Source organism: Amphritea sp. (genome assembly GCF_048266285.1).
Taxonomy (GTDB): Bacteria; Pseudomonadota; Gammaproteobacteria; order Pseudomonadales; family Balneatricaceae; genus Amphritea.
The window spans coordinates 207,197-264,867 of record NZ_JBLWZV010000003.1 but is presented as its reverse complement, the minus strand read 5'-3'; the positions used below and the strand labels follow the sequence as shown (position 1 = coordinate 264,867).

Genomic DNA, 57,671 nt, shown 5'->3' with positions numbered 1-57,671 from the left:
TCGGCCAATCAAAGGTTGATTTACCCACCGTCCAACCAAATCCGGCGGCGTTTTCAAAATCTTCAGTAAAATGAGAGCCGTACACGAACAACTTCTTAGGTACACAACCCACATTCACGCAGGTGCCACCTAAATAACGATCTTCAGCCATACCAACCCGAACGCCCATGCCTGCAGCCATACGTCCAGCCCGCACACCGCCAGAACCAGCACCAATTACAAACAGGTCAAAATCAAATTCTGCCACAGAGATCCCCTTAACACAGATAACAATTAACTGAACAAACAGAACGGCGACGCCAGACTTCTGCCCGATAAAACTTTATGGGCCTTAATCTACCTGCTGTGGTGCCATGATGCCAATAAAGATCAACAAAATTGGTAATAGGGTTTTTCAATCGCCCGCGATTGCACTTTTTTTATCTGAAGGTTAACGTAGGCGCCATATCGCACCTCTTATCGATTTTCCTTTGGATGTAGCATGAAACTGATCTCATTTAACACCAACGGCCTACGCGCCCGCCCGCATCAAATTAAAGCCCTGATTGACAAACATCAGCCCGACGTCATCGGCATTCAAGAAACCAAAGTACATGATGATGAATTCCCCCAAGAGATGATTACCTCACTGGGCTATCATGTGGAATATCACGGCCAGAAAGGCCATTACGGTGTTTGTCTAATCTCTAAACTACCACCGGTGAGCATTGAGAAGGGCTTCCCCGGTGATGATAGCGACGCTCAGAAACGGATGATCATCGGTGAATATGATATCGACGGTGTGCGAGTTAAAGTACTGAACGGTTATTTCCCTCAGGGTGAAAACATTGCCCATGAAACTAAATACCCCGCAAAGCGTAAATACTATAACGACCTACAAGACTACCTTGAACAGCACTGCGATCCCGAGCAGGCCTTGGTGGTGATGGGCGACTTGAATATCTCACCGCAAGAGATCGATATCGGCATCGGCGAAGTTAACCGCAAACGCTGGCTGAAATCCGGCAAAACCAGCTTTCAACCGGAAGAACGTGAATGGTTAGCTCGCCTACTCGGTTGGGGCCTCAAAGACACCTTCCGTAAAATCCATCCCGATACCGACAACCTGTTTAGCTGGTTTGATTACCGCAGCAAGGGGTTTGATGACGAACCCAAACGCGGTTTGCGTATCGACGCGGTACTAGCAACCGACTCACTCTACCAGCGCTGCACCGACGCCAATATCGATTACGATATCCGCGGCATGGAAAAGCCTTCAGATCACGCCCCTATTTGGGCCGAGTTTAAATAACCACAACCGGCTATGGACATAAGCTTTCAAGACTTAACATTCGATATTGTCTTTTAAGCTTAAAACTAATCAAGGTTTTGCTCGGGTCATAGGTCGTTTAAGTAGGCTCAACCTATATCATTCACCTGAATGAATGACTTGATCCGTGCAGTTATGGCAACCGGGTTCGTGAAATAACCGGCTCGAATAAGCAATAGCCTCAAAGGCCTAGGAGCATAGTCATGATAAAAGCATTCTGCGCCCTACTCTCCAGCCTTATGCTGGGAGCCGCTGGATTCTTACTGTTTGCATTGAGCCACGTAAAACCTGGCAGTTTCACCGGCGCCATCCAAGCAACCGGCAACGAAGTCCCCTATATCACATCGTTACTCATGGAAAATATCCAATATTGGTGGGTTATGCTCCTGACTCTCGTGGTGTGCGGGCTTGCTCCATTGTTGTTTAACCGACCTAAAGCAGCTCTATTCCTCTCTCTGGGCTGTCTGCTTTTAGTGATCTTTGCCGCCTATGCTAATGTCTCTTATTCGCTGGCCGGCATATAAATCTCTCTGACGTATAGCTATCTCTGGCCGCCAAAGCACCTTACAACAACAGGTTTCAGTACTCGCACAACAAGCCTTCACCACAAATTAAAAACAGCACTAAGGTCTTTTCTTGAAACTCAGTAAACGATTAACCCAGATTGAACGGATGGTAACACCCGGCTATAGCCATATCTGGGATTGCTGTTGTGACCATGGTCATCTCGGTGCGGCCCTACTCTCTCACAGCAGCGCTCAGATCCATTTTGTGGATATCGTCCCCGCACTGATCACTGAATTAGAAAACCGACTGCAACAGCATTACCCCGATCTCGCTGAACGCTGGACTCCCCACTGTCTTGATGTCGCGGCATTGCCCTTAGAACAGCACAGCAGTAGGCAACTGATCATTATTGCGGGGGTAGGTGGCGATCTCATTAAGCAGTTTGTTAGCGCTATTCAACAAACACATATGGGCTTGAGCCTCGATTTTCTACTCTGCCCCGTGCACCATCAATTTGCCTTGCGTCAGACGTTGATCGAACTAAATTTCAGCTTAAAAGATGAAGCGCTGATTGAAGAAAACCATCGCTTTTACGAAATCATGCTGGTGTCATCTGAAAGCGATTCCGGTAGGCCTATCAGCCCAGTGGGTGACACGCTATGGCAGGCCCATTCAGAGGATCAACAGAGCATCATTCAACGCTATTTACAGACAACGCTGAATCACTACCAACGGATGCAACAGGGTAGCTCCGTGGATGTGAGCCACATTATAGAGGCTTATCGCGCGATCAACGATTAAGGCTTTGAGTGCAGCCCAAGCGATAAAGAAGCTATCATTAAGCTGCATCCCTTATTAGCAGAGGCATTAGCCAGTCTGATGCAATTTGCCTCAACTGTGGCATATTGCTACAATCAACCCATATTGATACTTAAGAGGCTATCACTGTGGCAACCACTAGCATTCGACTAGACCAAGAGCTTATTAATAAAGCGACTATTATGGCGAAAGCCTTAAATAGAACACCACCCAAGCAAATTGAACATTGGGCAAAAATTGGTGAAATGATGGAGGATAATCCAGATTTACCATACGAGTTTGTGAAGCAAGCCATCATTGCCCAAGCGGAAAAAGAAGCAGGGAAACTTGAGAGCTACGATTTTGGCTAATACAAAGCGGATTTTACAAACGCCAAGCTTCAAAAAAGCGGTAAAAAAACTCAAACCTAACCAAAAAAAAGATCTAGATTCAGCCATCAAAACGTTGATGGAAGACCCAACCCTTGGCGAACAGAAAAAAGGTGACTTATCTTTTTTACGTGTCCATAAATTTAAAATGAGCAAGCAGCTAACACTATTAGGTTACAGCTTTAATGATGGCACATTAACGCTAGAATTAATGACACTCGGCTCTCATGAAAATTTTTACCGCGACATCAAACGCAACTGAGCAACTGATAAGTAGCGAGCAAAGCGGCATCATTCAACGCTATTTACAGACAACGCTGAATCACGACCAACGGATGCAACAGGGTAGCTCCGTGGATGTGAGCCACATTATCGAGGCTTATCGTTCGGTCATTGATTAAGCCCTTGATTGGGTGCCATAGAGAGAGCAAGGATGCATGAACTAGGTTATCGCTTCATACTGCTTATCGGCACGGGGGCATGCCTCGCTACACCAGTGCTTGCCGATACCGGTTCCAAACGAACAAGCAGCCATGGGTTTTGCCTTTTTAATCACCGTCTTTGTCGCACGGGTTAACTCCGTTGATATACATCCGAACGATGGCCGACCTTTATAACCTGTACCACAAGCTCATTATCTCTGATTTCATAAATGATTCTGTAAAGCCCTTGGCGAATACGATATAGATTTTGACCAGTTAACTTGATCGCACCTTCTCTTCGAGGGTTTGTAGCTAATGAGTCTATTCTTGCCAATATTTTTTTAATATCAGCTTGAGGAAGTGCCTTGAAATCCTTAGTGACAGACTTCTTGAAAGTGATTTTATATTTTTCCATCAGCTTCCAAACTGTTTAACAGTTCTTCGTAAGATATTTCAGGCTCACTCGCTCGCTGTCTCACGGCGGTGAGGTCTTCTTGGTCTTCACGCATAAGCAACCGTACGGCTTCATCAATAAGCTCTGAGACCGATGTGTTAGAAGACGCCGCTTTGAGTTTTAAAGCGTTATGGATTGAAGGCTCGAAATAAACAGTCGAACGTTTGGATAAAGTACTCATAAATCACCTTTGGTTGGATAGCGTTATGACATTCTAACATCATAACGTTATGGTGACGAAGTTTCGCACAATCAGGGGAGATGGCAGAAACCAATGCAATCTCTCAATCAGCCCCATGGATGACACTATGGAGGCTACGCCCCTGCCATAAACCCGCCTAAATCTAAATAGTCGCATGCCGTTAAATCAAAGCGTTAGGTCATATCACCACTCCAATCAAGTCAACCTCACTTCTTGGGCAAGCTCCCCCGCCGATGCCTGAATAATATCAACCAAGCTGCGTGCGGCGGTTGAAAGTGGATAGCGCTTGCGAGTGACGATCCCCACTGGGCGGGACATCACCGGCGTATGGAGTTCACGACAGACCGCGCCCTGTTCACGCATCTGCCCGATACACAACGAAGGCACTGCACTGACACCCAAGCCGGTCACGACCATGCGACCAATGGTGGCCAACTGATGGGTTTCAAATTCTGGGTGAACCTGCATGCCTAATTGACGCAACTTGGCTTCGATCAATAAACGGATACTGGAGGGCCGCTGTAAGGCGATAAAGTCATTTTTCAGCAGCGCCTGCCAAGCAATATCCTGACGTTCGGCTAATTCATGTTCGGGGTACACCACGGCAACAAAGCGGTCATCAAATAAGGGTGTAAAGCTTAAGTCTTCAGAGCGGCCCGGATCAAAGGTGAGACCCACTTCAACCTGACCGTTACGCACCATATCCACCACATCTTCGGCAATGACATCATTGACCGTGACACTGACACTGGGGTAAAGCACCCGGTATTCACGAATCAATCCCGGTAACAAACTACTGGCAAATGAGGGCATGGCCGCCAATACGACTCGGCCTCGGTTCATAGCGAAACGCTGGTTAAGGTCGTCGAGAGCGGTATCACAATCCTGCAGTATCTTACGGGCAACCGGATAGAACTCTTCCCCTTCAGGCGTGAGTGCAATCGCCCGAGTGGTACGGCTAAAGAGCGCACCACCGACCTCCTCTTCAAGGTTTTTAATGGCGATGCTCAGTGCCGGTTGTGACAAATGCACCTGTATACAGGCATCGGTAAAGCTCTGGGTGCGGGCAACCGCCACAAAGGCTTTCAACTGTTTAAGGGTAATATTAGCCATATTTCACCGGCGGTTATGTACTCTAATGAGTCTATTAAAAAGATAATTGACAGTCTATTTATTAATAAATCTTATAAATAGTTTAAATCATTAAATTTGCTAAATAATAGCCAGTATATGAGACTTAACCCACTGATCCACTCGATTGACCTTTTTAGGCCAACCGATATGGATCAGAATCGTTGCATCAGGTACCCGGTGTTCTGGCAACAGGGCTGTCCCAGCCGGGTATCTGCCTATAACAACAACAGCTAATGCGGAGTTGCACACATGTCGGGTTTCAACAAGGTAGTAAATAGCTACGAAGAAGCGATGGCAGGCCTGGAAGATGGCATGACCGTTATCGCAGGCGGCTTCGGCCTTTGCGGTATCCCTGAGAATCTGATCAAGCAGATCAGAACGATGGGCACAAAAGATCTCACCGTTGTCTCAAATAACTGCGGTATCGATGACTTCGGTCTCGGTATTCTACTGGTTGATCGTCAAATCAGAAAAATGGTTTCCTCTTACGTTGGCGAAAACGCACTGTTTGAAAAACAGCTGCTGGCTGGCGAACTTGAGGTTGAACTCACCCCACAGGGCACACTGGCCGAGAAGATGCGTGCTGGCGGCGCTGGCATCCCTGCGTTCTATACCGCAACAGGCTACGGCACACCGGTGGGTGATGGTAAAGAAGTACGCGAATTTAACGGCCGACACTATATTATGGAAGAGTCGATTACCGGTGACTTCGCCATTGTTAAAGGTTGGAAAGCCGACACTTACGGCAATGTTGTCTACCGCGACACCGCTCAGAATTTTAATCCGATGGCTGCGACAGCCGGCAAAATCACCGTGGTTGAAGTGGAAGAGATCGTCGAACCCGGCGAGTTGAACCCTAGCGAGATTCATACCCCCGGCATCTACGTCAATCGGGTGATTAAAGGCACCTTCGAGAAGCGTATTGAGCAGCGTACCGTACGTCAGGGCTAAACAATAATAATGTATTCCAGATAGCTGTGTGTTGATAACGGCTATTAGGGAGAAGAGGAAAAACAATGGCACTCTCTCGTGAACAGATGGCTCAGCGTGTTGCACGCGAGCTTCAGGATGGTTTTTACGTCAACCTGGGCATCGGTATCCCCACACTGGTTGCAAACTATGTCCCTGCGGGGATCGAAGTAATGCTGCAGTCCGAAAACGGTTTGCTGGGTATGGGCCCTTTCCCAACCGAAGATGAAATTGATGCGGATATGATAAACGCCGGTAAGCAAACCGTAACGGCGGCTACGGGCGCATCGATTTTCTCCTCAGCGGAATCCTTTGCCATGATTCGTGGCGGACACGTTGATCTCACGGTATTGGGCGCATTTGAAGTCGATGTGAACGGTAATATCGCTTCGTGGATGATTCCCGGCAAACTAATTAAAGGCATGGGCGGTGCGATGGATCTCGTAGCCGGCGCGGATAATATTATCGTGACCATGACCCACGCATCTAAGCATGGCGAATCTAAACTACTGACCGAATGCTCACTGCCGCTGACTGGCCGTGGTTGCATTAAGAAAGTATTGACCGACCTCGCCTACCTCGAAATTGAAGATGGCGCTTTCCATCTGAAAGAGCGGGCACCGGGTGTGTCCGTCGAAGAGATTATCGAGAAGACCGAAGGCAAATTGATTGTGCCGGACAACGTACCGGAAATGACTTTCGCTTAAGACGATAACGCTAACAAGTATGTCCCCACAAAAAAAGGCTGATGTTTACACATCAGCCTTTTTTATTACTCTTTTCTAGTGCTTTATTTAAGTACTTTGCTTAAGCGCAATACCTTACCATCTTGTTTAAGTTATTAATTTAAGTAATTTATTTATAGATATTTTTACTTCATTAATAAAGCAATTTAACCCTTGATCACAAACGGTTAATTCAACCGAGCAATATGGTTGATAAACACTTCAGGCTCGATCACACCGATGAGGGTCATATTCGCCTGCAACGTGCCTGCACGATCATAGAAGATCAAAGCAGGCGGGCCTATCACACGGTAATCACGGCTCAACTCTTTTGCGGCATCATCATTCGCGGTAACATCAACTTTGATGCGTGAGAAGCCGCTCAGCCCCTGCTGTACCCCGGCATCCGAAAAGGTAAACAGATCCAACTCGACACAGGCAACGCACCAGTCAGCATAGAAATCGAGCATCACTGGCTTATTTTGCGCCTTTGCTTCCGCTAACAACTGATCCAACTGGGTCTTATTGGTCACGGTGACAAACCTCATCTCCGTCGCCGCTTGAGCCGGGGCTGCGGCAATATTTTTCAGCGGTTGTAGCAAGCTGGTGCCGCCGGTCATACCACCGACAAACAGCAGTGCGCCATAGATAAGCAACACCACGCCGATACCTTTCCAGAACACGCGCCAGCCTCGGGCCTCATCCTGCAACCGATCCAAGGCTTTCATATACACCGCCGCCACCAGCAAGATAACCGCATACAGCAGCAGCGCGATACTATCGTCGATCACCCGATCCAGCATCCACACCGCTAACAACAGCAACATCACCCCAAAACCGGCCTTAACGCTTTCCATCCACGCCCCGGCTTTGGGTAATAATTTGCCCGCCGATGCACCGACAATCAGCAACGGTACGCCCATCCCCATACTTAGGCTGAACAGCGCAGCACCACCGAGCAACGGATCACCGGTCTGACCGATATAGATCAATGCCCCGGCTAACGGCGCCGCCATACAGGGGCCGACAATCAGCGCAGACAAAAAGCCCATCACGGCCACACCCATCACGGTACCGCCTTTCTGGCCGTTACTGAGATTGTTCAAACGGCTTTGTAGCGCATTGGGCAGTTGCAGTTCATAGAAACCAAACATCGACAACGACAGCAGCACAAAGACAAAACTAAACAGACCGATAATCCAGACATTCTGGAACGCTGCCTGCAGGTTCTCACCGAACAAACCCGCAATCACCCCGGCGATGGTATAGGTGACAGCAACTGCCAGCACATACACCAGTGATAGCATAAAGCCATGCATGGCCGTGGTGCGATGCCCCTGCCCGGCAATAATACTCGATAGAATAGGAATCATCGGGAACACACAGGGGGTCAGCGCCAAGGCTAACCCGGCGACAAAGAAGGCACCCAGCGTTAACAGCAAGCTGCTACCGGAAATCATGGCCGCAAAACGGTCCTGCTCGCTTTGAATGACCGGTGCAACGGTATTCGTCTGACCGGCTGTATTCTCAGTCATCGCCGCTGAGCTATTCACCACTGATGATGAGCTATCGACGTTAACGGTATTCACAGGAAGCTGTTTTAGGTCAATGGTGGTGGTGACCGGTGGATAACAGATACCGCCATCCCAGCAACCTTGATAGGTAATCGTGACGGTGCTATCCACCGGCTGACCGGTGCTGCTGGTCAGGTCTAGATCTACTAGCGCTTGATTGTGATACACCCAAACCCGGCCAAACAAAGGATCGTCCTTTTGTTCCGCCTCGGAGTAACTGCGTTTTAACTCGGCAACCTCAGAGCCATAACGCAGTTCGATTTTGTCGCGATAAAGATAGTAGCCATCTTTGATCGTCCAGATCAGTTTAAGCTGCCCTTCGCTCTGTTCACTGTCCAGCAGATAGACCTGATCGACCGGCAAAGGTCCATCCTGTTGTGCGCTGAACGGGTTGGCATTATCAAACAGTCCCGCCTTGGCCGGCAGGCTAAACTGAAGCAGTGTCATCATCAGCACGGCGATTAGGGTAACGCCTAAACGGGGCCAGACAACAGGGTGAAATACTACAGGCACAGTAACCTCTTCATCTATAAGTCGGATCGATCAGCCTAGTGGACAGCGTTATGCTTAATCAGTTCGCACAGGGGCGAGAGATAGCACAAAAAAGTTATCTACGATGTTGATAATGATGCGCAATATCAAAGGCCGACATATTTAATCCAATTGTATCATCCGATCACCTCAGTCAGCACTTAAACCTTTGCGCTTAATATGTTACAAAGTACCTCCTTTACGAACGCGCTAACGGGTGTACAGAGTAAAGGCTGTACACTTTAGGAAATTGAGATGTCTGATAACCGAGTCGAAAACCTCAATATTGAGAGTAATGACGTACTGATCACTCCTGATCAGTTGAAAGCAAAATTAGCCCTGTCAGAAGCAGCGGCCACTTCCGTGATGGAAGGTCGCCAGATTATTAAAAATATTCTGAAAGGCGAAGATAAGCGCCTGTTTGTCGTGGTTGGCCCCTGCTCTATTCACGACCCAAAAGCAGCCCTTGAATATGGTCAGAAGCTAAAGCAGCTTGCTGAGCAAGTAAAAGACACTCTCTATCTGGTTATGCGCGTCTATTTTGAGAAGCCTCGAACCACTGTCGGCTGGAAAGGCTTGATTAACGATCCTCGTATGGATGACTCTTTTCAAATTGAAGAGGGCCTACATATCGGTCGTGAATTGCTGCTACAACTGGCCGAGGCGGGTTTGCCACTGGCGACTGAAGCCCTCGACCCGATCTCACCACAGTATATCCAAGATCTGATTGCTTGGTCGGCTATTGGTGCGCGCACCACCGAATCCCAGACGCACCGTGAGATGTCCAGCGGACTGTCTGGCGCTGTGGGGCTTAAAAATGGCACTGACGGTGGCCTGACCGTGGCGATCAACGCTCTAGAATCGGTTGCTCACCCACACAGTTTTCTCGGTATTAACGAACAGGGCCAAGTGTCCATCGTGCGTACCCGAGGCAACAAATACGGCCATGTTGTATTGCGCGGCGGCAATGGCAAACCTAATTATGATTCGGTTCATGTGGCACTGTGTGAACAGGCGTTGGAAAAAGCCGGCCTGAAGCAAAACATCATGATTGACTGTAGCCACGCCAATTCCAACAAGGATCCTGCGCTACAACCACTGGTGATGGAAAATGCTACCAACCAGATCATTGATGGCAACAAATCAATCGTTGGCCTAATGGTGGAATCTAACCTCGGTTGGGGCAATCAAAAAATGACGGACAATCCAGCTGATCTTCAATATGGTGTCTCCATCACCGATGCTTGTATCGATTGGGACACTACCGAGAAAACCCTGCTCGATATGCACAACAAACTCAAAGACGTTTTGCCAAACCGCTAATCGTCTCACGCGACACCCAAGGGATCTTCGGATCCCTTTTTTATTGCTTATCAGTCTAAAACCGCAAAACCAACCCCCTTTATCGGTAATAAAACTACAGTCATACTATCTTTTAGTCGATAAGATCCCTCTGAATCGGTCTAACTACTTCAGTATTAGTAATTTTTTAACGTATAATGCGCCCGCGGAATAATTAATTACGGGCTTACGCAAAGATGTAACGAATAGCCATAAGCTGTTCTGTTAAGCCTCTGGCTACCAGCCAAATGACAAGGGGATACAATGACTACAACGAATCAAACTATTTACTGGACCCTGACCGACGAAGCACCCTCACTGGCAACCTGTTCTTTGTTACCTATTGTAAGAACATTTGCTAAAGCGGCCGGCATCGACGTTAAAATCAGCGACATCTCTCTAGCAAGCCGCGTTCTCTCGGCATTCCCCGAAAAGCTGACCGAAGAGCAAAAAGCGGAAGATGGGTTGAAATTCCTGGGTGCACTCACTCAAGATCCACACGCTAACATCATCAAACTACCTAATATTTCTGCCTCTATCCCTCAGCTGAAAGCCTGCATCGCAGAACTTCAAGCGCAAGGCTGCGATATCCCTAACTACCCTGAAGCCCCTGAGACAGACGAAGATAAAGCCATTCAGGCTCGTTATTCTAAAATCCTCGGCTCTGCGGTAAACCCGGTTCTACGTGAAGGTAACTCTGACCGTCGTGCCCCAAGTGCTGTAAAAGCCTATGTCCGTAAATTCCCACACTCTATGGGTAAGTGGAGCAAGGCTTCCCGTACCCATGCGGATTATATGCGCGACGGTGACTTCTTCTCTAGCGAACAATCCATCACTATGGATCAAGCTGGCGATGTACGTCTTGAGTTTGTTGACCAAGCCGGCAACGTTGAAGTTAAAAAAGAACTGAGCCTAGAACAAGGCGAGATTCTGGACAGCATGCGCATGAGCTGCAAAGCCCTGCGCGAGTTCTTTGAAGAAACCATGCAAGACGCTAAAGATAGCGGCGTCATGTGGTCTCTACACGTAAAAGCAACCATGATGAAGGTATCTCACCCGATCGTCTTCGGTCACGCGGTTACTGTATTCTACAAAGAGCTGTTTGATAAATACGGCGACCTGTTCGAAGAACTGGGTGTTAATCCTAACAACGGTATCAGCAGCGTATACGACAAAATCGCTACCCTGCCAACCTCTAAGCGTGAAGAGATCGAAGAAGCGATCCATGAGTGCCTAGAACACCGTCCAGAAATGGCGATGGTTGATTCCGTTAAAGGTATTACCAACCTGCACGTTCCTTCTGATGTGATCGTCGATGCGTCTATGCCTGCCATGATCCGTAATGGCGGTAAGATGTGGGGTCCTGATGGCAAGCCTAAAGATACTAAAGCTGTCATGCCTGAAAGCACGTACGCCCGTATCTATCAGGAAATGATCAACTTCTGTAAAACGAACGGCGCTTTCGATCCAACTACGATGGGTACTGTCCCTAACGTTGGTCTGATGGCTCGTAAAGCAGAAGAGTATGGTTCGCACGATAAAACCTTCGAAATCATGGCTGACGGCATTATGCGTGTTGTTACTGCTGACGGCACTGTGCTGATGCAACATGATGTTGAGAAAGGTGATATCTGGCGTGCTTGCCAAACCAAAGACGACGCCGTGCGCGACTGGGTTAAACTGGCTGTTACCCGTGCCCGTCAATCCGGTATGCCAACCGTCTTCTGGTTGGACTACAAACGTGCCCACGATGCTGAACTGATCAAAAAAGTTAAACTGTACCTGCAAGACTATGATACCGACGGTCTTGAGATCACAATCAAAACTTACAATCAGGCAATTCGTTACAGCATGGATCGCATGATCCGTGGTAACGATACCATCTCAGTAACCGGTAACGTACTGCGTGATTACCTGACTGACCTGTTCCCTATTATGGAACTGGGCACATCCGCGAAAATGCTGTCTATCGTACCTATGCTGAAAGGCGGCGGTATGTATGAAACAGGCGCTGGCGGCTCTGCTCCTAAGCACGTACAACAGGTTCAAGAAGAAAACCACCTGCGTTGGGACTCTCTCGGTGAATTCCTTGCTCTGGCTGTCTCTCTGGAAGAGATGGGCATCAAAGAAGGCAACAAGCGTGCTGATATCCTAGCGAAAACACTGGACTCAGCCACCGGTAAACTGCTGGAGAACAACAAGTCTCCTTCACGTAAAACTGGCGAACTGGATAACCGTGGTAGCCACTTCTATCTCGGTATGTACTGGGCACAAGAAGTTGCCGCTCAGACTGAAGATCCAGAGCTGGCCGCTATGTTCGCACCACTGGCGAAAACACTGACTGACAACGAAGCTCAGATCATTGCCGAGCTGAGTGCTGTTCAGGGTACACCTGCTAACTTAGGGGGTTACTACCACGCTAACCGCGAAGACGTTAAGAAAGTGATGCGTCCAAGCGCAACGCTGAACGCAGCATTGGCAGCCCTGTCTTAATCGACACTCTACCAATACCGCTTAAGGGCTCGCCCCTTAAGCGCTAAAAAAACCCGGATCAGTTTAGACTGATCCGGGTTTTTTATGACTTCAGATTAACTAGATTTTAATCGCTATCACGCGTCAGCTTTCTCAATGCAGCTTCATCTTCGGCTTAACCGTACCGCCAATCTTCTGTGCAAAATACACCGCCGATGCTTTTAACCAGCCATGTATGGCCACCTGATGCATACGGTAAAGCGAGATATACACCAGCCGGGCAATGCGCCCTTCAATAAACATCGAGCCGTTAGTAAGGTTGCCCATCAGACTACCCACCGTACTGTAGCGACTAAGATTAACCAACGAGCCATGATCTTTATAAAGGTAGCTCTGTAACGGCTTACCTTGCTCTGACAATAAAATATTTTTATACACTAACGAGGCCATCTGATGCGCCGACTGCGCCCGTGGTGGCACCCAACTGCCGTCGGGCTGTTCGCAGGCACAGCAATCACCAATCACATAAATGGCATCATCAACACTGCTTTGCAAGCTCGGCTTAACGATGATCTGACCGTTACGATTCGTCTCAAACAGGTCGATGGACTTAATGAAGTCTGGCGCTTTAACCCCCGCTGCCCAGACCTGTAGATCCGCGGCAATTAGCTGCTCGTCTTGGGTCACAAAACCGGCATCGGTCGCCTGTGTCACCCGCACATTTTCATGGATGCTAATGCCCAACTCATTCAGTTCTTTCTTCGCCGCCACGGCTATCCGCTGCGGTAACGCCGGCAAGATTCGCGGGCCGGCTTCAATTAAATGGATTTTCAATCGCTTAGCCGACATCTCTGGCATGCCATAAAACTTAAACAGGTCGGCGACATGGTTTAACTCGGCGGCCAGTTCGACACCGGTAGCACCACCGCCAACAATGGCCAGTTGCAGCTCAGTATCCGCAGCGCTCTGATTGATACGCAGAAATTGATTTAACAGCGCCCGATGAAAACGCTCGGCTTGCTGATGGGAGTCGAGAAAGTAGCTATGTTCCGCTACGCCAGGGGTACCAAAATCATTACTCACACTGCCAACCGCCATGACCAGGGTATCGAAAGCCAGCTCCCGCTCAGGTAGTACCTCTTTACCTTCGTCATCTTTCAGGGATTCTAGGCGGATACATTTGGCGACCCGATCCAGACCGATCATAGTGCCGAGCTGAAACTCATAATAATGTGCCGCACAGTGCGCACGATAGACCACACCATCACTGCTCATATCTAATGAACCGGTCGCCACTTCATGCAACAACGGCTTCCAGATATGGCTACGGTTTCGGTCCACCAAGATAATTCTAGCGCGTTTCTTTTTACCCAGCTTATGGCCAAGCTGGGTGGCCAGCTCAAGACCGCCGGCCCCGCCTCCTACGATTACGATAGTTTTCATCATTTATCCTCAAAAAAGTCAGGTTAGCGCTGGATCCACCAACACTAACCTCACCCATCTGCTGAAACAGCGGTGCTATCGTCACCATACTACTAAGCCACCCATAACGCAGTTTATCTATCGGCCAAAGGGTGGATCAAACCATTCATCAGGATAACATCCTACGTCGTAATATCAGGCCATTCGGTTATTAATTCAATACCACGTGCGACATAGAAACCCAAAGGGTTACACAAAATGCTCTGATAAATTGACATAGAAACAGCGATTAATACAGCCGTAAATAAAGAAACTAAGGCTATATCCCTAAGCAAGGGAGATACATAGCGCTCTGTGGCGGGGAAGAATTGTTGAGATAACGCCCCGTTGCGAGGCGTTGGTTTGTCTTAATCGATCAGGGTATCGATTAGATCGATCATAAACTCGGTCTGCTCGGCATCCATCGGTTCCCATGACGAGATCCCCATGCTTTCAAGTACACCTTTGCCTTTTTCATTATCTTGCATCGTCAGCAACGCCGCCTGTATCGCCGGAATATGCTCCGCCATGCGCGGCCCCACTAACAAACTATGGTGAACCACGCTAATTTCACTGCGTACTAACACCCGCATCCGCGAACGGATCAGCTCTGACAGTTCGTCATAGGCCGCTTTCAGAAAGAAGCCAACGTCGGCATTGTCGTTTAGTAAGCTCTTAGCCCCCACCACATAACTGCTGTACTGCTTGATCTCGGTGTTGCTGCTATCGAGATCGGCAGACTCCAACATGATCATCCCCAGGGTATGTACATCGGGATCATCAGTGGTGGCAATGCGACAACCGGGTGCAAGATCCTCAACCGTCTGAAAGGCCGATTCCGCATTCACGGCAATCACAGTCTCATCCGATTGACTCGTAGGTCGGACCACGGCTTGAAATCCCAACTCCCTGACCAACATCGATGCGTCGTAGGGGTTGGCATAGATGAGATCAAACTTATCCGCGCGAATATCTTTGCGTTGCGCGTCAAAGCTATCATAGAGCTCTAAATGAATACCGATATCCAGCGTGCGCTGCAACCAGGTATTAAAAAAATACCAGCCTGAAATATGGTCAGGCGCAAAATCTGGACTGACCGTGAGATTGAATGTCATGCTTATCACTCCTCAGCCAACAAGGTTTTATACAGCGCTTCACTCTCTTCAATCTTACGTCGTGAAGGTTTGCGTCGAACCGAGGTATACCCCACCAACTGGCCATTACGAACATTGGGAATCACTGTTGCCTTAACCCAATAGTAAGCGCCATCTTTACACAGATTTTTGACATAACCATGCCACTTATTACCCTGTTCGATGGTGTCCCAGAGGTCTTTAAAAGCAACCGCCGGCATATCCGGGTGACGCAGAATATAATGATTAACGCCGATTAATTCATCTTCGTTATAACCAGACATATCGATAAATGCCTGATTCGCGTGGGTGATAATCCCTTGCGGGTCGGTTCGGGATACGATCAACTTGCCGTCGGGATAAGGCACCTCCCGATCAATAATATTTGCCGTTCGCTTACTACCATCGAAATATGAGATTTCAACCGTCCGCGTCTCTCCAGTGTCTTGTTCAGACATACTTCCAACCTTATTCACCTAGCAGCGGCTATCCATGTTGGCCATTAGCCGCTGCTCGGGATTAACAAATTAAAGGATTTTACCGATCGCCTCTGCGGCACGTTTCACATCGAGGAAGATTAAACCCAGACGTGCGTTCGGCTTCGCCACCACGGTAAGCACAGAATCCTGATTGGCGTGAGTCATCAGAATATAACCCTCATCCCCCTTCACCAACACTTGCTCTAACTCACCACGGGCCAGCTCTTTTGCCGTGCGCTCGCCCAATGACAACATCGCGGCACTCATCGCGCCAACTCGGTCTTCATCCATACTCGACGGCAGTAACGCCGCAATCATCAGACCATCGGTTGAGATGACCGCTGACGCTTCGATATCTGCAGACGTGCCGTTGAGATCACTCAAAATAGAGGTAAGCATCTCAGAACGCATAGAACACTCCTTCCGTAAAGGCTTCCATTGTGGAAGCGAATTAAATTCAAAATATTAATATTCAAGATAACGGCGAGCTAAGCTCGCCAGAATTTCAGCAAAAGCCTGTTGGTACAACTTGGGCATATCGGCGATCACCAAGGTAAAGCGCTGGTGACCAATATAAATTCCCCAACAACCGATCTGGCTTTGCCCGGCACCGTTTAAGATGCCCCAAGAGTCACTGGCTAAGCCTAAATCACCGTTCAATAGTTGCTTATGACGCTCCTGTAACAGCAATAGATCCGCCGCTAAGGCGGCCAAGGCGTCAGACTGCTCCACTGAATACCCCACCGATGAGAGACAAAACCCTTGATCATCTGCCAACAGCGCTTTACCACTGGCGGAGATCTGTTCTAACAAGCCGGGCAAAATATCCTCTAACGGCCCCCGCTTAATCTCCGGGGGTGTCTCAGACAGGGCCACGAAGCCACGATCCAACAGTTGCTGAAATACGCCCATCGCCTGTGTTTCATCGAGATCAGCTAATTCAGAGACCAATTCAATGGAATAGAGCAACTCGAAGTCGGTCGATAGCAACTGCAATAACATCGCTCTGGCGTCATCTGACGCGGAGTTCAAGGTTGCAAAGTAAGCTCCGCTTGGGGTGATTGCGATATAGCGAATAGCATCCTGATTATAATCTCCCACCAAAATCTCTCCGACATGGGTTAATAACTAAACACCCGTTAGCCTCCTAACACCGAGACCTAGGTGATAACGATTACTTAAACGCCCCTAGCGCATAAGCTGCGGTCATAAAGGCAAATACATAACGCTGATGGATTTTCAGCACTTTAACCACTTCAATGGCTGACAGACTATGTCGCCCCCACAAACTACTGATCGTCGCGGCATGGGGGATAGGCAGTAACCGATCAAGATCCAGTGGTCGATTAAGCCGGTGTGGTTTATCCGGGTCTAACATACGATCTAATCGCCCTTTCGATGTCCACAGCGCCAGCTTCCAAATTAATTCATCACTCTTGATGATCGTCACTTTAACCCCCGCCACACCGGGACGCTCAGCATCTAGGTCAGGCCGAACTTTTAAAGTCAGCTCCTGATAACCAAAACGGGTTAGAGCCAGCGGAATCAAAAGATCATCACTAAAATCAAATAAAAACTGCTTCGATTCTGGCAAATACGCCAATGTGCCCGGTAAGCCTATAATCTCAACGGGTAGTGCCCGCGCATTGCCTTCGGCAATCACCTCTAGCAACATTGCTAATAGGGTTGAGTCTTTTTTAAAGAACACCCGGCGACGCTGATCAGGCTCATGCAGATTGACATCCGGTGCATTGCCACAGCATTCATACACCATCTGATAAGTCAGCTTCGTTCTGTGCTCCCGCGCCTGTTCATCTGACTCTGGCACGTCATTGACAGCTAACTCATCAACCGGAGATTCAGTCGCTAAAGTATTGGCCGCTGCCGATGCGACCTCAGATAGCGTTGCTGCAGCAGCGGCTGCCTGGGTGTCCGCAGACGCCGGTTTAACCGCCGCCGTAGCATCAGGTGTGAGGACAAAACGTTGCCGCACATCTGCTGAAGCCTTAGAACGGTCGGAACTGTGGGCACGGTAATCGGCGATCGCCTGACGCTCGGCGGCCAAGCGTGTCTGATAGGCTTGAAACGCCTGCTCCCCTGCATTACTGACCTTCGTCAGCGTAGCTGCAGGCGGATCAATGGCGCCCGACGAAAATTGCTCAGCCGCCTGCTTAATCGCCTTGATTAAGCGCTTGCCTTCGAGCGGTTTATGCAGGGTCACACAACTGGGAAACTGCTTTTCTGTCGCGGTCACCGCAATAATGGGGCGCTCGCCACGGTACTTATCGATCAGGGGTTTAACCGCAGGATGCTCCATATCAAAAATAATAACGTCGGCCTGTTCCGCCGGCACCAACGCATAACTCTGCTGGTGCTGCATAAAGAACAGTTCAATCGCCGTTTTTGATTGCAACTCAAAGCCGACAACACTCAGCTGAATCACATGATTAGCTGCCCGCTTAGTGAGTTTGATATGAGATACCCCCACGACTGCCCCCGTTCCCTTAAGTCAGATATAGCGAATTCAAATTAATGCAGCGAAAAGTAGCCATTACACAGTACCGAATGACTCTGACTCAACTGTAACAAGCGCAGCTTATCACCCCCGGTGACAACCGCATTGAACACCTCGAGAGCATCATCATCGAGCAAACTCGTGCCCTGCTTGAGTAAACGCTTAAACAGATCGTTACCCCGCCCATCCAAGGTGAGATAGAGATCCCGCAAGGCGCCTGTCAATTGCGCCGCGTCATGACACAGAATAGCCAGATAGACTCTCTGTACCTGATAGCGAAGATTGCCAGGGTTGGCTGCCACTAAACGTGTGTAATGCTGCAGTAAGGCCCCTTTATGGGGCCCGTCATAGATCAACGCCTTACCCTCGAGAGCGGCAAAAAGCGTCTCAATCGCCAAGGCATTCGGTCCTTCAAGCTCGGTATTTAACGTCCAGCCAGAAACCGCTGCCCATATGGGTGAATTCACAGCCTGTCCTCTTACTACTTAGATTAATCAGGTCCGGATACCACGTACAACAACCGAACTAACCCGATAGCAAACGATAATGCTAAATGAAACCTGTTTGGTTAAAGCCGTCATCAATATTGACTGACGATTGAGGCATGATACATAAATCAATACCGCTTGACTCAGGATAGCGAGCTAACCTTGATCTACATCATATAGTGCAGAAGATCGAAATAGAGCGTTAATATATTAACTTAGGCTAATATTAGAGCGGACTAAACCCAAAGTATTAGCAGCGAAAATGCCTATCAATCTTAACTATAGAGCCCTTTTCGGCTAAAATTTTACCCGCCAATTTCAAGATCGACGTGATACATGTCGGTCGACTGTCAGATTGTCACACTCAACGGCGCTCTGATAGAGATAACAGATGAGGGCTATATCGTGCTTGAAGCTTACCGTAAACATGTAGAAGAACGCGCCCAAGAAGGCGTGCCCGCCAAACCGCTTGATGCAGATCAAACCGCTGCACTGGTTGAGTTATTGAAGAATCCGCCCACTGGCGAAGAAGCATTTATCCTGGAGCTGCTAGAAAACCGTATTCCTGCAGGTGTAGACCAAGCGGCTTACGTTAAAGCAGGTTTCTTGGCTGCTATCGCTAAGGGCGAAGCCGAATCCCCACTGATCGACAAAGTTAAAGCCGTTGAACTACTCGGTACGATGCTGGGTGGTTACAACATCCAACCATTGATTGCGGCACTGGATGACGCGGCCTTAGCACCGACAGCGGTTAAAGCGCTGTCCCACACGTTGCTAATGTTTGACGCTTTCCATGATGTCAAAGATAAAGCCGATGCGGGTAACACCTTTGCTAAGCAAGTTATGGCGTCATGGGCGGCCGGTGAATGGTTTACATCCAAGCCAGAACTGCCTGAGAAAATCACCGTTACGGTCTTTAAAGTAACAGGCGAAACCAACACCGACGACCTCTCTCCTGCTCCGGATGCCTTTACCCGTCCTGATATTCCACTGCACGCTAACGCCATGCTAAAAATGGCACGTGATGGCATCGAGCCTGTTGCACCCGGTAGCGTTGGCCCTCTGAAACAGATCGAAGCAGTTAAAGCTAAAGGCTATCCGGTCGCCTATGTCGGTGATGTCGTGGGTACCGGTTCTTCACGTAAATCAGCCACGAACTCGGTGCTGTGGTTCTTCGGCGATGATATTCCACACGTACCAAATAAACGTGCCGGCGGTTACTGCTTCGGTGGCAAGATTGCGCCTATTTTCTTCAACACCATGGAAGATGCTGGCGCCCTACCGATCGAAATGGATGTTGAAAAAATGAATATGGGCGACGTGATCGACGTTTACCCTTACGAAGGCGTCGCTAAAAACGCAGAAACCGGCGAACTACTGTGCGAATTCAGCCTGAAAACACCGGTTATTCTGGACGAAGTACGTGCCGGTGGCCGTATCCCTCTGATCATCGGTCGCGGCCTGACTGAACGCGCCCGTGAAGCGTTAGGCCTAGGCCCTGTCGATCTGTTCCGTAAACCTGAACAACCTGTCGATACCGGCAAAGGCTTCTCGCTGGCGCAGAAAATGGTGGGTAAAGCCTGCGGCGTTGATGGCGTCCGCCCTGGCACCTACTGCGAACCTAAGATGACCACGGTTGGCTCTCAGGATACCACCGGTCCTATGACCCGTGACGAACTCAAAGACTTGGCTTGCCTGGGCTTCTCTGCTGACCTGACCATGCAGTCATTCTGTCACACGGCGGCTTATCCTAAGCCCATTGACGTTCAGACTCACCATACCCTGCCTGATTTCATCATGAACCGTGGCGGTGTTTCACTGCGCCCTGGTGACGGTGTTATTCACTCTTGGCTGAACCGCATGCTGCTGCCTGATACTGTCGGTACCGGTGGTGACTCTCACACCCGTTTCCCCATCGGTATCTCTTTCCCCGCGGGTTCTGGTCTAGTTGCTTTCGCGGCGGCGACCGGCGTGATGCCTCTGGATATGCCTGAATCTGTCTTGGTTCGCTTTAAAGGCTCCACGCTACAGCCGGGTATTACCCTGCGTGACTTGGTTAACGCCATCCCTTACTACGCTATCAAGCAGGGCCTTTTAACTGTTGCTAAAGCGGGTAAGAAAAATATCTTCTCTGGTCGTATTCTTGAAATTGAAGGTCTGCCTGATCTGAAAGTTGAGCAGGCGTTCGAACTGTCTGACTCTGCCGCAGAACGTTCTGCGGCTGCGTGTTCTATCAAGCTGGGCGAAGCACCGATCAAAGAATACCTCAACTCTAACATCACCATGTTGAAGTGGATGATCTCTGAAGGATACGGCGATCCGCGTACCATCGAGCGTCGCATTAACGGTATGGAAGCGTGGCTGGCTAACCCAGCGCTGATGGAAGCCGATGCCGATGCTGAGTACGCAGCGGTCATTGAAATCGATCTGGATGACGTTAAAGAGCCTATCCTGGCCTGCCCTAACGACCCTGATGACGTTAAATTACTGTCTGATGTTGCTGGCACACATATCGATGAGGTCTTCATCGGTTCATGTATGACTAACATCGGTCACTTCCGTGCTGCGGGTAAACTGCTGGAAGCATCTGGCGCAACAATCCCAACCCGTATGTGGATTGCACCGCCCACCAAAATGGATGCCGCTCAGCTGACTGAGGAAGGTTACTACAACATCTTCGGCAAAGCCGGCGCACGTATCGAGATGCCTGGTTGCTCCCTCTGCATGGGTAACCAAGCGCGTGTAGGCGATAACACAACCGTGGTATCAACCTCTACCCGTAACTTCCCGAACCGTTTGGGTAATGGCGCTAACGTCTACCTCTCTTCTGCTGAACTAGCAGCGGTAGCCGCACTGCTCGGTAAGATCCCAACGGTTGACGAGTATATGGAATACGCGACTAAGATCGACAGCATGGCGGCTGATGTTTACCGCTATCTGAACTTCGATCAAATCGAATCCTATATCGATAAAGCGTCTAACGTTATCGTCACGGCCTAACCGTTAAATCGCCTATTGGCATAATGCTGTTCGCTTAAGCATTTGAGCGATAATAAGGCTTGATAGAAAATCCGATGTTGATATCAACGTCGGATTTTTTTTGCCACTGACCGCCAATCAGAGACAGCATGGACAATTATGAGATAAAGATCGAGCTTAACTGACAGCAGAGAGAGCTAGCCCGTTAAAGCCGTTCGCCCCGTATATTGCGACGAAGGTCATCGTCATGAATAGAGCGAGCACAGAGCGACAATTGGAACACTGCTTATGCTGCTATAGGTTTGGCGAAAAGTGCGGCTAAGGAGACTTTAGTCAGCGAGGCTCAGCACGAAAAGCCAACCCCCAGACATAAAAAAGCCCTGAAGAATCAGGGCTTTTCTGTTAGCACGCTATCAATGATTAGATACGTGCAGCGGGGATAGTATGCGCGACACTCAAGTCATTAGTCGGCGGCGTGAACGTAGTCAGATCGATACCCTCAACCGCTTCTTTGTACTCTTCCAGTGTCGGGAAACGACCTAGGACACAAGACAGCACAACCATTGGGGTAGAACCCAACAACGACTCACCTTTTTTCCCTTCTGCATCTTCAACAACACGGCCTTGGAACAGGCGGGTAGACGTAGCCAGCACGGTGTCACCCGGCTCTGCTTTTTCTTGGTTACCCATACACAGGTTACATCCAGGACGCTCCAGGTACATAATATTTTCGTACTTGGTACGTGCTGCTTCTTTTGGATGCGCGTCAGAGAATTCGAAGCCAGCGAATTTTTCCAGCAGCTCCCAATCACCTTCGGCTTTCAACTCGTCAACGATGTTGTAAGTCGGTGGCGCAACAACCAATGGCGCTTTAAAGGTAACAGGACCTTTCTTCTCTAGGTTACGCAGCATCGCTGCAATGATCTGCATATCGCCTTTGTGAACCATACAAGAACCAACGAAGCCCAGATCAACCTTACGGCCATCGTAGTATGAAGCAGGACGAATCACATCGTGGGTGTAACGCTTAGAAACGTCTTCGTTGTTAACGTCTGGGTCAGCAATCATTGGTTCATTGATGACGTCTAGATCAACAACAAGTTCAGCATAGTACTTAGCGTTGTCATCTGGAGCCAGCGCAGGCGCTTCGCCAGATTTCACCTCAGCGATACGCTTGTCTGCTAGGTCGATCAGACCTTGCAACATCGCCGCCTTGTTATCCATACCTTTGTCGATCATGATTTGGATACGGGACTTAGCCAGTTCCAAAGACTGGATCAGCGTGTCGTCAGTAGAGATACAGATAGAGGCTTTCGCTTTCATTTCTGCAGTCCAGTCAGTGAAGGTGAAGGCTTGGTCAGCCAACAGCGTACCGATCTGTACTTCGATAACACGACCCTGGAATACGTTTTCGCCACCGAACGTCTTCAGCATCTGTGCTTGAGTCGCATGGACGATGTCACGGAAATCCATGTGAGGCTGCATCTTACCTTTGAAGGTAACCTTCACAGACTCTGGAATTGGCATGGCCGCTTCACCTGTTGCCAGTGCGATCGCAACCGTACCGGAGTCAGCTCCGAACGCGACACCTTTAGACATACGGGTGTGAGAGTCACCACCGATGATGATTGCGCGGTCGTCAACGGTAATGTCATTCAATACTTTGTGAATAACGTCAGTCATTGAAAGGTAAACATGTTTCGGGTCACGCGCGGTGATAACGCCGAACGCGTTCATGAACGCCATCAACTTAGGCGTGTTTGCCTTCGCTTTGTTATCCCATACAGAGGCTGTGTGGCAACCGGATTGGAAAGCACCATCTACGCTGGTAGAGATCGTAGAAGCGGCCATCGCTTCCAGTTCCTGACAGGTCATAGGACCGGTCGTATCCTGAGAACCGACGATATTCACTTTAACGCGAACATCAGAGCCTGTGTGCAAAGGCGTCTTAGACGTAACACCTACTGCGTTGCGGTTGAAGATCTTTTCAACAGCCGTCAGGCCCTGCCCTTCGATAGAGATCTCTTTAGATTGTGCGTACACAGCTGGCGCTTCAACACCCAAGGTTTCAGCTGCGAACGTTTGCAGTTTCTTACCGAAGGTGACCGCGTAAGATCCACCCGCTTTCATGAATTCAACTTTTTGTGGCGTGAAAGCATCAGAGATATCAACCAGCTCTTGGTCGCCGTTGTACAGCTTCTTCGCTTTAGTATCGATGGTCAGAACGGTACCTGTCGCCACTGAATAGGCTTGTTCCAGGACAGGGTCGCCACTTTCGTTACGAACGACTTCGCCGTTAGCGTCGGTTTTCTTAACCCAGTTTTTCAGATCCAGACCGATACCACCGGTTACACCAACCGTTGTCAGGAAGATAGGCGCGATACCGTTAGTACCTGCAACGACCGGACGGTTGTTGATGAATGGGATATATGGAGAGGTTTTTTCACCGGCCCACAGTGCAACGTTGTTAACACCCGACATACGCGAAGAGCCTACACCCATGGTGCCTTTTTCAGCGATCAACATCACTTTAGCATCAGGGTTTTGCTTGCCCATCTCAGCGATTTCTTGCTGAGCTTCTGGCGAGATCATGCACAGGCCGTGTAGTTCACGGTCAGCACGCGAGTGAGATTGATTACCCGGAGATAATAAATCAGTAGAGATATCACCCTCAGCAGCGATGTAGGTAATAACCTTAATTTTCTCTGGGATGTCATCCAGCTTGGTGAAGAATTCAGCTTTTGAGTAACTTTCTAAAAGCTCTTTAGCGATGGCGTTGCCCGCTTTGAAAGCATCAGCCAGACGAGCATAGTCTGCGTCGTACAGGAATACCTGAGACTTCAGAACTTCGCCCGCAGCAGCCGCCTGAGCATCGTCAGACAGCGCGATATCTAGCAGCACTTCAACAGAAGGGCCGCCTTTCATGTGAGAAAGTTGCTCAAGCGCAAACTCAGGAGAGATCTCTGCAACGGTTTCTTTACCCAAAGCGATGTCTTTCAGAAAAGCCGCTTTAACGACAGCCGCTGGCGTAGTACCCGGTAGCGTGTTGTAGATGAAGAAGTTCAAAGATGCTTCGCGATGCTCATTACCAACGTCTTTAATTTGGGCAATGATTTCAGAAAGTAGCTCTGCGCTATCAATCGGTTTCGGGTGCAGGCCAAGGTCGTTTTTACGAATCTCTATTTCTTCTAGGTAGTCAGAGTAGTAACTCATAGCGTCAGGCGTCTCGTCTCAGTTAATTCTAATTATGAATCGGCGACAGATTATAAGGAAAGTTATAAACAGCTCAATAAAAACAATTTAAATTAAGCCTATAGTCGATATAAATAAAATAAATAATAGCAAAATTAACGTGTTTCAGATGGTATACATTGGTGGTAGGCATCCATGTTTATTTTGCAAATATGGCAGGCCTTCTTTAATTAAGTACATCAACCCATTAGGCGGATACTTAATTTTCAGAATTGCCCAGAATGGTTCTATCGCCTTGCATTATACAGCGATTTAACGGGCTTTTGTCTATGGTGATTGAATCAATCACTCAGACAACACCGATCATGGCGAGATTCTGGCCCACCTCAGAAGAACGGGAACCGTCGAAACCATCGTGCGCTGCAAGAGTGAGTATCTCTGTAGCAACCAACAGACAATTGATAGGGCTCGCCCATCCCTAATCCAGAGAAAGATCCTCGATCGGCCTGCGCTCAACCTCTCCCCCCGCATTCGCTTGAATTTATCAGGGCACTAGATAGCTCGCTACCTAGCGTTTTGTCAACCGATGCCCCTTTATTCATTCAACTCAGTCGCATCGTCATTCCGCATAGCGCAGGAACTAAGCCTTAAAACATTCCCAGAACAGTCGATAGACACTAGCAAATAGTCTTAGATTGTATGTAATTAAGACAAAATAACGGCCAATATCCTTGCTTTAAGCTGCCTATCCTCTAGAATTGTCGACAATTCTAATAAAGCAACCATTGATACTGCAGGTAATAGCGGTTCGTTTGACGGCTGAATATATGACCCATAAGAAGATCGAGCCGCTCCGACAATGATCGCAGCCTCGTGCCAAAAAAGGTTATAGGTTCATCAATGTCCCATCTGCGTGAGGTATAAAATATGACAAGTCCTATCGATTTTGATCCATCCCGTTCCATTAAAACACTTCCCGGAACGGCACATAGCTACCATAGCCTTCCAGATACCGCTGAACGATTTGGTATAAATCTTGATGACTTGCCGTTTTCTCTTCGCCCTATCCTCGAAGGTATCGCGCGAAATGTTGGCCAAAACGGCGTCACCGCTGAGCAAGTTCAGGCGCTTGGACACTGGACAGAGGATCGAGGCACACAGCCGATCGAAATTCCTTTCACGGCAGGTCGCGTCTTGATGCATGATCTGAGTGGCACACCCGCCATTGTGGATTTTGCTGCGATGCGTTCAGCCGTTCAACGCATGGGTATGGATCCAGCAATCATTGAACCTCTAGTCCGCGCAGATCTTGTGATTGATCATACGGTGACAATGGATAATACCGGTAGCCCGGCTTCTCTTAGAATCAACGGAGAACTTGAGGCGGCCAGAAATATAGAGCGTTATGCCTTTTTGAAATGGGGCGCGCAGGCATTTGACACCATCAGAATTATTCCCCCACAAACCGGTATTGTGCATCAGGTTAACCTAGAGTATCTGGCACAGGGCTACCTCAACATCAAAGGTCTGATGGCACCGGATACACTCATTGGTATGGATAGCCATACGCCCATGGCGAACGCCTTAGGGATTGTGGGCTGGGGCGTAGGCGGCATTGAAGCTGGAGCATCGATGCTCGGCCAACCTATGCAGATGTTGGCACCCGAAGTGGTGGGCGTTGAACTCACCGGCGCATTAAGAGAAGGCGTCACGGCGACAGACCTAGTACTGACGATCACCGAAATGCTGCGAAAATACCCGGGCGGTGTTGTGGGTAAATTTGTTGAATACATCGGTGTAGGGTGTGCCAATCTTTCCCTGCCTGACCGTGCAACCGTGGCCAATATGTCGCCTGAATATGGCGCCACCATGGGCTTTTTCCCCTTTGATGAAATCTCTGCCGAGTATCTGAGAGCAACAGGTAGGGATGGCGATCTGCCACTCGCGTTTTATAAAGCACAGAACATGACCTGGACACCGGGTCAGTCTCTGCCTCGCTATACAGACCTTCTTCAACTTGATCTATCCACCGTTGAGCCTTCTGTGGCTGGCCCTAAAAGACCTCAGGACAGACTACCGCTGGCTGAGCTTGGCAATGTTTTCAGAAAAGCGGCGGCCGAAGGCGATCGTACGCCTGAAGTAGTTAACGTGACGCCCATGAAGGCAGACGACGCCGGTATTTACGTCCCCTTACCTGCACGGGAATTAAAAGACGGCGATATCGTGATTGCGGCGATTACTTCCTGCACCAATACATCGAACCCAAGCTTGTTGATTGCAGCGGGCTTGCTGGCCAAGAAAGCCAATGAGCTTGGGATGACAGTACCGAGTAGCGTTAAAACATCCTTGGCACCGGGGTCACCGGTGGCAACCGACTTTTTAACCAAGGCGGGACTACAACAGCATTTGGATGCACTGGGTTTTAACACCGCCGGTTATGGCTGTACCACCTGCGTGGGTAATTCTGGCCCTCTAGCACCGAGCATTGAAAAAGCATTACAAGACCACGATATTATTGCTGCGTCGGTTTTATCCGGTAACCGGAACTTTGAAGGCCGGGTACATCCCGATGTTGATACCAACTTCTTGATGTCTCCGCCGTTAGTCGTTGCCATGGCCATTGCGGGCAACGTCAATATTGATGTGAGCACTCAGCCCATTGGTCAAGATGCAGAAGGAAACGATGTCTTCCTTAAAGATATCTGGCCGAGCAACGCAGAAGTCACTCAGACCATGCATGAATGTATGGATCCGAAAGCCTTCAGAGAAACCTATGAGAACTCTCTCGACGGTCCTGATACATGGCAGAAACTGGCATCGCCTACCGGCCCTGTTTATGACTGGGACCCAGATTCAACCTACATCCAAGAAATCTCTTTCTTCGACGGTTTCTCAATCGAAACACCTGAGGACGCGTTAAACAATATCTCAGGGGCGCGCATGCTGGTGATGTGTGATGACAACACAACCACAGACCATATCTCACCGGTAAGCCGTATACGTCCAGACTCCCCTCCTGGCGAATACTTGATCTCTCAAGGCGTTGCCGAGAGCGATCTGACATCACTTGGGGCACGTCGCGGCAATCACCACGTGATGTTACGCAGTATTTTTGGCAATGGTAAAGCCAGAAACCTGATGCTCCCTGGCACCACCGGCGCGGTAACCAGCTACCACCCGTCTGAAGGTGAACCCGCACAAATGTCGATTTACGATGCCGCTGCCCGTTACCGTGAAGAAGGTATTCCTACCCTGGTATTTGGCGGCAAACTTTATGGCACAGGATCGTCACGGGATTGGGCGGCTAAAGGGCCGGCTTTGCTAGGCGTAAGGGCGATTATTGCTGAAAGTTTTGAGCGGATTCACAAATCCAATCTGGTGGGCATGGGTGTTTTGCCACTGCAGTTACCGCAAGGGGTCACACGCGCGTCGCTCAATTTGGATGGTTCAGAAACCTTTGATTTGAAGGGTATTGATACACTTGAGCCAAGGGGATCTGTGGAGCTGACAATTCAGCGGGCGGATGGCTCTTCGCAGAAAATAGCACTGCTTTCGCGTGTGGATACCTCATCAGAACTGGATCAAATACGTCATAAAGGCATCTTACCGATGGTGTTACGGGACATTATCGCCGCGAATACCTAACGCTCAACGGCCAACCAATACAGAGAGACGATGATCAGCGTTAAGAGGCTGGCATCGTCGCTCTGTTTAGAGTTAGACGTTCGGAATAGCGAGTGGGCAACCGCTACATCACAGGTCGCAACCTGCACATCACCCAGAGACTGCAGGACTTATCCGACAGCCTCAACGCCCCAAGCAGGGGCTATTTTTAGCGCAGCGAAGAGATAGTACCACGGCCTTGGTTTGTTAGGCTCACTGCAAACCGGCTGCATTTAGAAGTTGTAGAAGCCTACCTATGTTAGTAGCTTCAAGAACCGGGGTTTCCTTAGCCCGCATCCTGTTTTTTATGATTTCAACGATTTCTTCAAGAGTTATGATTTTAAAATCAATATTCGCACCATGACGTATAAAACGCTCTCTAATCACTTCTGAATTTTCTAATTCCACCCTATAACGAACAGAGTTTCTACCCGACAATTTTGTAACTGCAATATAGTACGTAAATGAAAGCTGGCCGGTTTCACTTTTAACTTTAGTTAAAAAAGCTTCCAGCCATTTATCTGAGACAAGCTCTCTAAAAGACTTCCACCTTTCACGCTTTTGAAATTCTATAGATGGCATATTGTACTCAGCCTCATTTTCAAGGTGAGAAAGCCACTTCTCCGCTTTAAAACCGTTTTGCCATGATTTACATGTAACAATAGCTACCCGAGAGGTTCCCCCTCTTAGTGGGGCAATATGCCATTATATCGATGTCTGAGTGAACAGAGTCCTGTTTAGAGTTATAGTCAACGTGCTTATTGGATGGACGGTACTTAACATTGTGCTTAACAAACCACCCTTCCTCTGAAACCAGCCAGTCCTCAACCAACTGTTCTAGAATATCTTCTTTCAAGCTACACTCCTGTTAGCCTAACGCCTAGTTCGTTACCGGCAACGTTTTTTGTTGTCCGCGTACACGAAATTGTTAACAAGATCACTATATATTTTGAGCCACCCATTCTATTTCATCATCTGAAATATTCGACAACGAAAGTAAATCATAAAACCTCTGCCCCTCATACGTAAGATACATTTGGGACGGAACGATTTCCGTTTCAGATAGTAAAAAATGTTGCCTATCTTTCATCATTCCAAGACGGATCAGTTGCATAGCCTGCTGAATCAAGGATAGGTGCGCCCAAGTAACTTCAGTGCCAGGTTTAACCTTCTCTTGTCGAGTCCTAAATTGATCGCACCTTCTAGCAAGCGCTAGAATTCTGAAATGTGTATATGTTAGCGACTCCGCCAATTCTACAAGCTGATTTGCCTCCTCAACGGAGCAGCTACTCTCAAACGATATGTTCGAAAACAGCTTTCCAAGATGAACCAGCTTCTTTTCCTCGTGAGTGTTTTTGGCTTTTAATAGCACCCCTTCGAAAACCTCTTCTGAAGATGGACGATCAGTGCCTTTAGACTCAAAAAATCCATCATCACGAAGAGGCTGTCCTCTATCAATCCTCACTTTCAGCTCATCAAGGGCGATCGCAGCTACCCCACCTATTCTCACCTCTTCCCTAGGGGAAAGGTACCGATTCGCAACATCAGTTAGCGCATGAGTGCAACTTATACCAAGTGCGGCCCCAGCGCCTGCTCCTACAGGCCCTCCAGCAAGAAAACCTATTGCCCCGCCAACCGCAGCTCCGGCAATTTCAGACCCTCGCTGAATTAACTGTTTTGGCTTATCCTCTTTCATGCTTCCTCTGTTAACAGCTTATGCGTGTGCGTGCCTGATAGACTGGCGAGATCTCACCGGGCTTCTGCTTGTAACCAACTGATTTCATTCTGAAACCTTCCATAGTTTGACTATTCCCTTCCAGAAAAGCGTGCGTGCACACTATTTCGGTGACGAGTGACCTATAAACGTGACTGGTCTATAAACGTGTAAACCAATAACCTATTGATTTGATTGATGATCAAACTATCACCAACCGAATAAACAGGCAAGCGCAAAAAAGCCCACGCTAGATGGGCTCTTCCATATAATGTGATGCCCGCTCACGGCCTCGACCGCGACGGTTGAGATTCAGCGTTAAGCGCCTTCAGCTTCCCTTAAACGCTCTTGTCGTTCACGTTCTTCTAGCATGACCGCTTTAATCTCTTCAAGCACCGCATCCACATCAGCGCCATCGGCATCGCCGTCATAAAGTCCGGTCAACTCGGTTTCAGGTTTCAATAATCCCTCTTCATAGAGCGCCCACATCTCTTCGCCATAGCGGGATAAACTCAAGATAGGCGCAAACTGGGCGTAGTAACGGGTCATATTATTCACATCGCGCAACAGCATTGAGCGTGCACTGTTATTCGCCGACGCATCCACCGCCTGTGGTAGATCAATAATCACGGGGCCATATTCGTCAACCAAGACATTAAACTCTGACAAGTCGCCATGGATGATGCCTTCACACAGCATCAACTTAACGTAATGCATCATGACGGCATAATCTTCCAGCGCCTGCTCTTCGGTCAATAACACCTCACCGAGGCGCGGCGCCACATCCCCCTCATCATCGACCACTAACTCCATTAGCAAAACGCCGTCGATACAACCAAAGGTTTCAGGCACCCGTACGCCAGCACGGTGTAAGCGGGCTAACGCATCCACTTCAGCATTTTGCCAAATCTCTTCCTGCTGCTTACGGCCATAGGCGGAGTTTTTTTCCATCGCTCGGGCACGTCGACCACTGCGAACCTTTCGGCCTTCTTGATATTGGGCAGCATTCTTGAAACTACGCTTTACCGCATCTTTATAAACTTTGGCGCAACGAATCTGACCGGAGCAACTGACAATATAGATATCAGCCTCTTTACCACTCATCAGCCGGCTTATCACTTCATCAATCAAACCTTCATCTATCAGCGGAAGGAGCGTTTTTGGTGCTTTCATGCATACCTGTATCGTTAAAAAACCATTTTAGCCAACGGTGGCTCAACTCTATTAACTAAGTCTAACACTTTTTAAAATTATTTAGGATTGTTCGCACTGCCGTTGCCCTCCTGTTGCCTAGGATTGCACCCACGCCCCTCTCAACTAAGTTAACCTCCTCGATAACCCGCCATCTATTACCCTATCGTTTTGTTATAGCACAAAAAAATCCGGCAACCATAAGGCTACCGGATTTAATTAATACGCCTGACGGCGAACTCACGAATTGAGATCGTCTTGCGTTCTAGCTAGATCAGAATGACAGGGTCACACCATGGTTGGATCTGGCTCAAGACCCATCAGTGAACGACCAAGAATCTGCTTACAAACATCGTAATCGGTGTAAGCATGGGCTGCCGTCATGTTGCAATCACGCCACAGCCGTTGGATCTCATTATCATGGATCCACGTAGAGCCACCAGCGACTTCAAACAAACGGTTAACCGCCTCGCAACACATCTTAATGGCATACGCCTGATTGGTGCGCCAAAAAACAAGCTCTTCATCGGTAGGGTAGCGTTTCTGTTCGCCAAAGGCTTTATGCTCGTCCCAGGTTTTTTCCATATAAGCACGCGCTGCGGCGACCTGTTGATGAGATTCAGCCAGCCGCATCAGCGGTGGAATCTCTTTACCACTACTGGCCATGGTGTAAGCACGGGTACGGTTTTTGGTCATCTCTTTATAGACTTGCAGCATCCGCTCAGCCGCGCCCAGCGCGATCGCAGCAAAACCACAGGCAAAATATGGACGGTATGGGGTGTAATAGATCTTACTCTCAGGGTACAGACCAAAACCGGCAGACTCACCGGTCATCATCGCCTTAGCCCGCTCAATACGGTGTTCAGGAATAAAGGTATTTGGGTTAACCTTAAGAGTCTTAGTACCGGATGATTTCATTCCAGCAGAATACCAGTCATCTTCGATTTCATAATCGCTCGCAGGCACCACACCGAAGCAATAATCTTTCTCACCCGTTTCTTTATTATCCCGCAGGAAGCCCAGAATCGCCCATTGTGCATGGTCACAGCCAGAGCTCCAACGCATGTCTCCATTGAAGATGACCCCACCTTCACACTCTTCAACCTTACCAAAAGGTGCGATTGAACTACTGGCAACCGCATCCGGATTTTCGCCCCAGAACTCGTCCTGCGCCTGTTTTGAAAACATGGCCATCTGGTGACTATGAGTCACTAATAGGCTAAATGCCCAAGCAGTACCACCACACGCACCGGCCAATGCAGCAATACAATCGGTCACTTCAGGTAATGACAACTCTAAGCCACCATAGGCTTTTGGCTGCAGCGCGCGATGAAAGTTGATTGATTTGAGAAGATTAATATTTTCTTCCGGCACCTTACGAAGCTGCTCTGCATTGACCGCATTGGCCGCAATCTCAGGCAGAATCTTTTTCAACTCATCAAGCATAGGATTTGGTCTTTCCATCGTTCATTACCCTTCTCGTTATTGTTTTCATAACAGACTGTGCCAATCGCTGAATGATAGAAACAACATCACCCAATCACTGACTGTCCAACAGATGGCCCTATTATTGTTGAGGATGAGGCAGAAGAAAATGGATCTTTCACAGGCTAACTTGCACTTCTCATAGTTAACATATGAAGTATAAAAGCATATTACTGTTAATTAATACCACCAAAATAGACCTAACTTACTGAATTATAGTAACTTAAGATATGCCGGCTTTAGAGCGCATAAAAAAATTTGCACAAATCAACAAGATTACAGACAGACTGCAAGCGTCTATAATACTAACAAGATCGCCATTCCTAAGAGACGAGAAGCTTATGAGCCGTCACAGCCCAGCGTCAGCCCGAACCAATAGCTCATCCGCTGATATTCCCAATATCGATATTGGCCAAGCCTACGATCAACACTATGTGGATGCCGAAATACACTATGAACAGTTAGAGAAGCTGGCTAATTTCTTTGGCCGTAATATGCCGGTGCATCATCATGACCGCTTCTATCAAATACATGTGATTCTCGAAGGCACCGTACGCGTTCACCTTGATGAGACCAGCTACACTGTTAATGGACCGATGTTTTTTCTCACCCCGCCAACAATCCCCCATGCCTTTGTGACAGATAATGATGCCACAGGACATGTAATTACTGCGCGACAGCAACTGGTTTGGCAACTGATGGGCGATCTGGGCATCACTCGCTGGGGCAACAATGGCACCATGAACAGCCCTTTGTGTGTCGCGCTAACACCGGACAGCAATCCCAGCGCTCAACGCATGTTGTATCTACTCAACCTTATGTCCGCCGAAAGCAATGACACCGGCATGGTCAACATTGTTGCCCTTAAAGCCCTACTGCAACTGATATTAATTGATATCACCCGACTCTCTGATCAAAACCAACAAAAACAGAAAACCCGCAAAGAAGATGTGCGCATCTTCCACCGCTTTAATGAACTGATAGAAGCTCATTACCATGATCATCTCCCCTTAGCCCAGTATTCACAAATGATCAGTGTTACCGAAGCCCGGTTGAATGAGATCTGCCGACGCTTAGCGGGATTACCATCTAAACGACTAATTATGGAGCGCCTCATGCAAGAGGCCCGACGCTTACTGACATACTCCTCGGCACCGATTACAGAGATAAGCTATCAACTGGGATTCAAAGATCCAGCCTATTTCGCACGATTCTTTCGCAGAAATGCAGGCATTACCGCCAGCCAGTACCGCGAAAACAAAAATTAGACTATATTTCAATTAGTTAAAATTAAAATGTCATATAAAGATCGAATAGAGAGATAATTAAATCCTATGAAAAGTACAAACAAAGCACTGAAAAATATATGTTTTGTGCTTCAAGGCACATTATAATTAGTTAACATATTAAGCTTAGAGCTGATTATTCAGCGCTCACAGCAACAACAATAACTACATAGCTCCTCTTATTGACCAAAGGTGACCCCATGTCTCAGACAGATTTTGATCCAAAAGATTTTCGCCGCGCCCTGTCACAATTCCCAACGGGTGTAACCGTTATCACCACCTTGGACGCCGATGGCAAGCCCGTGGGTGTGACCGCTAGCAGCTTCAACTCTGTCTCCATGGAACCAACCCTAGTGCTTTGGAGTATCGATAAAGGCGCTCACAGTCTGGCGGCGTTTGAAAAAGCGGAGCACTTTGCTGTCAATATTTTAGGCAGCGATCAAGTCGCCACCTCTAACAACTTTGCCAGCCGTGGCGAAGATAAATTTGCTAACGCCGCCTACTCTGCAGGCCTAGGCGGAGCCCCAGTACTCGACGACTATGCGGCTCAATTTGAATGTAAAACCTGGGCAGTTTATGAGGGGGGTGATCACCTAATTCTCGTCGGTGAAGTGATTAACTATCGTTATAACGATGTGGTCGAACCCCTTGTCTTTGCCCGCGGCCGTTATGCTATTTCCGCGCAGCATCCAGAAATGATTAACACCGCATCCCCTTGTGATAATGCCTCTCAAGAGAATGACTTTGTCAGCGACTACCTGCTTTATCTAGTCAGAAACCTTTATCAAGAACTAAGCGCCTCGCTCTACCCTAAATTACAAAATGAATGTGATGTTAACCCTGAAGAGTGGCGCGTACTATCCCGGATGCTTAGCTGCCCAACCTTTAAAATCAGCGATTTGACGGACCTAGTTATGCAGCCGGAAGTCGCGCTACGGCAAACGGCCGATTGGATGGTGGAAAAAGGGCTGGTGGAGTATCAATCCAATGAGGTCATCAAAATAACCTCGAAAGGCACCGAGATTGCTACCCAATTGCGCGATATTGCCATCGCTGAAGAAGCTAAACTATTGTCTCAACTGCCCGCCGATCAGGCCGGACAACTCAAAGACAATCTCAAAACACTGATCGAAAAGCTAGGCTAAGCCCTTTAATACCACCCCTTGACATTATTCGTCAGCGGAGCCCTCCGCTGACGACACTGTTCCGACTAACGATCCTCGTTTTGCCCTAAACATCCCTTCTAAAACAGCGTAAAATGCTCTTTTTTAAAATCCATCAGGCCAGAACAGTTATGAGTCTCGAAGATATCGATAAGCCTTTAAATAAAGAAGATGAAACCGCACAAACCAAGAATGGCTTTTTGGCCCTTGTCTCAAAACTGGTGTTTGATGAAAAATTACCCGTGCGCTTTATGTATAAAACCGTACCCGCTCACCTCAACGATACTGGGTGGCGCATGTTTACCGGCTATGAAACCCCTGAATTTCTTGAAGATGAAGTCACTAACCTACTGCCCGTTGACGTTAAGAAAATGACCAATCTTGACCCATCATTAAGCGAATTGGTGGATTACAATGCCGGCACCGTCTGGGAGCGCACACCGGGTGCTGAAGGCTGGGAAAGGGTCTACGACTTTAAAATCCCGGCCGACCAGGTTGAGGTTGAAATCACCAACGATGTGGATGATTTCAAACATTAACAACCACTCGATAGTAGAAAAACACCAGCCTTTCCCTTGAAAGGCTTTTTTTTGTCCTTATTTAGTAAGTTAACGGAGGCTCATTGAGGTCCGTTAAACGCCTGATCATTGTGATAGGCAACTCACACTATATTGCTTTATGAGGATATTATTATGCGTCAATTTGACCTTGCTCCACTGTACCGTTCTGCAATCGGCTTCGATCGCTTAGCGTCCATGATCGACAATGCATCACGCAATGAACAAGCCCAGAATGGCTACCCACCGTACAACATCGAATTGATCAGTGAACACGCATACCGTATCACCATGGCGATTGCCGGGTTTGATAAATCGGAAGTATCGATCAATACCGAACACGGTGTTCTGAGCGTGATAGGCAACAAGAAAGCCGATGAAACCGAACGCCAGTATCTACATCAAGGTATTGCAGCCCGCGGCTTTGAACGTAAATTCCAGTTAGCCGATCATGTTAAAGTGACCGATGCCTCAATGGAAAACGGTTTACTGCACATCGACTTAGTTCAGGAGATTCCTGAAGCGATGAAACCCCGCTCCATCGAGATCAACTAAGGGCTTCATTGCAGCTTCGCACTAAAGCTTAGCAACTTAAAGCACGAAGCCCAACAGCATTACAGGGAGCCATTCGCTCCCTGTTTTAATTCACCCACATGATAATGCCGTAAGCCAAAAACCTCTTAACTCACTCATCCATCGTATCAGCGTCGCTTATTTTAATCGCTTGATAAACCTCACAACGCAACGAATCACCCCAATGATCAGCCGGTAGACCGGCTTTCAGGCGTAACTGACTGACAAAGCGCTCCGGTTGCGGTAACTGTGCCCAAACCGAGGGTAAAAAGGTTGCCCGATGCCCGTCATCTGCTAACACTAGGCCATCGACACCGGGCCTTAATGCAGCCAGTAACTCTGCCTCACTGTTAACCGACAGTGGTATTAAAGGGGTCAAGATTGAGATTTCGTAACTCAGTTGATTGAGTTCAGCCGCTGTTACCGGCGAAAAACGCTGATCCTTAAAAGCCGCGAGATAGCTATTACGCCAAACTGATTCAACCAATGAAGCATCCGCTTCGAGGTTTCCAATACAGCCGCGCAACCGACCTTCGAGGGTTAGCGTGACAAAACAACCACGTGGTTGTTGCAAGGCCACAGAGACCGATGCCATATTCGGCGGTACTGGCCGCTGCCTCTCAACACCTTGAGCGACAACCTGTCGCGCTAACTGTAACAAGTAATATTGATCGGCCTGACTATACTGTTCAACGGAAGGCATAAGCGCAATACCCCACTACCCGCTGATGGTCGCCTGCGGTATCACCTGAATTACAATACCCCAATAATTCGGCCTTCAGTCCAGTCTTAGCGGCATAAGCCAGCAGGCCATTCAAAGCATAACAACCACAGGCCTGTTGCGGTTGGATATGGCTACTGAGCTGTTTAATACAGCTAAGCGTCGCTTGATCTATCTGCTTAGCCTCCTCATAGCTATGAAAATGACTTAGGTCGCTACTCACTAGCAACAATGTTTGCGTTTCAGCAAAGACTCTTGTGATCAGCGACTCAACAGCACCAACCGGCGTCTGCCCAACCAACACTGGCAAGACCTTAACCTCAGGCCTCATTAACTGTAGAAACGGCAGTTGTATCTCTAAGCAATGCTCCTGCGCATGAGCTAGATTATTAACACTCACCATGCCCTCTTGCTGTAATAACTGGCTAAGCTGCGTATCAATCTCAATTTTCCCCAAGGGGGTTTGCCACTGTTCAGCAGCCATCACCGCCATCCCTTGTAATGGCACCCGGTGGGCAGGCCCTAATAAAACGACCCGACTGTAATCGGACAAATAGGGCCGAATACGATTATAGGCGCGCGCGGCGATACCACCGGAATAGATTAAACCCGCATGAGGCACCTGTATCGCCTCCGGCTTCGCCCCTGATTGAGGATTGTCTGCTAACAACTGGCTCACCAACTGCAACAATTCATCCGTTTGCTGCGGATAGAACATACCCGCCACAGCAGCCTGCTTAATTCTCATCTACACTGACCTTAATGACCACGATAACGTCAGTATAGTCCGCTGAATAAAACCGAGCGTAGCTCAACAAGATAAATACTAGGCGAGTTAATACCGCCCAGCGATTAAACCCAATCAACTCAGCCTAATCGAGCTAGATAGCCGATGAATATGCACACACCACATGCCACCCGCTACTGGCACCGAACCGCCGATGGTCGCATACAATGTGATGTCTGCCCACACCAGTGCCAACTCCAGGAAGGTCAGCGAGGTCTCTGCTATGTTAGGGGACGCGAAGCTGACAAAATTGTCCTCTATAGTTATGGGCGCTCAAGTGGGTTCTGTATTGACCCTATCGAGAAAAAACCACTCAATCACTTTCTGCCGGGCACACCCGTACTATCCTTTGGCACGGCAGGCTGTAATCTGAGCTGTAAATTTTGTCAGAACTGGGATATGAGCAAATCTCGACAGATGGATACCCTTGCAAGCCAAGCCAGCCCCGAACAACTGGCACAAGCCTGTGTTGATACCGGCTGTCGCTCGATCGCTTATACCTACAACGATCCGGTTATCTTTATGGAATATGCCATTGATGTGGCGCAAGCCTGCCGAGAACGTAATATCAATTCGGTCGCGGTATCAGCAGGTTATGTATTACCCACCGCCCGCAATGAATTCTTCCGCTGTATGGATGCGGCCAATATCGACCTAAAAGGATTTAATGAAACGTTCTACCGCAAACTCTGCGGTGGACAGTTGCAACCGGTACTGGAGACACTGATCTATCTGGTGCACGAAACCAACTGCTGGGTGGAGATTACCAACCTAATTATTCCCGGAGAGAACGACAAGCCTGCTGAATTAGAAGCGATGTGCCAGTGGATTCACGATCAATTAGGGCCGTTAGTGCCGCTCCATTTTACCGCCTTCCATCCTGACTATAAGATGAAGGACACACCAGCCACCCCCTACGTAACCTTAGCCGCCGCCCGACGTATCGCACTGAAGTGCGGTCTCAAGCATGTCTATACCGGCAATATTACCTCTACTGATAGTAGCTCGACCTACTGCAGTCATTGCCAGCAACGACTGATTGAACGATCACAATACCAACTAGGAGAATGGAATTTAGACACCCAGGGGCGCTGTCGGTTTTGTAAAACGCCACTCGCGGGCCACTTTGAAGTACAACCGGGTCACTGGGGATCACAACGACAAGTACTACGGTTTGGTTAATTGTTTTAAGCCTGCTTACAACGACTCCACCGCCTGCTGCAAAAACTGACGCACCTCAGCCACCTGCTTTAAGGTCCGCATCTGCTGTAACATCGGCATCGCTTCGGGATATTCCCGCGACATCATTTTCAACCACTGTTTAATCCGGCCATGCACATACTTCGGCGCTAATTGTTGCTCAACCATCTCTAAAAACTGCTGGAGTAACAGTAACATTTCCGGCCAGCTCAGGTGATCGGGATCATCACCTCGCTGCCAAGCTTTAATCCGCAAACCCAAATCCGGCGCCGCCACTAAGCCACGCCCTATCATAACGTCATCACAGCCACTGACCTCACGGCAGCGCTGATAATCCTGCCAGTTCCACACTTCCCCATTGGCGGTCACCGGTATAGCCACTTGTTCACGAATCCGCGCGATCCATTCCCAGTGGGCGGGTGGCCGGTAGCCCTCCTCTTTGGTGCGCGCATGCACGGTTAAACCACAGGCACCGGCATCCGCAATCGCGGCAGCGTTATCCAAAGCACGGGATTTATCGTTAAAGCCTAAACGCATTTTCGCCGTCACCGGAATATGTGCCGGCACCGCCTGCCGTACCCACCAGACGATCTGGTGCACCAGTTCTGGCTCGTTTAATAGAATCGCACCACCGCGACTTTTATTAACGGTTCTGGCCGGACAACCGAAATTAAGGTCGATACCCCGAGCGCCAATACTGACCGCTTTACGAGCATTACCGGCAAGAATACGAGGATCACTGCCCAACAACTGCAGCGTCACCGGCGTACCCGAGCTAGTACGGCTATCGTTGAAAAGCTCGGGGCTAATACGGCGAAAAACCTTAGCCGGTAAAACGCGCTCAGAGACCCGGATAAATTCCGTGACACACTGATCGATACCACCGATGCGAGTCAATATTTCCCGCATAGGCGCATCCACAACGCCTTCCATCGGTGCCAGTATAATTTTCAAATTAACCCTATCATCAATACGCTCTATAGAAATTTCGTCCATGCTGATAAACAAAATGCCCGCTCCGATCTGCATCAGGCGGGCATCGTAACCAGCATAGCCTTAGATAGCAGCCAGGCCTAACTGCAGATCACGCTTAAGGTCTTCAATGGATTCAAGGCCCACCGAGAAGCGGATCAGATTATCCTTGATACCGGCGTCGGCTTTTGCCGCAGCACTCATTCGCCCGTGGGTCGTTGTGCCCGGGTGCGTAATCGTACTCTTCACATCACCCAAGTTACCGGTGATAGAAATCATCTGAGTCGCATCAATAAAACGCCATGCCGCCGCTTGATCACCACTGACCTCAAAAGCCAGAACACCACCAAACGCACGCTGCTGTTTTTTCGCTAACGCATGCTGAGGGTGTTCTTGCAAACCAGAGTAATACACCTTATCGATACCTGGCTGCTGTTTTAGCCACTCGGCCATCGCCAAGGCATTAGCGCTGTGAGCCATCATCCGCAGCTCTAGCGTTTCTAAGCCCTTCATAAAGACCCATGCATTAAATGGGCTTAAGCAGGCACCACCCGTACGGATAAAGCCGAAGATCTCTTCCATCTCTTTATCGCGGCCAACCACCACACCACCGACACAGCGCCCCTGACCATCTAGGTATTTAGTGGCCGAGTGAACCACAATATCAGCCCCCTGTTGAATCGGTTGCTGCAAGGCTGGAGTACAGAAACAGTTATCAACCACCAACAGCGCATCATGGGCATGAGCCAAAGCCGCAACGGCTTCAATATCACCCAGCTCGGCTAATGGATTGGACGGTGTTTCTAAGAAAAACATCTTGGTTGCCGGCGTTACCGCAGCAGACCAAGCATTGATATCCGTTGGATCAACGTAACTAACCGTGATACCGGTGCGGCTTAGGTATTTATCAAACAGTGAGACGATAGAGCCAAACACACTGCGAGAACAGACGACATGATCGCCCTGCTTCAACAATGATAAGCAGGTGCTAAGAATAGCCGCCATGCCTGAGGCAGTCGCAACCGCACGTTCAGCCCCCTCAAGAGCCGCCATGCGCCGCTCAAAGGCCTGCACTGTTGGATTGGTGAAGCGAGAGTAGATATTACCCTCTTCTTCACCACCAAAGCGGGCCGCTGCTTCCCGAGCACTCGAATAGACAAAACTAGAGGTTGGGTAGATCGCATCATTGTGCTCCCCCTCATCGCTACGATGTTGCCCGGCGCGGATAGCCAAGGTGCTGAATTGATAATCAGCATCGTCAAACTGAATCCGATCGGGGCGTTCAAAATTGGACTTGGACATCGGCCATAGTTCCCATAATTACAATGACTGGTTACAGCTATTTTCTACAACTGCAAAATAATACAACCGCAAAATGGCGGCTTACGCCAATGGATGGCCAGCCGCATCTCGCTAACCGGCTCAGCGAATAGTCGCGTGCAAATTAGCGTTCTGATTGGTTGCCGACTTTTTTTCGCCGCTTTTAGCCATATCATTACGCTCCTCCTCGATACGACGGAGGTATTCAGCATCAATATCACCGGTAATGTATTTACCGTCGAAAACGGATGCATCAAATCCAGTCACTGAGCTATTGCCCGCACGCAGACAGTCTTTAAGGTCTTCCAGATCCTGATATAACATCCAGTCAGCACCGATCTCTTGACCGACTTCATCATCGGTACGGCCATGAGCGATTAACTCGGTTGCCGAAGGCATATCGATACCGTAGACATTAGGATAGCGCACGGCAGGCGCAGCAGATGCGAAATACACTTTCTTCGCACCCATCTCACGGGCCATCTGTACAATCTGCTGTGACGTCGTACCACGCACAATAGAGTCATCCACCAACATGACCACTCGATCTTTAAATTCAAGCTCAATGGGGTTCAGTTTACGACGTACCGATTTAGTCCGCTGGGTTTGACCCGGCATAATAAAGGTACGACCGATATAACGGTTTTTGATAAACCCTTCGCGGAATTTAACCCCCAGATGGTGAGCCATCTCGAGAGCCGAAGTACGGCTGGTATCCGGAATAGGAATAATCACATCGATATCATGATCAGGCCGTTCACGTTTCACTTTCTCCGCCAGCTTCACACCCATACGCATACGGGATTTATAGACGTTGACTTCATCGATAATCGAATCGGGACGGGCAAGATAAACATATTCAAATAGGCAGGGATGTAACTGAGGATTCTCGGCACACTGCATGGTGTGCACTTCGCCTTCCTGAGTAATAAAGATCGCTTCACCCGGTGCAACATCGCGAATCAGACTAAAGCCAGAAATATCCAGCGCAACCGATTCAGAGGCTACCATATATTCCGTACCGGCTTCGGTTTCACGCTGACCATAAACTAGCGGCCGAATACCATGAGGATCACGAAACGCGACGATGCCATAACCGGTGATCACCGAAACGACGGCATAGCCGCCGCTGACCCGTTTATGTACTGCTTTAATAGCCGCGAAAATATCATCAGCCGTCGGCACAAGCTTACCGATCTGCTGTAATTCATGGGCCATAATATTAAGCAATACTTCAGAATCTGACGTGGTATTGATATGACGCAGATTTTCTTTGCGCATCCGTTCACGTAGGTCGGCGGTATTGGTCAAGTTACCATTGTGGGCTAAGGCAATACCGTAAGGCGCATTGACGTAGAACGGCTGGGCTTCCGCCGAGCTAGAACTACCCGCCGTTGGATAGCGTACATGGCCGATGCCGATGTTACCCATCAAACGCTTCATATGACGGGTCCGGAACACCTCGTTGACCAAACCATTGTCTTTACGCATAAAGAAACGATTTGATTCACAGGTCACCATCCCAGCGGCATCCTGGCCTCGGTGCTGTAGCACTGTTAATGCATCAAAAATTGTCTGATTCACATTAGATTTGGCTACGATGCCAACTATACCGCACATTCAGGCTACCTCAGGTATTAAGTTAGTTACAGCAAATATAAATTTAAAACACTTAGCTATTTCTACCACTGATATTCCAGATCATCTGGCCAATATCAGCTGCGGTTTCCCGGGTCCAGGATTCCATCAATAAGAAATGGGGAATCAATTGAGATTCTGCCCACCAGCTATCTTGGGTTACCGGTGAACGCACCAGTAACGCCGTAATAACGATGACAATTAAGCCACCCCGAACAACACCAAAACCAATACCCAAAATACGGTCAGTACTACTCAAACCCGTGGCCTGAACCAACATATTAATAAGGCTATTGATAACGGCGCCGACCATCAAGGTGGCTATAAAGAGAAGTATAAAGGCTGCACCGATGCGCAGCGAGGGAGTTTCAAGTAGATGATCGAGCAGAGTACTGAGTGAAGGAGCAAATAAACGGGCGACAACAAAGGCGGCCACCCAGGTAACGAGTGACAGGGCCTCTTTCATAAAACCACCGCGCAGGCTATATAACCCGGATAAGGCAATGATGCCAATAATTGCCCAGTCGGCCCAGTTTAATACCATGTTTTCAATCTACTTCAAGATCAATAAAATTAAGGGCAGAATTCTACCAGAGCCAACGACTTAACCCAACGATTATCGTGTAGTAAAGCGGACGATAATGCCATCTAAGCCAAACTCTTTCTGAATATCAGCCTGCAGTTCAACCAGTTTAGACTTCTGAATATCCGGCCCCACAAAGACCCGAATCAAATCACCGGTCTTACGAATATAGACCTTGTGGCCCGCCTTAATCAGCTTACGACTCAGACCTTTGGCGTTATCTTCATCTTTAAAACTGGCCAACTGCAGACTCCAGGCAACCGGAATATTTTCCTGATCAAGCGCTGGCGGATCGTTTCGCTCGCTAATCCGCGGTTTCTGCTTAGCAACCTCAGCAGCAACCTGTTTAGGCATCACTGCTACAGTGACCGGCTCACTCGGTGGCGCAAAGGTGGACGTGTCTGGCAACGGTTTATTCTCAGGGGTAATAGTGACCAGTTGAGGCTCTGCTGGCGGTGGCGGAATCGCACTGTCAAGATGACGTTCACGATAGCCCGCCCCGTCGAAGAAAATAGGTAACAAAATCCCTGCTGCTACAAACAGAATCCCCGCACCGACAAGGCGCTGTTTAAAGCCATCATTCACGCTGATTTACCATCCATATTCAGAGCAATCAAAGCATCACTCACTGTAAAAAAGGATCCGGCGATAATCACCCGATCATCCTGATTCGCATCGCGGGCAACCCATGCGAGCGCTTCGGCGACATTATTATAGGTATTTAAACAGCTATCTACTGTACCCAGCTGAAGCAACTTATCAGCCAACACCTGAGCCTTTTGACCACGAGGCTTGTCTAATGTGACCAAACACCAGTCATCGATAACCGGCTGCAAACAGGCTAGTACCTGATCAATATCCTTATCGGCCAGCATACCTAACACCATCAAGGTCCGCCCCTTAACCGGTTGATCCGCTAATTGAGCGGCCAAATAAGCGGCCGCCTCAGGATTATGGGCAACATCGAGGGTGTAATCAATCTGATCCACGGTGACTGTCTGCATCCGCCCGGTCAAGCGGGCGTTAGATAAACTGCGCCTCAACGCGGCAGGCTCAGGCAGACAATCCAACAGGCTTAGCACTTGCAGTACCGTCGCGGCATTCGCTCGCGGCAAGGTAATTTCCGGCAGGCCCGAACAGGTCAATACGGCCCCATTCAATTGCTCCCCCTGCCACAACCAACCGTCATCCGTCTCAGTAGATAGATTGAAGTCTCGACCCCGCAGAAATAACTGCGCACCAATAGCGGCGGCGTGATCAATCAGCTTTTGCGGCGCGCAAGGATCGCCACACACCGCCGGACGCCCCCCTCGATAAATACCGGCCTTTTCATAACCAATCTGATTACGGTCATCACCCAGCCAGTCAATATGATCAACCGATACGGTCGTCACCACTGAGATATCGGCATCGACAATATTGATCGCATCCAGGCGACCACCGAGACCTACTTCGAGCAACATCACCTCGGGCTGCTCGGCAGCAAACACATGTAACGCTGCTAACGTGTTGTATTCAAAATAAGTTAGCCGAACATCACCTCGAGCCCGCTCTATTGCCTCAAAAGCACGCACAATCAGTGCATCAGCGACCGGCTGACCGGCCAGTTTAATACGCTCGTTATAGCGCAGAAAGTGCGGCGAGGTGAAGCAACCCACGGTTTTGCCCTGATCACGCAGCACTTGATCCAGCATCGCAATGGTCGAACCTTTGCCGTTGGTACCGCCGACGATGACTTTCTGGCTGCTACTGAGATCGAGCGCCATACGCTCATAGACTTGACGTAGCCGATCAAGCCCAAGCTCAATCAAATCGACCGGATGATTCTGCTCAATCCATTCAAGCCACTGCGATAGGATTTTAAACTGTACTTCAGCCATGGTGATTTCAGCTTTTCTTTGGAAACTATTTGGAACAATAAAAAAAGCCGCTGAAACTGACAGCGGCCTTATTAAACGTGCATGATCAGGCGGCTGGAAGCCCCTGCATCATACGCAGCACGGAGGAGATCCGGTCACGCAGATCACCTCGAGAGATGATCATATCGATCTGCCCGTGCTCCAACAGGAATTCACTACGCTGAAAGCCTTCCGGCAATTTCTCACGCACGGTCTGCTCGATAACTCGAGGGCCAGCAAAACCAACCAACGCACCCGGCTCACCGATATTCAGATCACCGAGCATCGCCAATGATGCGGATACACCACCATAGACGGGGTCAGTCAGTACCGAAATATAGGGTACGCCCGCTTTCTTCAGCCGCTCCAGCGCCGCACTGGTTTTCGCCATCTGCATCAGAGAGAACAACGCCTCTTGCATCCGCGCACCACCACTGGCAGAGAAGCAGATCATTGGGATCCCCTCTTCCAACGCAATGTTGGCAGCACGCACGAAACGCTCACCGACAACCGCTCCCATAGAGCCACCCATAAAGCGAAACTCATAGGCAACCGCAACCACCGGCAGACCTTTCACTTCACCGCGCATGGCGATCAGCGCATCTTTCTCACCCGTGGCTTTTTGCGCCGCAACCAGACGATCCTTATACTTCTTAGTATCACGGAACTTCAGGTGGTCAACCGGCTCAACTTCAGCACCGATTTCACGCAAAGTACCCTCATCAAGGAACGCATTCAGACGCACTCGCGCCGTCAAGCGCATATGATGATCGCACTTAGGGCAAACATTCAGGTTTTTTTCTAGCTCCGGGCGATACAGCACGGATTCACATTTAGGACACTTTTCCCACAACCCTTCAGGAATGTTGGTGCGCTTCTTTTCAGAGCGAACCAGGGAAGGAACAATTTTATCCAGCCAGTTACTCATTATTACTCCAGCGTCTGCCTGTGGCAGTCTTTATTTATCCATTGCCTGACGCATGCTCGCAGTAATCGCAGCAACCGCCTCAGGAATCTGTGCCTGATTGCCAGCCAATTCGGCAATCTTATTAACCAATACACTACCGACAATCACACCATCGGCTACGGCTGAAATCGCCCGCGCCGAGGCATCATCGCGAATACCAAAACCAACCCCTAGCGGCATATCGGTATGCTGGCGAATCATCTCTAGTTTTTCAGCAACTTCGCCTACATCCAGGGCAGCCGAACCGGTTACACCTTTAACAGACACGTAGTAGAGATAACCACTGCCAGCAGCACAAATCTGCTTCACCCGTGATTCTTCTGTGGTCGGCGCGATCAGATAGATCACATCGATACCCGCAGCTTTCATCAGCGGATTAAACTGGCACGCCTCTTCAGGGGGCAGATCGACGGTCAAAACACCGTCAAGACCCGCCGCTTTGGCCTTGTCGGCAAAGGTCGCATAGCCCATCACCTCAATCGGATTGAGGTAACCCATCAGGACGACCGGAGTCGTCTGATTGGTTTTACGGAACTCAGCCACCATGTCCAGCACATCAACCAGTCGAGTGCCGTGCAGCAACGCACGCTCACAGGCTAATTGGATCACTGGGCCATCGGCCATCGGATCAGAAAAAGGCACACCCAGCTCGATAATATCGACACCGGATTCAACCAGCGCATGCATTAGCGGTACGGTTACTTTAGGGTCAGGGTCGCCGGCTGTCACATAAGGAATCAGCGCTTTACGGCCCTGGCTTTTCAGATTATTAAAACACTCTGTAATACGACTCATCTTAATCTTCACTCAGTCAGGGCTTAAAAGTTAATACCGTCAATTTCTGCAACAGTATGGATATCCTTGTCACCCCGTCCCGACAGGTTGACCAGAATAATCTGATCTTTGTCCATGGTTGGTGCCATCTTCATCGCTTCAGCCACTGCATGACTGGATTCCAGTGCAGGCATAATACCTTCAGTCAATGTTAGATGACGGAAAGCATGCAATGCCTCGTCATCATTGATCGCGGTATATTCAGCCCGGCCAATCTCTTTCAGATAGGCGTGCTCTGGCCCAACACCCGGGTAATCGAGACCTGCAGAAACAGAGTGTGTCCCAATCACCTGACCACCCTCATCTGACATCAGCGACGTACGGTTGCCGTGTAATACACCCGGCCGACTACCGGCACTCAATGGCGCGGCATGCTGACCAGTTTCAATACCGTAACCACCGGCTTCAACACCGACCATGCGTACATCCGCATCTTCAATGAAAGGATGAAACAGACCAATCGCGTTAGAACCACCACCGACACAAGCAACCAGCGCATCAGGCAACTTACCTGTTTGCGCCAAGCACTGCTCGCGGGCCTCACGACCAATAACCGACTGGAAATCGCGTACCAGTTTAGGATAAGGATGCGGGCCTGCCGCCGTACCGATAATGTAAAAAGTATTATCGACGTTGGTGACCCAGTCACGCATCGCTTCGTTCATGGCATCTTTCAGTGTCCGTGTACCTGACGTAACAGAGACAACTTCAGCACCCAGTAGTTTCATCCGGTAAACGTTCAGCGCCTGACGACGAATATCTTCTTCGCCCATATAGACCGTACACTCAAGCCCCAGTCGTGCAGCAACAGTCGCCGTCGCAACACCATGTTGGCCGGCGCCGGTTTCAGCGCTCACCCGCGGCTTACCCGTAAACTTAGCCAGCAACGCTTGGCCAATGGTATTGTTCACTTTGTGAGCACCGGTATGGTTTAAATCTTCACGTTTCAGGTAAATTTGCGCCCCGCCTAACTCGCGAGAAAGGCGCTCCGCATGATACAGCGGTGATGGACGACCGACATAATGTGCAAGGTCGCGATCAAACTCTGCCTGAAACTGTGGATCTCGCCAAAGCTTTTCGTAGGTCTGTTCAAGCTGCTGGAGAGCAGCCATCAACGTTTCAGACACATAACGGCCCCCGAATTGGCCGAAATGACCACTGGCATCGGGCATCTGCTTTGCGATCGCGAGATCTTCTTTAGTTGGCACAAGCTACCTCATTCATAAAGGATATTATTTTAGAACAATCTTTCAGGCCTTTCGCCATTTCCACCCCGCCGCTGACATCAACAGCATAGGGCTTCACTTGGCTTATCGCCATTGCCACATTGCTCTGATCAAGGCCGCCGGCAAGTACCAGCGGTAAGGCGAGATCAGATGGGATGCGCGCCCAGTCAAACGCTTCACCGGTTCCGCCGGGTACGCCTGGACGATAAGCATCCAGCAACAACCCTCGAGCAGAAGCAAAGCGTTCACATTCAGCCATGACATCAATATCCGGAGACATCCGCACAGCCTTAAAATAGGGTCGGCTAAACTGCTGACAAAACACCGGTGACTCATCACCGTGAAATTGCAGTAGATCAATACCGGTCTGAGCCAAAATAGCATTAACCTGCTCGGGGCTCTCATTGACAAACAACGCCACCGTCGTCACGAAGGGTGGCAACTGAGCAATAATGGCTTCGGCCACGGCAGGCTCAACATAGCGCGGACTTGGAGGATAAAAGACAAAACCAAGGGCATCAGCCCCCGCCTCAATTGCCGCAAGAGCATCCTCCAGTCGGGTAATTCCACAGATTTTTACGCGGGTTCGCATCACTTGGATCAGACTATTCAGAAAGAGACTAATAGTAACAGATTGCAGGCCCCGAGGTTAACCGTTTTGCGTTAGGAAATAAGGCCCTAAGGTCGATTTAGGCAACTCATACTGATCGGGATATTTGACATCGACGAAATAGAGTCCGTATGGCGGCGCCGTAATTCCCCCTTTGCGTCGATCTCGGGCATCCAGCACCTGCTTAGCCCACAGTGGCTCCGCCTCGCCACAACCAATGGTCATCAACACACCAGCAAAGTTGCGAATCATATGATGCAAAAAGGCATTCCCCCTCACATCGATAACAATCAGATCGCCAGCACCGTAAATATCCATCGCCTTCACTTCACGCACCGGACTTTTGGCTTGGCAACCAACCGCTCGATAGGAGGTAAAATCATGCTCCCCGAGCAGATAATTAGCGGCCGTTTGCATCCGCGACATATCCAGTTGCTTATGCGTCCAAGTTACCCCTCGACTCAACAATGCAGGCTTCACCGGCGAAGAATAAATAAGATAACGATAACGACGTTCTAACGCCGAAAAACGCGCATGAAAGCTATCATCCACCGGTTTCGCCCAGCGAATAGCAATATCATCGGGTAGCTGAGTATTGGTCCCCATCACCCAGGCACGATCGGGTCGATCCGCCGTGGTATCAAAATGAATGATCTGATAGGTACCACTAACACAGGCATCGGTACGACCGGCACAGATAACGGAAACCGGCTCGTTAGCGATTTTAGAGAGCGCCTTCTCCACCGTTTCCTGTATCGAGGGCACGTCTTTCTCTTTCTGTGTTTGCCAGCCTCGGTAAGCGCCACCGGCATATTCAACACAGAGCGCATAACGACGTAGCTTCGCGGGTTCAGGAATGCCTTGGTCGGCGACAGATGCATCGGCGCATGGTACATCCGCCGAGCCACAAGAAAGGGCGACCGTAGTCGCCCCTTGCTGATGTTGTAACTGGGATTTATCCCGTTGCATAGTACTTCTTATCTTAGCGGTTAATCGGTTTAGGCTTACAAGGCCCGCAAAAAGAACACCCAAATAAAGTGTTACCCAATAGAATTTAACAGACCATTGGCTTCTGATTGCTGAGCCTCATTACCCTCTTTCAATATTTCATCAAGAATATCTTTAGCGCCATCAAGGTCTTCCATATCGATGTAAGCCCGCGCTAGGTCCAGCTTGGTTTCAACCTCATCGGCATCTTCAAGCAGATTCAGATTATCCAATGCATACTCTTCAGTATCATCGGTCATATCCAAGCTCAGCTCATCACTGCCAGCATCACTTAACAGCATCTCTAGTTCAGAATCTAACTCTGCATCAAGATCTTGACTGGCACTCGCTTGATTAACAGGCGTCGCGATTTCGGTCTCATCAAGGACTACCTCATCCTCACCATCAAGCATCGCCTGAAGATCAGCATCCAAGTCCATATCCAGCTCTTCAAGATCAGACTCACCTTCAGCCAGCAGCTTATCCAGCTCTGCATCGGCATCAACATCAGCCTCACTATCATCAACCGCCACTTCATCAGTGGTAAACTCACTGAGTGTTAAGTCATCCCCATCAAGCTCTTCAACCGCAGCATCATCGGCAACATCATTCAGGTCAAACTCAAGCTCTTCAACCTCGGCAGGTTCAGTCACATCCACTACATTAGCATCAGTTACTTCCGCTTCATCAAGATCAAAATCGAGATCGAATTCATCTTCACTCGCAACGTCTTCCGTGATATCGGCTTGCGCTGCACCAGCATCGCTGTCATCGGCCAAACTATCGAGATCAAACTCTAAATCGGTTTCATCGGAGACAGGCTCAGCCTTTGGCATAAGCTCTGTTTCAACATCAGCTTCAACACCCTCAGGGGCGTCAAAATCACCAAGTAGATCGTTAATATTATCCGCTTCTGGCTCCTCTTCCGACTCATCCATCGGCAGATCGCCTAGCCCCTCAACTTCAGGAACCCGAAGATCGTTAATATCAAAGGCGTCAGTATTTTCACCAAGAATTGAATCAAGGGCATCATCAATCTCTTCAGTTTCTTCGACCTCTTCAACGTCTGAAGCAACCGGGGCTGAATCAAAGTCATCATCAAAGCCGAGATCAAACTCATCTTCGTTGATGCCATTCTCACCCGCCGTCTCAACCTGCTCCATATCCATGTCAAGATCGAGATCTAAATCATCAAGATCCGCATCTTCAATCACAGGCTCTAGATCATCGGCAGCAGTCTCTTCAGCAACAGCCTCAACCACTTCGTCATCTGTTACCTGGTCAGCTACCGCCGCAGTTGCGGCCGCCGCAGCCACTGCAGGCGCAGCATCAGAAGCTTCTTCTTTCTTGCCTCGACGCATCAACAGCAGCGCCAACAAAAATGCGATCAGCGCACCACCGGCTGCACCAATATAAAGACCAAACTGTTCGATCAAACTTTTCTCAACCGCAGGTGCTGCTTCAGCCGGCACCACAGGGGCGGTAACGGGCTGGCTCTTAGCCGATTCTAATTCAGCCTGCAACTCAGCCATATGCTGATCTTTCAACTCTAATAGACGCTGCAGACTTTCCATCTGCTGCGCGAGCGCATCAACCCGCCCGCTTAACTCTTCATTCTCACGCTGAATCTGGTCAACCGTTTCAAGCGCACTGGCTAGCTCAGTTTCTAGCTGCTGGTTTTTTTTTAGCAGTTCAGAATCTGCCTGACTCATGTCTGTATCGGCCGCCTGAGCTGAAACCCCGCCGGTTTCTGCTGTTTTCTCAGGAGAGACTATCTTCAGTTGCCCCTGGGCCGATCTGGCAGCAACGTCATTAGTCTTTTTTCCGGACATCCCTCCACTTTTATCCGTGTTCGGCGGCAGGCCTTCTGTTTCAGCCCCCGCTTTCGAGGTAATACCCTGCTTCCAACGCTGCGTCTGACGCCAAAACTCTTCATTTGCCTGCTTACGATCCAGCGCCTGAACTTCACTCAGCGAAGGAATATCCATCACAACACCAGCTCTTAACTGGTTAACATTGTTATTACGAAAAGCTTCAGGATTCTTGCGTTGCAAAGCTAACATCATCTGCGCTTCGGTCACCGAACCGGCCGGTTTGTGAAGCTTAGCAATATCCCATAGAGTGTCATTAACATCGACGTACACCTGACCATCAGTCATTCGGGTACGGATATTATTAACCGGCTTTTGTGGCGCCATAGGACGAGCGGCAACCGTATTCGATGAGCCAGCAGCGGCAGAACGCGCGGGCTGAACAGTCACCGGCGGCGGTGTCGGATCGTAAATAGGCGGATCAAGCAGCACGGTGTATTCACGCACTAAACGACCACTCGGCCAGTTCACTTCCAGCAGAAAGTTCAGAAAAGGTTCTTTAACCGGCGCTGTCGAGGTAAGCACTATCGTACCCTGACCTGAGGGCCCTGCCTTAACCTGAAACTTCACATCGGAGAGAAAGCGTAACTTCTCAATCCCCGCCAATGCGAAGTCATCGACATTACCCATCTTGGGTTGCACCTGTTGCGGGTCAACCGACCGCATTTGCAACAGCTGTATTTCCGCTTGGAGGGGTTCGTTCAACGCTGATGTTATTCTGATCTCACCGAGACCAAGCGCATGTGCAGTTGAGGTCCCTAGTGCACCTGCAATTGCCAAACTTAGGGCTAATTTGCGCAGCATATTTTCGCTTCCTTAATTCCCCGGGTCCTGAACATCACATAAAGTCGTCAATATTCAGAAAGTTACATATCCAGTATTACTGACCAAAGTATTCATTAAAACCTATGTTTAATCAACAACTCAGATCGGCCATAAATAGCTAAACTTCAGCCTTTAAAGCAGCCTTCTCTTAAACAACAAGCGAAAAACGCTCAAAAAAACAAGCCCAATCAAAGAAATAACACTTTAAATTCAGCATATTACCAAAACATCTTAATCTAAAAGAACATCACAAACAATTATTCTCTAGGGCGCTAATCGATACTAGCTAAGCTGCATGCTCATTGAAACCGCTTCACTATAAAATAATTATTCTGCTTTAATTGACCTAAATCACCACCCTACAGGCAAAAAAAACCGGCCTTATCAGCCGGTTATATTTTTAGCATTCGCTTAGCCTTGCAGCAAAATACGCAGCATACGTCGTAGCGGCTCCGCGGCACCCCACAGCAATTGATCACCAACGCTGAAGGCATTAAGGTATTCATCACCCATATTCAGCTTACGAAGACGACCAACAGGCACGCCTAGCGTACCGGTCACTTTCGCCGGCGTCAGATCACGGGCAGTGATATCACGCTCATTAGGCACCACGCTCACCCAATCATTCGCTTCGGCAATCATGGATTCAATCTCATCCATCGGCACATTTTGTTTCAGCTTAATAGTGAAAGCTTGGCTATGACAGCGCATTGCACCGATCCGTACACAGGTGCCATCGATCGGTACCGGATTACTGCTTAAACCAAGAATTTTGTTGGTTTCGGCATAGGCTTTCCATTCTTCACGACTCTGGCCGTTATCCAGTCGCGTATCAATCCAAGGAATCAATGAACCTGCCAGTGGTACACCAAAGTTGTCCGTTGGCATTGCATCAGAACGAATGGTCGCTGCCACCTGACGATCGATATCCAGAATAGCGCTTGAAGGATTGGCTAGATCCGCCGCAACAGAATCTTTGATCACACCCATTTGTGAGATCAACTCACGCATATGTCGCGCACCACCGCCAGATGCCGCTTGATAGGTCATGGAAGTCATCCATTCGATCAAGCCAGCACTGAACAAGCCACCTAAGCCCATTAGCATCAGCGAGACTGTGCAGTTACCGCCCACGTAGGTTTTTACGCCATTCGCTAGACCATCTTTGATAACATGCATATTCACCGGATCAAGCACGATGATGGCATCATCTTCCATCCGCAGAGAAGACGCCGCATCAATCCAGTAGCCATTCCAGCCAGCGCTACGCAGAGCACCGTAAACCTGTTTCGTGTAGTCGCCGCCCTGACAGGAAATAATGGCATCCATCTGTTTGAGTTCATCAATGGATGTGGCATCTTTCAGCGCCGGAATATCTTTACCAATATTCGGACCTGGCTGACCTGCTTGGGATGTTGTAAAGAAAACAGGCTCTTCGATATGCTCGAAATCACCCTCTTCCATCATGCGCTGCATCAGCACAGAACCTACCATTCCGCGCCAACCTACAAAACCTACACGCTTCATCTGCTCCACCAAAAACTATGCGAACCTGTTATCAGGTTCCTGAGAATAAAAACAACAAAGCTGCCACATCAAAGTCAGTGGCAGCCCGTTATGACTCTTAACGTTCGAGCCCATCAATTATGCAACAATTTAGCTACATAGACTATCTGAATCTGGGTACTTTATAACCAATCAAAGCCATAAAACCAGCATTACGCCTGCAGAGCAGCGATTACCGCATCGCCCATTTCAGAGGTCGATACTTTCTGCATACCTTCTGACCAGATATCACCCGTCCGTAAATTCTGATCCAGCACTTGGCTCACAGCGGCTTCTATACGGTCGGCGGTTTCACCGGCTGCCAATGAATAGCGCAGCATCATCGCAACAGACAGAATAGTCGCCAATGGGTTAGCCATATTCTGACCGGCAATATCTGGCGCAGAACCGTGGCACGGTTCATACATACCTTTGCCATTCACATCCAAAGATGCCGATGGCAACATACCGATAGAACCAGTGAGCATCGCCGCCGCATCAGAAAGAATGTCACCGAACATATTACCGGTGACCATCACATCAAACTGCTTCGGTGCACGCACTAGCTGCATCGCCGCGTTATCAACATACATATGGCTCAGCTCGACATCCGGATACTCTTTGGCGAGTTCTTCCATGATTTCACGCCACAGCACGGTGACTTCCAGTACGTTCGCTTTATCGACGGAGCAGAGACGCTTATCGCGCGCCCGTGCTGCTTCAAAGGCAACCCGGCCAATACGGCGAATTTCATTCTCATCATAAACATAGGTGTTATAACCTTCGCGAACGCCATCTTCTTTGACACGCACGCCGCGAGGCTGACCGAAGTAGATACCGCCTGTGAGTTCACGCACAATCAGAATATCCAAGCCAGAGACCACTTCAGGCTTCAGCGTGGACGCATGTGCCAATTGTGGATAGAGAATCGCGGGACGCAAGTTACCGAACAAACCTAAGTTTGAACGTATACCCAGCAAGCCCTTCTCCGGGCGAATCTGAAAATCAGGATTCGTGTCCCACTTAGGACCACCGACGGCACCCAGCAGAATCGCATCGGCCGCACGAGCCGCTTCTAAGGTTGCTTCTGGCAGAGGCACACCGTCGGCATCAATCGCGGACCCGCCAACCAGTGCTTCGGTCAGCTCCAGATCCAGATTATCTTGTTCATTAACCAACGCCAAAACACGGCGCGCCTGACCGACAATCTCAGGGCCAATACCGTCACCCGGCAAAATCAGTACATTTCTAGACATTATCTACTTTCCTTTCATCCAGGCTGCCAATCAGCAGCAGCCAGATCGTCAATATATTAAATACGCTTACTTGATGGCATCAAACAGCCAGGGCGCCTGTTCACGACGGCGCGTTTCATAGGCTCGAATATCCGCTTCATTCTGCAAGGTGATACCAATATCATCCAAGCCATTCAGCAAGCAGTGCTTACGGAAGCCATCGATACTAAAGGTCATCTCTTCACCGGAGGGTGTAATCACCAATTGGCGTTCCAGATCGATACTGAGCTGATAGCCTTCGGTTTCAGCCGTTTCTTTGAACAGCTGATCGAGTTGTTCATCCCGCAATACAATCGGCAATAAACCGTTTTTAAAGCAGTTATTGTAGAAAATCTCAGCAAAGCTTGGGGCGATCACACAGCGAAAACCGTAATCATCCAGCGCCCAAGGGGCGTGCTCACGACTCGAACCGCAACCGAAGTTTTCCCGTGCTAATAGAACACTAGCCCCCTGATAACGGGGCTGATTCAGGACAAACTCGGTATTCAGCGGACGCCCTTCGCAGGACTGATCCGGCTGACCTTCGTCCAGATAACGCAGCTCATCAAACAAGTTTTTACCGAAACCGGAACGCTTGATCGATTTCAAAAACTGTTTAGGAATAATCATATCGGTATCGACATTGGCCCGATCCAGCGGTGCAGCGATACCTGTGTGCAATGTAAACTTATTCATCTCGCTCTCCCGATACCTTATTAAATCAACTCACGGACATCAATGAAGTGTCCGGTTACTGCTGCAGCACCCGCCATGGCAGGGCTGACCAAATGAGTCCGTCCACCGAACCCCTGACGCCCTTCAAAGTTACGGTTAGACGTGGATGCACAATGCTCACCATTACCTAATTTATCCGGGTTCATCGCCAGACACATAGAACAGCCAGGCTCGCGCCATTCAAGTCCCGCTTCGATAAAGATTTTATCCAGCCCTTCTTGCTCTGCCTGCGTTTTCACCAAACCAGAACCCGGCACCACCAGCGCCTGAATAATGTTAGCCGCCACTTTGCGGCCTTTAACCACTTTTGCAGCATCCCGTAGATCTTCAATGCGGGAATTGGTGCAGGAACCGATAAACACCCGGTCGAGCTGAATATCAGTAATTTTTTGATCGGCCTTAAGTCCCATATATTTCAGCGCACGATTGATACCATCCACTTTCACCGCATCTTTCTCGGCATCAGGGTTTGGCACCTGACCGGAGATACCCACCACCATTTCCGGTGAGGTTCCCCAGGTTACCTGCGGCTCGATATCGGCGGCATTGATCTCAACCACCGCATCAAACTCGGCATCGGAATCAGACACCAGACCACGCCACTCGGCAACGGCCGCATCCCACTGCTCGCCCTTCGGCGCAAAGGGACGACCCTCAAAATAATCGATAGTGATCTGATCCACCGCAACCAAACCCACTCGCGCACCCGCTTCAATTGCCATGTTGCAGACGGTCATACGCCCTTCCATCGACATCGCGCGGAATACATCGCCACCAAACTCAATCGCATAACCCGTACCACCCGCGGTACCGATCACGCCAATAATATGCAGCACAACATCTTTAGCGGTCACACCGAGGCCCAGCTCGCCATCAACGCGGATCAACATGTTCTGCATTTTTTTAGTAATCAAACACTGGGTCGCTAATACATGCTCTACTTCAGAGGTACCGATACCGTGCGCCAAAGCA

General features: G+C 49.1%; 51 protein-coding genes (2 of these 51 running past the window's edge). 16 read left to right on the top strand and 35 right to left on the bottom strand.

What is annotated here, in order from left to right; all coding sequences use genetic code 11:
* Positions 1 to 247, bottom strand: the 5' portion of a protein-coding gene (gene gorA / locus ACN0T0_RS06550; RefSeq protein WP_417224387.1) for a glutathione-disulfide reductase. 1,109 nt of this gene lie to the left of the window's left edge; only the first 247 of its 1,356 coding nucleotides appear in the window; the start codon lies at positions 245 to 247; its stop codon lies off the left edge, out of view.
* A gap of 234 nt (positions 248 to 481) precedes the next feature.
* Here gorA and xthA point away from each other — a divergent pair, with 234 nt between their 5' ends.
* The 5 genes from xthA to ACN0T0_RS06525 all read left to right on the top strand — a co-directional run bounded on the left by xthA (position 482) and on the right by ACN0T0_RS06525 (position 3,265).
* Positions 482 to 1,291 (top strand): exodeoxyribonuclease III, encoded by an 810-nt coding sequence (gene xthA / locus ACN0T0_RS06545; protein ID WP_417224386.1) that lies wholly within the window; start codon positions 482 to 484, stop codon positions 1,289 to 1,291.
* Positions 1,292 to 1,512: 221 nt separating this feature from the next.
* A complete protein-coding gene (locus tag ACN0T0_RS06540) occupies positions 1,513 to 1,833 on the top strand; it encodes a hypothetical protein (protein WP_417224384.1) in 321 nt (106 codons plus the stop codon).
* Between the two features lie 112 nt (positions 1,834 to 1,945).
* Positions 1,946 to 2,617: a tRNA (adenine(22)-N(1))-methyltransferase gene (locus ACN0T0_RS06535; protein WP_417224382.1), complete on the top strand. Its 672-nt coding sequence runs from the start codon at positions 1,946 to 1,948 to the stop codon at positions 2,615 to 2,617.
* 146 nt (positions 2,618 to 2,763) lie between these two features.
* Positions 2,764 to 2,985, top strand: a complete 222-nt coding sequence (locus tag ACN0T0_RS06530; protein WP_417224380.1) for a TA system antitoxin ParD family protein — start codon at positions 2,764 to 2,766, stop codon at positions 2,983 to 2,985.
* A complete protein-coding gene (locus ACN0T0_RS06525) occupies positions 2,978 to 3,265 on the top strand; it encodes a type II toxin-antitoxin system RelE/ParE family toxin (RefSeq protein ID WP_417224378.1) in 288 nt (95 codons plus the stop codon). Before ACN0T0_RS06530 ends, ACN0T0_RS06525 begins: the two co-directional genes overlap by 8 nt.
* Positions 3,266 to 3,576: 311 nt before the next feature.
* Here ACN0T0_RS06525 and ACN0T0_RS06520 read toward each other — a convergent pair whose 3' ends face one another.
* The 3 genes from ACN0T0_RS06520 to ACN0T0_RS06510 form a co-directional block, all read right to left on the bottom strand.
* Positions 3,577 to 3,840, bottom strand: coding sequence for a type II toxin-antitoxin system RelE family toxin (locus tag ACN0T0_RS06520; protein ID WP_417224377.1), 264 nt, complete (start codon positions 3,838 to 3,840; stop codon positions 3,577 to 3,579).
* Positions 3,827 to 4,060, bottom strand: coding sequence for a ribbon-helix-helix domain-containing protein (locus ACN0T0_RS06515; RefSeq protein WP_417224375.1), 234 nt, complete (start codon positions 4,058 to 4,060; stop codon positions 3,827 to 3,829). The genes ACN0T0_RS06520 and ACN0T0_RS06515 overlap by 14 nt, the downstream gene beginning before the upstream one ends.
* 216 nt (positions 4,061 to 4,276) lie before the next feature.
* Positions 4,277 to 5,194 carry a LysR substrate-binding domain-containing protein gene (locus ACN0T0_RS06510; RefSeq protein WP_417224373.1) on the bottom strand — a complete coding sequence of 306 codons (918 nt, stop codon included), beginning with the start codon at positions 5,192 to 5,194 and terminating at the stop codon, positions 4,277 to 4,279.
* Positions 5,195 to 5,464: 270 nt separating this feature from the next.
* Between ACN0T0_RS06510 and ACN0T0_RS06505 the strand changes: the two genes are divergently transcribed.
* The gene (locus ACN0T0_RS06505; protein ID WP_417224371.1) at positions 5,465 to 6,166 is read left to right on the top strand and encodes a CoA transferase subunit A; all 702 of its coding nucleotides are present in this window, start codon (positions 5,465 to 5,467) and stop codon (positions 6,164 to 6,166) included.
* Between the two features lie 65 nt (positions 6,167 to 6,231).
* Entirely contained in the window at positions 6,232 to 6,891 is a 660-nt protein-coding gene (locus ACN0T0_RS06500; protein WP_126156831.1) for a CoA transferase subunit B, read from the top strand.
* 206 nt (positions 6,892 to 7,097) lie between these two features.
* Here the strand turns inward: ACN0T0_RS06500 and dsbD are convergent, their stop codons facing one another.
* The gene (gene dsbD, locus ACN0T0_RS06495) at positions 7,098 to 8,996 is read right to left on the bottom strand and encodes a protein-disulfide reductase DsbD (protein WP_417224369.1); all 1,899 of its coding nucleotides are present in this window, start codon (positions 8,994 to 8,996) and stop codon (positions 7,098 to 7,100) included.
* 273 nt (positions 8,997 to 9,269) lie between these two features.
* Between dsbD and ACN0T0_RS06490 the strand changes: the two genes are divergently transcribed.
* Both ACN0T0_RS06490 and ACN0T0_RS06485 read left to right on the top strand, forming a co-directional pair.
* Entirely contained in the window at positions 9,270 to 10,337 is a 1,068-nt protein-coding gene (locus tag ACN0T0_RS06490) for a 3-deoxy-7-phosphoheptulonate synthase (protein WP_417224367.1), read from the top strand.
* A gap of 282 nt (positions 10,338 to 10,619) precedes the next feature.
* Positions 10,620 to 12,848, top strand: a complete 2,229-nt coding sequence (locus tag ACN0T0_RS06485; protein ID WP_417224365.1) for an NADP-dependent isocitrate dehydrogenase — start codon at positions 10,620 to 10,622, stop codon at positions 12,846 to 12,848.
* A gap of 132 nt (positions 12,849 to 12,980) precedes the next feature.
* Here ACN0T0_RS06485 and ACN0T0_RS06480 read toward each other — a convergent pair whose 3' ends face one another.
* From ACN0T0_RS06480 to ACN0T0_RS06450, 7 genes are all read right to left on the bottom strand, one after another.
* Positions 12,981 to 14,270 carry an NAD(P)/FAD-dependent oxidoreductase gene (locus ACN0T0_RS06480; protein ID WP_417224363.1) on the bottom strand — a complete coding sequence of 430 codons (1,290 nt, stop codon included), beginning with the start codon at positions 14,268 to 14,270 and terminating at the stop codon, positions 12,981 to 12,983.
* 386 nt (positions 14,271 to 14,656) lie between these two features.
* The gene (locus ACN0T0_RS06475) at positions 14,657 to 15,403 is read right to left on the bottom strand and encodes a phosphate/phosphite/phosphonate ABC transporter substrate-binding protein (protein ID WP_417224361.1); all 747 of its coding nucleotides are present in this window, start codon (positions 15,401 to 15,403) and stop codon (positions 14,657 to 14,659) included.
* A 5-nt stretch (positions 15,404 to 15,408) separates the two neighbouring features.
* Positions 15,409 to 15,879 carry a PAS domain-containing protein gene (locus tag ACN0T0_RS06470; protein WP_417224359.1) on the bottom strand — a complete coding sequence of 157 codons (471 nt, stop codon included), beginning with the start codon at positions 15,877 to 15,879 and terminating at the stop codon, positions 15,409 to 15,411.
* A 69-nt stretch (positions 15,880 to 15,948) separates the two neighbouring features.
* The gene (locus ACN0T0_RS06465; protein WP_019622314.1) at positions 15,949 to 16,311 is read right to left on the bottom strand and encodes a roadblock/LC7 domain-containing protein; all 363 of its coding nucleotides are present in this window, start codon (positions 16,309 to 16,311) and stop codon (positions 15,949 to 15,951) included.
* A 54-nt stretch (positions 16,312 to 16,365) separates the two neighbouring features.
* Complete coding sequence (locus tag ACN0T0_RS06460; protein WP_417224357.1) at positions 16,366 to 17,001, bottom strand: hypothetical protein; 636 nt, start codon at positions 16,999 to 17,001, stop codon at positions 16,366 to 16,368.
* A 73-nt stretch (positions 17,002 to 17,074) separates the two neighbouring features.
* Positions 17,075 to 18,388: a hypothetical protein gene (locus ACN0T0_RS06455; protein ID WP_417224355.1), complete on the bottom strand. Its 1,314-nt coding sequence runs from the start codon at positions 18,386 to 18,388 to the stop codon at positions 17,075 to 17,077.
* Between the two features lie 41 nt (positions 18,389 to 18,429).
* The gene (locus ACN0T0_RS06450; protein ID WP_417224353.1) at positions 18,430 to 18,882 is read right to left on the bottom strand and encodes a hypothetical protein; all 453 of its coding nucleotides are present in this window, start codon (positions 18,880 to 18,882) and stop codon (positions 18,430 to 18,432) included.
* Between the two features lie 426 nt (positions 18,883 to 19,308).
* Between ACN0T0_RS06450 and acnB the strand changes: the two genes are divergently transcribed.
* Complete coding sequence (gene acnB, locus ACN0T0_RS06445; protein ID WP_417224505.1) at positions 19,309 to 21,903, top strand: bifunctional aconitate hydratase 2/2-methylisocitrate dehydratase; 2,595 nt, start codon at positions 19,309 to 19,311, stop codon at positions 21,901 to 21,903.
* Positions 21,904 to 22,302: 399 nt separating this feature from the next.
* Here the strand turns inward: acnB and ACN0T0_RS06440 are convergent, their stop codons facing one another.
* Positions 22,303 to 25,095, bottom strand: a complete 2,793-nt coding sequence (locus ACN0T0_RS06440; protein ID WP_417224352.1) for a bifunctional aconitate hydratase 2/2-methylisocitrate dehydratase — start codon at positions 25,093 to 25,095, stop codon at positions 22,303 to 22,305.
* Between the two features lie 906 nt (positions 25,096 to 26,001).
* Between ACN0T0_RS06440 and acnA the strand changes: the two genes are divergently transcribed.
* Entirely contained in the window at positions 26,002 to 28,719 is a 2,718-nt protein-coding gene (gene acnA / locus ACN0T0_RS06435; RefSeq protein WP_417224350.1) for an aconitate hydratase AcnA, read from the top strand.
* A gap of 231 nt (positions 28,720 to 28,950) precedes the next feature.
* Here the strand turns inward: acnA and ACN0T0_RS06430 are convergent, their stop codons facing one another.
* The 4 genes from ACN0T0_RS06430 to ACN0T0_RS06415 all read right to left on the bottom strand — a co-directional run bounded on the left by ACN0T0_RS06430 (position 28,951) and on the right by ACN0T0_RS06415 (position 33,106).
* On the bottom strand, positions 28,951 to 29,319 hold the full coding sequence (locus ACN0T0_RS06430) for a hypothetical protein (protein WP_417224348.1): 369 nt from the start codon (positions 29,317 to 29,319) through the stop codon (positions 28,951 to 28,953).
* Positions 29,320 to 29,677: 358 nt separating this feature from the next.
* A complete protein-coding gene (locus ACN0T0_RS06425; RefSeq protein WP_417224347.1) occupies positions 29,678 to 30,433 on the bottom strand; it encodes a hypothetical protein in 756 nt (251 codons plus the stop codon).
* Between the two features lie 336 nt (positions 30,434 to 30,769).
* Positions 30,770 to 31,624, bottom strand: a complete 855-nt coding sequence (locus ACN0T0_RS06420; RefSeq protein ID WP_417224345.1) for a PA4780 family RIO1-like protein kinase — start codon at positions 31,622 to 31,624, stop codon at positions 30,770 to 30,772.
* Positions 31,625 to 31,930: 306 nt separating this feature from the next.
* Positions 31,931 to 33,106 carry a p-hydroxyphenylacetate 3-hydroxylase oxygenase component gene (locus ACN0T0_RS06415; protein WP_417224343.1) on the bottom strand — a complete coding sequence of 392 codons (1,176 nt, stop codon included), beginning with the start codon at positions 33,104 to 33,106 and terminating at the stop codon, positions 31,931 to 31,933.
* Positions 33,107 to 33,468: 362 nt separating this feature from the next.
* On the opposite strand from ACN0T0_RS06415, the gene hpaA reads away from it, so the two are divergent.
* From hpaA to ACN0T0_RS06395, 4 genes are all read left to right on the top strand, one after another.
* The gene (gene hpaA, locus ACN0T0_RS06410; protein ID WP_417224342.1) at positions 33,469 to 34,395 is read left to right on the top strand and encodes a 4-hydroxyphenylacetate catabolism regulatory protein HpaA; all 927 of its coding nucleotides are present in this window, start codon (positions 33,469 to 33,471) and stop codon (positions 34,393 to 34,395) included.
* A 218-nt stretch (positions 34,396 to 34,613) separates the two neighbouring features.
* Positions 34,614 to 35,558 (top strand): flavin reductase, encoded by a 945-nt coding sequence (locus tag ACN0T0_RS06405; protein ID WP_417224340.1) that lies wholly within the window; start codon positions 34,614 to 34,616, stop codon positions 35,556 to 35,558.
* A gap of 149 nt (positions 35,559 to 35,707) precedes the next feature.
* On the top strand, positions 35,708 to 36,115 hold the full coding sequence (locus tag ACN0T0_RS06400) for an immunity protein Imm33 domain-containing protein (RefSeq protein WP_417224339.1): 408 nt from the start codon (positions 35,708 to 35,710) through the stop codon (positions 36,113 to 36,115).
* A 153-nt stretch (positions 36,116 to 36,268) separates the two neighbouring features.
* A complete protein-coding gene (locus ACN0T0_RS06395; protein ID WP_417224338.1) occupies positions 36,269 to 36,688 on the top strand; it encodes an Hsp20 family protein in 420 nt (139 codons plus the stop codon).
* Between the two features lie 130 nt (positions 36,689 to 36,818).
* Here the strand turns inward: ACN0T0_RS06395 and amrA are convergent, their stop codons facing one another.
* Together amrA and amrB are read right to left on the bottom strand one after the other, a co-directional pair.
* Positions 36,819 to 37,409 carry an AmmeMemoRadiSam system protein A gene (gene amrA / locus ACN0T0_RS06390; RefSeq protein WP_417224337.1) on the bottom strand — a complete coding sequence of 197 codons (591 nt, stop codon included), beginning with the start codon at positions 37,407 to 37,409 and terminating at the stop codon, positions 36,819 to 36,821.
* Positions 37,396 to 38,175: an AmmeMemoRadiSam system protein B gene (gene amrB, locus ACN0T0_RS06385; protein ID WP_417224335.1), complete on the bottom strand. Its 780-nt coding sequence runs from the start codon at positions 38,173 to 38,175 to the stop codon at positions 37,396 to 37,398. Before amrB ends, amrA begins: the two co-directional genes overlap by 14 nt.
* Positions 38,176 to 38,319: 144 nt before the next feature.
* On the opposite strand from amrB, the gene amrS reads away from it, so the two are divergent.
* Positions 38,320 to 39,396 carry an AmmeMemoRadiSam system radical SAM enzyme gene (gene amrS / locus ACN0T0_RS06380; protein ID WP_417224333.1) on the top strand — a complete coding sequence of 359 codons (1,077 nt, stop codon included), beginning with the start codon at positions 38,320 to 38,322 and terminating at the stop codon, positions 39,394 to 39,396.
* A 15-nt stretch (positions 39,397 to 39,411) separates the two neighbouring features.
* On the opposite strand, the gene ACN0T0_RS06375 is transcribed toward amrS, so the two are convergent.
* From ACN0T0_RS06375 to leuC, 16 genes are all read right to left on the bottom strand, one after another.
* Complete coding sequence (locus ACN0T0_RS06375) at positions 39,412 to 40,443, bottom strand: tRNA-dihydrouridine synthase (RefSeq protein WP_417224331.1); 1,032 nt, start codon at positions 40,441 to 40,443, stop codon at positions 39,412 to 39,414.
* Between the two features lie 27 nt (positions 40,444 to 40,470).
* Entirely contained in the window at positions 40,471 to 41,688 is a 1,218-nt protein-coding gene (locus tag ACN0T0_RS06370) for an O-succinylhomoserine sulfhydrylase (RefSeq protein ID WP_417224329.1), read from the bottom strand.
* 120 nt (positions 41,689 to 41,808) lie between these two features.
* On the bottom strand, positions 41,809 to 43,326 hold the full coding sequence (gene purF / locus ACN0T0_RS06365; RefSeq protein WP_417224327.1) for an amidophosphoribosyltransferase: 1,518 nt from the start codon (positions 43,324 to 43,326) through the stop codon (positions 41,809 to 41,811).
* 52 nt (positions 43,327 to 43,378) lie between these two features.
* Positions 43,379 to 43,888 (bottom strand): CvpA family protein, encoded by a 510-nt coding sequence (locus ACN0T0_RS06360; RefSeq protein WP_417224326.1) that lies wholly within the window; start codon positions 43,886 to 43,888, stop codon positions 43,379 to 43,381.
* A 72-nt stretch (positions 43,889 to 43,960) separates the two neighbouring features.
* Complete coding sequence (locus tag ACN0T0_RS06355; protein WP_417224325.1) at positions 43,961 to 44,512, bottom strand: SPOR domain-containing protein; 552 nt, start codon at positions 44,510 to 44,512, stop codon at positions 43,961 to 43,963.
* Positions 44,509 to 45,807: a bifunctional tetrahydrofolate synthase/dihydrofolate synthase gene (gene folC, locus ACN0T0_RS06350; protein WP_417224324.1), complete on the bottom strand. Its 1,299-nt coding sequence runs from the start codon at positions 45,805 to 45,807 to the stop codon at positions 44,509 to 44,511. The genes ACN0T0_RS06355 and folC overlap by 4 nt, the downstream gene beginning before the upstream one ends.
* A gap of 85 nt (positions 45,808 to 45,892) precedes the next feature.
* Positions 45,893 to 46,753, bottom strand: coding sequence for an acetyl-CoA carboxylase, carboxyltransferase subunit beta (accD, locus tag ACN0T0_RS06345; protein ID WP_417224322.1), 861 nt, complete (start codon positions 46,751 to 46,753; stop codon positions 45,893 to 45,895).
* A 30-nt stretch (positions 46,754 to 46,783) separates the two neighbouring features.
* On the bottom strand, positions 46,784 to 47,587 hold the full coding sequence (gene trpA / locus ACN0T0_RS06340) for a tryptophan synthase subunit alpha (RefSeq protein ID WP_417224321.1): 804 nt from the start codon (positions 47,585 to 47,587) through the stop codon (positions 46,784 to 46,786).
* A gap of 23 nt (positions 47,588 to 47,610) precedes the next feature.
* A complete protein-coding gene (gene trpB, locus ACN0T0_RS06335; RefSeq protein ID WP_417224503.1) occupies positions 47,611 to 48,798 on the bottom strand; it encodes a tryptophan synthase subunit beta in 1,188 nt (395 codons plus the stop codon).
* Between the two features lie 25 nt (positions 48,799 to 48,823).
* The gene (locus ACN0T0_RS06330; protein WP_417224320.1) at positions 48,824 to 49,444 is read right to left on the bottom strand and encodes a phosphoribosylanthranilate isomerase; all 621 of its coding nucleotides are present in this window, start codon (positions 49,442 to 49,444) and stop codon (positions 48,824 to 48,826) included.
* Between the two features lie 57 nt (positions 49,445 to 49,501).
* Positions 49,502 to 50,431: a tRNA pseudouridine(38-40) synthase TruA gene (truA, locus tag ACN0T0_RS06325; RefSeq protein WP_417224318.1), complete on the bottom strand. Its 930-nt coding sequence runs from the start codon at positions 50,429 to 50,431 to the stop codon at positions 49,502 to 49,504.
* Between the two features lie 71 nt (positions 50,432 to 50,502).
* Positions 50,503 to 53,124, bottom strand: a complete 2,622-nt coding sequence (locus ACN0T0_RS06320; protein WP_417224317.1) for a FimV/HubP family polar landmark protein — start codon at positions 53,122 to 53,124, stop codon at positions 50,503 to 50,505.
* 432 nt (positions 53,125 to 53,556) lie between these two features.
* A complete protein-coding gene (gene asd / locus ACN0T0_RS06315) occupies positions 53,557 to 54,672 on the bottom strand; it encodes an aspartate-semialdehyde dehydrogenase (protein WP_417224315.1) in 1,116 nt (371 codons plus the stop codon).
* A 191-nt stretch (positions 54,673 to 54,863) separates the two neighbouring features.
* A complete protein-coding gene (leuB, locus tag ACN0T0_RS06310) occupies positions 54,864 to 55,946 on the bottom strand; it encodes a 3-isopropylmalate dehydrogenase (RefSeq protein ID WP_215950954.1) in 1,083 nt (360 codons plus the stop codon).
* Between the two features lie 66 nt (positions 55,947 to 56,012).
* Positions 56,013 to 56,660 (bottom strand): 3-isopropylmalate dehydratase small subunit, encoded by a 648-nt coding sequence (gene leuD, locus ACN0T0_RS06305; RefSeq protein WP_417224313.1) that lies wholly within the window; start codon positions 56,658 to 56,660, stop codon positions 56,013 to 56,015.
* Between the two features lie 20 nt (positions 56,661 to 56,680).
* Positions 56,681 to 57,671, bottom strand: the 3' portion of a protein-coding gene (gene leuC, locus ACN0T0_RS06300) for a 3-isopropylmalate dehydratase large subunit (RefSeq protein WP_417224311.1). The gene runs 425 nt beyond the window's last position; the window shows 991 of its 1,416 coding nt (coding positions 426–1,416); the start codon falls outside the window, past its right edge; the stop codon is at positions 56,681 to 56,683.

Excerpts from the sequence above, each read along its gene's own strand:
- ACN0T0_RS06470 (WP_417224359.1), bottom strand. The coding sequence starts at position 15,879 with ATGTCTGAACAAGACACTGGAGAGACGCGGACGGTTGAAATCTCATAT.
- ACN0T0_RS06425 (WP_417224347.1), bottom strand. The coding sequence starts at position 30,433 with ATGAAAGAGGATAAGCCAAAACAGTTAATTCAGCGAGGGTCTGAAATT.
- amrB (WP_417224335.1), bottom strand. The coding sequence starts at position 38,175 with ATGAGAATTAAGCAGGCTGCTGTGGCGGGTATGTTCTATCCGCAGCAA.
- ACN0T0_RS06540 (WP_417224384.1), top strand. The coding sequence starts at position 1,513 with ATGATAAAAGCATTCTGCGCCCTACTCTCCAGCCTTATGCTGGGAGCC.
- xthA (WP_417224386.1), top strand. The coding sequence starts at position 482 with ATGAAACTGATCTCATTTAACACCAACGGCCTACGCGCCCGCCCGCAT.
- ACN0T0_RS06320 (WP_417224317.1), bottom strand. The coding sequence starts at position 53,124 with ATGCTGCGCAAATTAGCCCTAAGTTTGGCAATTGCAGGTGCACTAGGG.
- ACN0T0_RS06405 (WP_417224340.1), top strand. The coding sequence starts at position 34,614 with ATGTCTCAGACAGATTTTGATCCAAAAGATTTTCGCCGCGCCCTGTCA.
- ACN0T0_RS06485 (WP_417224365.1), top strand. The coding sequence starts at position 10,620 with ATGACTACAACGAATCAAACTATTTACTGGACCCTGACCGACGAAGCA.
- ACN0T0_RS06440 (WP_417224352.1), bottom strand. The coding sequence starts at position 25,095 with ATGAGTTACTACTCTGACTACCTAGAAGAAATAGAGATTCGTAAAAAC.
- ACN0T0_RS06430 (WP_417224348.1), bottom strand. The coding sequence starts at position 29,319 with ATGCCATCTATAGAATTTCAAAAGCGTGAAAGGTGGAAGTCTTTTAGA.
- ACN0T0_RS06330 (WP_417224320.1), bottom strand. The coding sequence starts at position 49,444 with ATGCGAACCCGCGTAAAAATCTGTGGAATTACCCGACTGGAGGATGCT.
- ACN0T0_RS06370 (WP_417224329.1), bottom strand. The coding sequence starts at position 41,688 with ATGTCCAAGTCCAATTTTGAACGCCCCGATCGGATTCAGTTTGACGAT.
- trpA (WP_417224321.1), bottom strand. The coding sequence starts at position 47,587 with ATGAGTCGTATTACAGAGTGTTTTAATAATCTGAAAAGCCAGGGCCGT.
- ACN0T0_RS06415 (WP_417224343.1), bottom strand. The coding sequence starts at position 33,106 with ATGGAAAGACCAAATCCTATGCTTGATGAGTTGAAAAAGATTCTGCCT.
- hpaA (WP_417224342.1), top strand. The coding sequence starts at position 33,469 with ATGAGCCGTCACAGCCCAGCGTCAGCCCGAACCAATAGCTCATCCGCT.
- accD (WP_417224322.1), bottom strand. The coding sequence starts at position 46,753 with ATGAGTAACTGGCTGGATAAAATTGTTCCTTCCCTGGTTCGCTCTGAA.
- ACN0T0_RS06505 (WP_417224371.1), top strand. The coding sequence starts at position 5,465 with ATGTCGGGTTTCAACAAGGTAGTAAATAGCTACGAAGAAGCGATGGCA.
- ACN0T0_RS06465 (WP_019622314.1), bottom strand. The coding sequence starts at position 16,311 with ATGCGTTCTGAGATGCTTACCTCTATTTTGAGTGATCTCAACGGCACG.
- folC (WP_417224324.1), bottom strand. The coding sequence starts at position 45,807 with ATGGCTGAAGTACAGTTTAAAATCCTATCGCAGTGGCTTGAATGGATT.
- amrA (WP_417224337.1), bottom strand. The coding sequence starts at position 37,409 with ATGCCTTCCGTTGAACAGTATAGTCAGGCCGATCAATATTACTTGTTA.
- ACN0T0_RS06500 (WP_126156831.1), top strand. The coding sequence starts at position 6,232 with ATGGCACTCTCTCGTGAACAGATGGCTCAGCGTGTTGCACGCGAGCTT.
- ACN0T0_RS06360 (WP_417224326.1), bottom strand. The coding sequence starts at position 43,888 with ATGGTATTAAACTGGGCCGACTGGGCAATTATTGGCATCATTGCCTTA.
- ACN0T0_RS06420 (WP_417224345.1), bottom strand. The coding sequence starts at position 31,624 with ATGAAAGCACCAAAAACGCTCCTTCCGCTGATAGATGAAGGTTTGATT.
- ACN0T0_RS06395 (WP_417224338.1), top strand. The coding sequence starts at position 36,269 with ATGCGTCAATTTGACCTTGCTCCACTGTACCGTTCTGCAATCGGCTTC.
- ACN0T0_RS06475 (WP_417224361.1), bottom strand. The coding sequence starts at position 15,403 with ATGACATTCAATCTCACGGTCAGTCCAGATTTTGCGCCTGACCATATT.
- ACN0T0_RS06510 (WP_417224373.1), bottom strand. The coding sequence starts at position 5,194 with ATGGCTAATATTACCCTTAAACAGTTGAAAGCCTTTGTGGCGGTTGCC.
- acnA (WP_417224350.1), top strand. The coding sequence starts at position 26,002 with ATGACAAGTCCTATCGATTTTGATCCATCCCGTTCCATTAAAACACTT.
- leuD (WP_417224313.1), bottom strand. The coding sequence starts at position 56,660 with ATGAATAAGTTTACATTGCACACAGGTATCGCTGCACCGCTGGATCGG.
- ACN0T0_RS06515 (WP_417224375.1), bottom strand. The coding sequence starts at position 4,060 with ATGAGTACTTTATCCAAACGTTCGACTGTTTATTTCGAGCCTTCAATC.
- amrS (WP_417224333.1), top strand. The coding sequence starts at position 38,320 with ATGAATATGCACACACCACATGCCACCCGCTACTGGCACCGAACCGCC.
- trpB (WP_417224503.1), bottom strand. The coding sequence starts at position 48,798 with ATGCCCGATGCCAGTGGTCATTTCGGCCAATTCGGGGGCCGTTATGTG.
- purF (WP_417224327.1), bottom strand. The coding sequence starts at position 43,326 with ATGTGCGGTATAGTTGGCATCGTAGCCAAATCTAATGTGAATCAGACA.
- ACN0T0_RS06490 (WP_417224367.1), top strand. The coding sequence starts at position 9,270 with ATGTCTGATAACCGAGTCGAAAACCTCAATATTGAGAGTAATGACGTA.
- leuB (WP_215950954.1), bottom strand. The coding sequence starts at position 55,946 with ATGTCTAGAAATGTACTGATTTTGCCGGGTGACGGTATTGGCCCTGAG.
- ACN0T0_RS06375 (WP_417224331.1), bottom strand. The coding sequence starts at position 40,443 with ATGCAGATCGGAGCGGGCATTTTGTTTATCAGCATGGACGAAATTTCT.
- ACN0T0_RS06400 (WP_417224339.1), top strand. The coding sequence starts at position 35,708 with ATGAGTCTCGAAGATATCGATAAGCCTTTAAATAAAGAAGATGAAACC.
- asd (WP_417224315.1), bottom strand. The coding sequence starts at position 54,672 with ATGAAGCGTGTAGGTTTTGTAGGTTGGCGCGGAATGGTAGGTTCTGTG.
- ACN0T0_RS06480 (WP_417224363.1), bottom strand. The coding sequence starts at position 14,270 with ATGAAAACTATCGTAATCGTAGGAGGCGGGGCCGGCGGTCTTGAGCTG.
- ACN0T0_RS06520 (WP_417224377.1), bottom strand. The coding sequence starts at position 3,840 with ATGGAAAAATATAAAATCACTTTCAAGAAGTCTGTCACTAAGGATTTC.
- truA (WP_417224318.1), bottom strand. The coding sequence starts at position 50,431 with ATGCAACGGGATAAATCCCAGTTACAACATCAGCAAGGGGCGACTACG.